The 57,671-nt window shown below is 26.2% G+C and carries 59 protein-coding genes and 1 other RNA gene (1 of these 60 running past the window's edge); 29 read left to right on the forward strand and 31 right to left on the reverse strand.

Going from position 1 to position 57,671, the window contains the following annotated elements:
• Window positions 1–198 (reverse strand): hypothetical protein (locus CRU93_RS05510; RefSeq protein ID WP_258238844.1); only part of this gene is annotated, 198 nt, incomplete at its 3' end.
• A 123-nt stretch (window positions 199–321) separates the two neighbouring features.
• Between CRU93_RS05510 and CRU93_RS05515 the strand changes: the two genes are divergently transcribed.
• Together CRU93_RS05515 and CRU93_RS05520 are read left to right on the forward strand one after the other, a co-directional pair.
• Window positions 322–2,088: an ABC transporter ATP-binding protein gene (locus CRU93_RS05515; RefSeq protein ID WP_129103189.1), complete on the forward strand. Its 1,767-nt coding sequence runs from the start codon at window positions 322–324 to the stop codon at window positions 2,086–2,088.
• Window positions 2,089–2,269: 181 nt separating this feature from the next.
• Complete coding sequence (locus CRU93_RS05520) at window positions 2,270–2,800, forward strand: hypothetical protein (RefSeq protein ID WP_375153643.1); 531 nt, start codon at window positions 2,270–2,272, stop codon at window positions 2,798–2,800.
• Here CRU93_RS05520 and CRU93_RS05525 read toward each other — a convergent pair.
• Window positions 2,797–3,216: a hypothetical protein gene (locus CRU93_RS05525; RefSeq protein ID WP_129103191.1), complete on the reverse strand. Its 420-nt coding sequence runs from the start codon at window positions 3,214–3,216 to the stop codon at window positions 2,797–2,799. The two genes, CRU93_RS05520 and CRU93_RS05525, sit on opposite strands and share 4 nt — an antisense overlap.
• 99 nt (window positions 3,217–3,315) lie before the next feature.
• On the opposite strand from CRU93_RS05525, the gene CRU93_RS05530 reads away from it, so the two are divergent.
• On the forward strand, window positions 3,316–3,618 hold the full coding sequence (locus CRU93_RS05530) for a hypothetical protein (protein ID WP_099341392.1): 303 nt from the start codon (window positions 3,316–3,318) through the stop codon (window positions 3,616–3,618).
• A 3-nt stretch (window positions 3,619–3,621) separates the two neighbouring features.
• Here the strand turns inward: CRU93_RS05530 and rnpB are convergent.
• Window positions 3,622–3,939: RNase P RNA component class A (rnpB, locus tag CRU93_RS05535), an RNA gene on the reverse strand.
• Window positions 3,940–3,968: 29 nt separating this feature from the next.
• Window positions 3,969–4,496, reverse strand: coding sequence for a LolA-like outer membrane lipoprotein chaperone (lolA, locus tag CRU93_RS05540; protein WP_129103192.1), 528 nt, complete (start codon window positions 4,494–4,496; stop codon window positions 3,969–3,971).
• 57 nt (window positions 4,497–4,553) lie between these two features.
• Between lolA and secA the strand changes: the two genes are divergently transcribed.
• Window positions 4,554–7,178, forward strand: coding sequence for a preprotein translocase subunit SecA (gene secA, locus CRU93_RS05545; RefSeq protein ID WP_129103193.1), 2,625 nt, complete (start codon window positions 4,554–4,556; stop codon window positions 7,176–7,178).
• 1 nt (window position 7,179) lies between these two features.
• Complete coding sequence (locus CRU93_RS05550) at window positions 7,180–8,385, forward strand: ABC transporter permease (RefSeq protein WP_129103194.1); 1,206 nt, start codon at window positions 7,180–7,182, stop codon at window positions 8,383–8,385.
• A gap of 13 nt (window positions 8,386–8,398) precedes the next feature.
• Here CRU93_RS05550 and CRU93_RS05555 read toward each other — a convergent pair whose 3' ends face one another.
• Window positions 8,399–11,293, reverse strand: coding sequence for an AsmA-like C-terminal domain-containing protein (locus tag CRU93_RS05555; protein ID WP_129103195.1), 2,895 nt, complete (start codon window positions 11,291–11,293; stop codon window positions 8,399–8,401).
• Here CRU93_RS05555 and mltG point away from each other — a divergent pair.
• From mltG to CRU93_RS05570, 3 genes are all read left to right on the forward strand, one after another.
• On the forward strand, window positions 11,214–12,374 hold the full coding sequence (gene mltG / locus CRU93_RS05560) for an endolytic transglycosylase MltG (protein ID WP_129103196.1): 1,161 nt from the start codon (window positions 11,214–11,216) through the stop codon (window positions 12,372–12,374). The genes CRU93_RS05555 and mltG overlap by 80 nt on opposite strands.
• Window positions 12,375–12,524: 150 nt before the next feature.
• Window positions 12,525–14,735, forward strand: a complete 2,211-nt coding sequence (locus CRU93_RS05565) for an NADP-dependent isocitrate dehydrogenase (RefSeq protein WP_129103197.1) — start codon at window positions 12,525–12,527, stop codon at window positions 14,733–14,735.
• Between the two features lie 128 nt (window positions 14,736–14,863).
• The gene (locus CRU93_RS05570) at window positions 14,864–15,244 is read left to right on the forward strand and encodes an STAS/SEC14 domain-containing protein (RefSeq protein ID WP_129103198.1); all 381 of its coding nucleotides are present in this window, start codon (window positions 14,864–14,866) and stop codon (window positions 15,242–15,244) included.
• Window positions 15,245–15,263: 19 nt separating this feature from the next.
• Here the strand turns inward: CRU93_RS05570 and CRU93_RS05575 are convergent, their stop codons facing one another.
• Genes CRU93_RS05575 through CRU93_RS05585 form a run of 3 tightly spaced genes read right to left on the reverse strand, consistent with a single transcriptional unit; the run spans window position 15,264 to window position 17,364 of the window.
• On the reverse strand, window positions 15,264–15,851 hold the full coding sequence (locus CRU93_RS05575) for a hypothetical protein (protein WP_129103199.1): 588 nt from the start codon (window positions 15,849–15,851) through the stop codon (window positions 15,264–15,266).
• A 45-nt stretch (window positions 15,852–15,896) separates the two neighbouring features.
• Window positions 15,897–17,045, reverse strand: coding sequence for an FAD-dependent oxidoreductase (locus CRU93_RS05580; protein ID WP_129103200.1), 1,149 nt, complete (start codon window positions 17,043–17,045; stop codon window positions 15,897–15,899).
• Complete coding sequence (locus tag CRU93_RS05585) at window positions 17,032–17,364, reverse strand: hypothetical protein (RefSeq protein WP_129103201.1); 333 nt, start codon at window positions 17,362–17,364, stop codon at window positions 17,032–17,034. Before CRU93_RS05585 ends, CRU93_RS05580 begins: the two co-directional genes overlap by 14 nt.
• A gap of 221 nt (window positions 17,365–17,585) precedes the next feature.
• Here CRU93_RS05585 and CRU93_RS05590 point away from each other — a divergent pair, with 221 nt between their 5' ends.
• Window positions 17,586–18,479, forward strand: a complete 894-nt coding sequence (locus CRU93_RS05590; protein WP_129103202.1) for a DnaJ C-terminal domain-containing protein — start codon at window positions 17,586–17,588, stop codon at window positions 18,477–18,479.
• 3 nt (window positions 18,480–18,482) lie between these two features.
• Window positions 18,483–18,866 carry a heat shock protein transcriptional repressor HspR gene (locus tag CRU93_RS05595; RefSeq protein ID WP_129103203.1) on the forward strand — a complete coding sequence of 128 codons (384 nt, stop codon included), beginning with the start codon at window positions 18,483–18,485 and terminating at the stop codon, window positions 18,864–18,866.
• A gap of 12 nt (window positions 18,867–18,878) precedes the next feature.
• Here the strand turns inward: CRU93_RS05595 and ftsZ are convergent, their stop codons facing one another.
• From ftsZ to fliW, 7 genes are all read right to left on the reverse strand, one after another.
• Window positions 18,879–20,009: a cell division protein FtsZ gene (gene ftsZ / locus CRU93_RS05600; protein ID WP_129103204.1), complete on the reverse strand. Its 1,131-nt coding sequence runs from the start codon at window positions 20,007–20,009 to the stop codon at window positions 18,879–18,881.
• The gene (ftsA, locus tag CRU93_RS05605; protein ID WP_129103205.1) at window positions 20,009–21,403 is read right to left on the reverse strand and encodes a cell division protein FtsA; all 1,395 of its coding nucleotides are present in this window, start codon (window positions 21,401–21,403) and stop codon (window positions 20,009–20,011) included. Before ftsA ends, ftsZ begins: the two co-directional genes overlap by 1 nt.
• A gap of 3 nt (window positions 21,404–21,406) precedes the next feature.
• Window positions 21,407–22,867 (reverse strand): peptidylprolyl isomerase, encoded by a 1,461-nt coding sequence (locus tag CRU93_RS05610; RefSeq protein WP_129103206.1) that lies wholly within the window; start codon window positions 22,865–22,867, stop codon window positions 21,407–21,409.
• A 59-nt stretch (window positions 22,868–22,926) separates the two neighbouring features.
• Entirely contained in the window at window positions 22,927–25,215 is a 2,289-nt protein-coding gene (locus CRU93_RS05615; RefSeq protein WP_129103207.1) for an AAA family ATPase, read from the reverse strand.
• Window positions 25,215–25,568 (reverse strand): hypothetical protein, encoded by a 354-nt coding sequence (locus CRU93_RS05620; RefSeq protein WP_129103208.1) that lies wholly within the window; start codon window positions 25,566–25,568, stop codon window positions 25,215–25,217. The genes CRU93_RS05615 and CRU93_RS05620 overlap by 1 nt, the downstream gene beginning before the upstream one ends.
• Window positions 25,568–25,918 (reverse strand): arsenate reductase (glutaredoxin), encoded by a 351-nt coding sequence (arsC, locus tag CRU93_RS05625; protein ID WP_129103209.1) that lies wholly within the window; start codon window positions 25,916–25,918, stop codon window positions 25,568–25,570. Before arsC ends, CRU93_RS05620 begins: the two co-directional genes overlap by 1 nt.
• A gap of 82 nt (window positions 25,919–26,000) precedes the next feature.
• On the reverse strand, window positions 26,001–26,375 hold the full coding sequence (gene fliW / locus CRU93_RS05630; protein ID WP_129103210.1) for a flagellar assembly protein FliW: 375 nt from the start codon (window positions 26,373–26,375) through the stop codon (window positions 26,001–26,003).
• Between the two features lie 99 nt (window positions 26,376–26,474).
• On the opposite strand from fliW, the gene CRU93_RS05635 reads away from it, so the two are divergent.
• The 7 genes from CRU93_RS05635 (at window position 26,475) to CRU93_RS05665 (ending at window position 34,130) form a co-directional block, all read left to right on the forward strand.
• Window positions 26,475–28,742, forward strand: coding sequence for a flagellar hook-length control protein FliK (locus tag CRU93_RS05635; protein ID WP_129103211.1), 2,268 nt, complete (start codon window positions 26,475–26,477; stop codon window positions 28,740–28,742).
• A 1-nt stretch (window position 28,743) separates the two neighbouring features.
• The gene (locus CRU93_RS05640; RefSeq protein ID WP_129103212.1) at window positions 28,744–29,016 is read left to right on the forward strand and encodes an EscU/YscU/HrcU family type III secretion system export apparatus switch protein; all 273 of its coding nucleotides are present in this window, start codon (window positions 28,744–28,746) and stop codon (window positions 29,014–29,016) included.
• Between the two features lie 70 nt (window positions 29,017–29,086).
• Window positions 29,087–29,527: a hypothetical protein gene (locus tag CRU93_RS05645; RefSeq protein WP_129103213.1), complete on the forward strand. Its 441-nt coding sequence runs from the start codon at window positions 29,087–29,089 to the stop codon at window positions 29,525–29,527.
• The gene (gene mrdA, locus CRU93_RS05650) at window positions 29,524–31,293 is read left to right on the forward strand and encodes a penicillin-binding protein 2 (protein WP_129103214.1); all 1,770 of its coding nucleotides are present in this window, start codon (window positions 29,524–29,526) and stop codon (window positions 31,291–31,293) included. The genes CRU93_RS05645 and mrdA overlap by 4 nt, the downstream gene beginning before the upstream one ends.
• A gap of 52 nt (window positions 31,294–31,345) precedes the next feature.
• On the forward strand, window positions 31,346–32,074 hold the full coding sequence (fliP, locus tag CRU93_RS05655; protein WP_129103215.1) for a flagellar type III secretion system pore protein FliP: 729 nt from the start codon (window positions 31,346–31,348) through the stop codon (window positions 32,072–32,074).
• A 114-nt stretch (window positions 32,075–32,188) separates the two neighbouring features.
• The gene (locus tag CRU93_RS05660) at window positions 32,189–33,529 is read left to right on the forward strand and encodes a TolC family protein (protein ID WP_129103216.1); all 1,341 of its coding nucleotides are present in this window, start codon (window positions 32,189–32,191) and stop codon (window positions 33,527–33,529) included.
• Between the two features lie 97 nt (window positions 33,530–33,626).
• Complete coding sequence (locus CRU93_RS05665; RefSeq protein ID WP_129103217.1) at window positions 33,627–34,130, forward strand: redoxin domain-containing protein; 504 nt, start codon at window positions 33,627–33,629, stop codon at window positions 34,128–34,130.
• Window position 34,131: 1 nt separating this feature from the next.
• Here CRU93_RS05665 and CRU93_RS05670 read toward each other — a convergent pair whose 3' ends face one another.
• The 14 genes from CRU93_RS05670 to CRU93_RS05735 all read right to left on the reverse strand — a co-directional run bounded on the left by CRU93_RS05670 (window position 34,132) and on the right by CRU93_RS05735 (window position 43,738).
• Window positions 34,132–34,593 (reverse strand): N-acetyltransferase, encoded by a 462-nt coding sequence (locus CRU93_RS05670; protein ID WP_129103218.1) that lies wholly within the window; start codon window positions 34,591–34,593, stop codon window positions 34,132–34,134.
• A complete protein-coding gene (gene yihA / locus CRU93_RS05675; RefSeq protein WP_129103219.1) occupies window positions 34,574–35,185 on the reverse strand; it encodes a ribosome biogenesis GTP-binding protein YihA/YsxC in 612 nt (203 codons plus the stop codon). The genes CRU93_RS05670 and yihA overlap by 20 nt, the downstream gene beginning before the upstream one ends.
• Window positions 35,185–35,694 (reverse strand): lipopolysaccharide transport periplasmic protein LptA, encoded by a 510-nt coding sequence (gene lptA / locus CRU93_RS05680; RefSeq protein ID WP_129103220.1) that lies wholly within the window; start codon window positions 35,692–35,694, stop codon window positions 35,185–35,187. The genes yihA and lptA overlap by 1 nt, the downstream gene beginning before the upstream one ends.
• Window positions 35,695–35,702: 8 nt before the next feature.
• Complete coding sequence (locus tag CRU93_RS05685) at window positions 35,703–36,230, reverse strand: hypothetical protein (protein ID WP_129103221.1); 528 nt, start codon at window positions 36,228–36,230, stop codon at window positions 35,703–35,705.
• The gene (locus CRU93_RS05690) at window positions 36,221–36,718 is read right to left on the reverse strand and encodes an HAD family hydrolase (protein ID WP_129103222.1); all 498 of its coding nucleotides are present in this window, start codon (window positions 36,716–36,718) and stop codon (window positions 36,221–36,223) included. The genes CRU93_RS05685 and CRU93_RS05690 overlap by 10 nt, the downstream gene beginning before the upstream one ends.
• Complete coding sequence (gene hisB, locus CRU93_RS05695) at window positions 36,715–37,287, reverse strand: imidazoleglycerol-phosphate dehydratase HisB (RefSeq protein ID WP_129103223.1); 573 nt, start codon at window positions 37,285–37,287, stop codon at window positions 36,715–36,717. The genes CRU93_RS05690 and hisB overlap by 4 nt, the downstream gene beginning before the upstream one ends.
• An 11-nt stretch (window positions 37,288–37,298) precedes the next feature.
• The gene (locus CRU93_RS05700) at window positions 37,299–38,126 is read right to left on the reverse strand and encodes a septal ring lytic transglycosylase RlpA family protein (protein ID WP_258238845.1); all 828 of its coding nucleotides are present in this window, start codon (window positions 38,124–38,126) and stop codon (window positions 37,299–37,301) included.
• A complete protein-coding gene (locus CRU93_RS05705) occupies window positions 38,110–39,525 on the reverse strand; it encodes a lytic transglycosylase domain-containing protein (protein ID WP_129103224.1) in 1,416 nt (471 codons plus the stop codon). The genes CRU93_RS05700 and CRU93_RS05705 overlap by 17 nt, the downstream gene beginning before the upstream one ends.
• 36 nt (window positions 39,526–39,561) lie before the next feature.
• Window positions 39,562–40,353, reverse strand: coding sequence for a TatD family hydrolase (locus tag CRU93_RS05710; protein ID WP_309109277.1), 792 nt, complete (start codon window positions 40,351–40,353; stop codon window positions 39,562–39,564).
• On the reverse strand, window positions 40,347–40,652 hold the full coding sequence (locus CRU93_RS05715; RefSeq protein WP_129103226.1) for a hypothetical protein: 306 nt from the start codon (window positions 40,650–40,652) through the stop codon (window positions 40,347–40,349). The genes CRU93_RS05710 and CRU93_RS05715 overlap by 7 nt, the downstream gene beginning before the upstream one ends.
• A 57-nt stretch (window positions 40,653–40,709) precedes the next feature.
• On the reverse strand, window positions 40,710–42,038 hold the full coding sequence (gene hslU, locus CRU93_RS05720; protein WP_129103227.1) for an ATP-dependent protease ATPase subunit HslU: 1,329 nt from the start codon (window positions 42,036–42,038) through the stop codon (window positions 40,710–40,712).
• Between the two features lies 1 nt (window position 42,039).
• Window positions 42,040–42,576, reverse strand: a complete 537-nt coding sequence (gene hslV / locus CRU93_RS05725) for an ATP-dependent protease subunit HslV (RefSeq protein ID WP_129103228.1) — start codon at window positions 42,574–42,576, stop codon at window positions 42,040–42,042.
• 5 nt (window positions 42,577–42,581) lie between these two features.
• A complete protein-coding gene (gene rplI, locus CRU93_RS05730; RefSeq protein ID WP_129103229.1) occupies window positions 42,582–43,028 on the reverse strand; it encodes a 50S ribosomal protein L9 in 447 nt (148 codons plus the stop codon).
• Window positions 43,029–43,096: 68 nt separating this feature from the next.
• Entirely contained in the window at window positions 43,097–43,738 is a 642-nt protein-coding gene (locus CRU93_RS05735; RefSeq protein WP_129103230.1) for a recombinase family protein, read from the reverse strand.
• 307 nt (window positions 43,739–44,045) lie between these two features.
• Here CRU93_RS05735 and CRU93_RS05740 point away from each other — a divergent pair, with 307 nt between their 5' ends.
• From CRU93_RS05740 to CRU93_RS05780, 9 genes are all read left to right on the forward strand, one after another.
• On the forward strand, window positions 44,046–44,600 hold the full coding sequence (locus CRU93_RS05740) for a UbiX family flavin prenyltransferase (protein ID WP_129103231.1): 555 nt from the start codon (window positions 44,046–44,048) through the stop codon (window positions 44,598–44,600).
• A 3-nt stretch (window positions 44,601–44,603) separates the two neighbouring features.
• Window positions 44,604–45,098 carry a pantetheine-phosphate adenylyltransferase gene (gene coaD / locus CRU93_RS05745; RefSeq protein ID WP_129103232.1) on the forward strand — a complete coding sequence of 165 codons (495 nt, stop codon included), beginning with the start codon at window positions 44,604–44,606 and terminating at the stop codon, window positions 45,096–45,098.
• Entirely contained in the window at window positions 45,089–45,655 is a 567-nt protein-coding gene (gene tmk / locus CRU93_RS05750) for a dTMP kinase (RefSeq protein WP_129103233.1), read from the forward strand. Before coaD ends, tmk begins: the two co-directional genes overlap by 10 nt.
• The gene (hisS, locus tag CRU93_RS05755; RefSeq protein WP_129103234.1) at window positions 45,648–46,874 is read left to right on the forward strand and encodes a histidine--tRNA ligase; all 1,227 of its coding nucleotides are present in this window, start codon (window positions 45,648–45,650) and stop codon (window positions 46,872–46,874) included. The genes tmk and hisS overlap by 8 nt, the downstream gene beginning before the upstream one ends.
• Before the next feature lie 2 nt (window positions 46,875–46,876).
• Window positions 46,877–48,670, forward strand: a complete 1,794-nt coding sequence (gene speA, locus CRU93_RS05760) for a biosynthetic arginine decarboxylase (protein ID WP_258238846.1) — start codon at window positions 46,877–46,879, stop codon at window positions 48,668–48,670.
• Between the two features lies 1 nt (window position 48,671).
• Window positions 48,672–49,409 (forward strand): serine O-acetyltransferase, encoded by a 738-nt coding sequence (gene cysE, locus CRU93_RS05765; RefSeq protein ID WP_129103236.1) that lies wholly within the window; start codon window positions 48,672–48,674, stop codon window positions 49,407–49,409.
• A complete protein-coding gene (locus tag CRU93_RS05770) occupies window positions 49,406–50,140 on the forward strand; it encodes a sulfite exporter TauE/SafE family protein (RefSeq protein ID WP_129103237.1) in 735 nt (244 codons plus the stop codon). The genes cysE and CRU93_RS05770 overlap by 4 nt, the downstream gene beginning before the upstream one ends.
• A gap of 122 nt (window positions 50,141–50,262) precedes the next feature.
• Window positions 50,263–53,082 carry an excinuclease ABC subunit UvrA gene (gene uvrA, locus CRU93_RS05775; protein WP_129103238.1) on the forward strand — a complete coding sequence of 940 codons (2,820 nt, stop codon included), beginning with the start codon at window positions 50,263–50,265 and terminating at the stop codon, window positions 53,080–53,082.
• A gap of 141 nt (window positions 53,083–53,223) precedes the next feature.
• The gene (locus tag CRU93_RS05780) at window positions 53,224–54,453 is read left to right on the forward strand and encodes a dicarboxylate/amino acid:cation symporter (protein WP_129103239.1); all 1,230 of its coding nucleotides are present in this window, start codon (window positions 53,224–53,226) and stop codon (window positions 54,451–54,453) included.
• Between the two features lie 14 nt (window positions 54,454–54,467).
• Here the strand turns inward: CRU93_RS05780 and CRU93_RS05785 are convergent, their stop codons facing one another.
• Complete coding sequence (locus CRU93_RS05785; RefSeq protein ID WP_129103240.1) at window positions 54,468–54,833, reverse strand: hypothetical protein; 366 nt, start codon at window positions 54,831–54,833, stop codon at window positions 54,468–54,470.
• Window positions 54,834–55,034: 201 nt separating this feature from the next.
• Between CRU93_RS05785 and CRU93_RS05790 the strand changes: the two genes are divergently transcribed.
• The 3 genes from CRU93_RS05790 (at window position 55,035) to CRU93_RS05800 (ending at window position 57,170) form a co-directional block, all read left to right on the forward strand.
• On the forward strand, window positions 55,035–56,081 hold the full coding sequence (locus tag CRU93_RS05790; protein ID WP_129103241.1) for a CNNM domain-containing protein: 1,047 nt from the start codon (window positions 55,035–55,037) through the stop codon (window positions 56,079–56,081).
• A 114-nt stretch (window positions 56,082–56,195) separates the two neighbouring features.
• Complete coding sequence (locus CRU93_RS05795) at window positions 56,196–56,675, forward strand: HugZ family protein (RefSeq protein ID WP_129103242.1); 480 nt, start codon at window positions 56,196–56,198, stop codon at window positions 56,673–56,675.
• A gap of 75 nt (window positions 56,676–56,750) precedes the next feature.
• Window positions 56,751–57,170, forward strand: a complete 420-nt coding sequence (locus tag CRU93_RS05800; protein ID WP_129103243.1) for a DsrE family protein — start codon at window positions 56,751–56,753, stop codon at window positions 57,168–57,170.
• A 13-nt stretch (window positions 57,171–57,183) separates the two neighbouring features.
• Here CRU93_RS05800 and pdxH read toward each other — a convergent pair whose 3' ends face one another.
• A protein-coding gene (gene pdxH / locus CRU93_RS05805; protein ID WP_129103244.1) for a pyridoxamine 5'-phosphate oxidase crosses the window boundary here: on the reverse strand, window positions 57,184–57,671 show its 3' portion. 148 nt of this gene lie beyond the right edge of the window; the window shows 488 of its 636 coding nt (coding positions 149–636); the start codon falls outside the window, past its right edge; its stop codon occupies window positions 57,184–57,186.

Here is a 57,671-nt window from a genome sequence, read left to right on the forward strand (position 1 = left end):
GATCAATGATATAGCTTTATTAACTTCAAGTTTTAAATTTTTTTTCTCTTGTTGTAAAAATTTCTCTTTTATGAGTTTTTTATTATTTTGGTATTCATTATATTCAAAAGACAAATCAAAAACTTTCATAATAATTATAGAAAATAAAGAAACAAATAAAACTAGATTTAATATAGTTTTAGATAATTTTTTAGTCATAAATCCTCCTAAAATAACTTCTTATGTTATATAAAATAATATTATGAATATATTAATTAAGACTAAACTTAATATTTTTATTGTAAAACTTCTATATAAATACAATAAAATTTCAGGAATCAAATGACAAAAAAAATATCTATAAAATATATTTGGAATTTACTACTACGTAAAAAGAAGCAATTAATTTTAGGTCAAATCTTTACAGTTATTGCTATTTTAATAAGTGTACCAATTCCCTTGATGTTACCAGCTTTAGTAGATGAAGTATTACTTCATAAACCCAATTTCTTTGTAAATAATATAAATAATTTATTTGGAGGTGGAAGTGCTTTTTATTATATTGCTATTGTTACAATTAGTGTTATATTTTTAAGATTTATACACTTTTTATTTAGTGCAATTACTACTAAAATATTTACTTCTATTGCAAAATATATAACTTTTAAAATTAGAGAAAAACTTCTAAATCATCTAAAAATAGTATCTATGAATGAATATGAGACAATAGGAAGTGGCTCAATTTCTGCAAATTTAATAACAGATGTAAATACTCTTGATGGATTTATAATAACAGGAGCTAGTAAACTTGTATCTTCAACTTTAACTTTACTTGCTGTTTCATTTGTACTTATTGCAATTCATCCCGTTTTAGGTTTAATGATTCTTATCATTCAACCAATAATAATTTTTCTATCTAAAAAAATAGCAAGAAGTGTAGGTTCACTAAAAAAAGAAGAAAACAATGCAATAGCAAACTTTCAAGAAAATGTTGGAGAAGTACTTGAACTTTTTGGACAAATAAAAGCAAGTAATAAAGAAAAAGATTTTTTTGATGAAAGTATAAAAAAAGCACAAAGTGTAAAAGATACATCAAATGAATTCAATTATAAAAGTATTGCATATGAAAGATTTTCTTTTACTATTTTTCTTGCATCTTTTGAGATTTTAAGAGCATCTGGACTTTTGATGGTTGCTTATAGTGATTTAAGTATTGGTATGATGTTTGCAATGTTTGGATATATTTGGTTTATAATGACGCCTGTTCAAGATATATTATCTTTACAATACTCATATGCACAAGCAAAAACTGCACTTGAAAGAATAAATAAAATACTAGAATTAAAAACAGAAAATAGTGGAGATAAAAAAATAGAAGAAAATTATCTAAACATAGAATTGAAAGATCTATACTTTAAATACAACGAAGATAAAGATATTCTAAAAAATATCTCTTTACAAATAAATCATAAAGATAAAGTAGCACTAATTGGAGCAAGTGGAAGTGGGAAAACAACACTAGCACAAGTTATTTCAAGTTTTTATAACAAATATAAAGGTGAACTTTTATACAACAATATAAAAGTTGAGGAGATTGAAAAAAGTTCACTAAGAAACTCTATCTTTCTTGTACTACAAATGCCAATTTTATTTAATAATAGCCTAAGATTTAATATAACAATGGGAAATGACAATATAAAAGATGATGAAATTTATAAAGCCTTAGAAATTGCACAATTACAAGAAACCATATCTAAAATGCCAAAAAAACTTGATACAATTGTAGGAAGACACGGTATAAGGCTAAGTGGAGGACAAAGACAAAGACTCTCAATTGCAAGAATGATAATAGCAAATCCAAAAGTAGTAATCTTTGATGAGTCAACCTCTGCACTTGATGTACATACTGAAGTAAAACTTTTTGAAGCACTAGAGCCAATACTAAAAGATAAAACAGTAATAACTATTGCCCATAGATTAAGTACAGTAAAAAATGCCCATAAAATATATGTTTTAAATGATGGAGAGTTAGTACAAGAAGGTACACACAATCAATTAGAACAAGAAGAAGGTCATTACCAAGATTTTGTAAAAAATCAATTGATTTAAAGGATTAAAAATTATTAAATATATAGATAAACAATCACTTGAAGATAATCTTGTTTTAGAATATATTTATAACAATAAAAAAGAAAACTACTATTATAGTGATGATTTTTCAAATGAGTTTTATATCAAAGCTGCATATGAAGGTTTTATAAGTGTTTCATATGAAGAGGAAGGATACTTTGTGATTCTTCCAGAGATGCAGTTTGATTATGCAGTTTTATATTTTGAAAACTTACATATCTCAAAAAAAGTAAAAAAACTTCTAAATGATAACTCATACAGTTTTAGAATAAATAAAAATATAAAACAAACACTAGATTTAATAGAACAATATCATAAAGACTCATGGATAAAAGATGAATACAAACAGACACTTCTAAACTTACAAAATTATCCCAATAATTTAGGTTTTGAGATATTTTCAAGCGAAATAATAGACAAAACTACAAATCAAATAGTAGCAGCAGAAATAGGATATAAAATAGGTGCAATTTACACAAGTTTAAGTGGCTTTTATAGAAAAGAAAAAAAGTATAATAATTATGGAAAACTGCAACTTGTATTATTAGGCAAATATCTTCTAAATAATGGCTATAAAATCTGGAATTTAGGACATCCATATATGAAGTATAAGTTTGATTTAGGTGCTACACTTTTATCTAGAATTGAGTTTATAAAACAACTTAAAAAATATAGAGATTTAAAAATTTAATGATTACCATTTTCTTGTGAATAGTTTTCTAAATTCATATCATTAAAAAATTTCTCAGGATTTGAAACAACAGCTTCAAACTCATAACAATAGTTATCTAAATCATCTGTAAAATAAGTTCTTTTTTTATCTATATTTATCATATTTGAATTAAAAAACTCTTCATAAGAATCATGAGAAGGACTATTTTCCTCTAAAAATAGAAATAAAGCATCTTTTTTTGCTTCATTATCAAACATTTTATTTATTTGCTTTTTTGAATAATATAAAAGTACACTGCTTTTCACACAATATCTTTTTGAAACAACAAAACTATTTTTATTTTTCACAACTTTAGCACTACTATCTTTATAAGTACATCCAGAGAATAAAACAACTAAAATGGTAAAAAAACTATAATAAAATATCTTTGACATAATCACTTCTTAAAAATTATTCTAAGAAAAAATCATATCTTATTTATATAAATATCTAACTTAATTTTAATATTTGAAAAAATTTTGTATTATTACACTATGTTAAAAAAATATTTAAAAATATCAATCATTTCAGCAACCATTGGTTTTGCACTTGCTTTTGTTTTTGTGGAGTTTTTTTCATATAAAGTAAAACAAGAGTTATACACTTACCAACAAAAAAAGATGCAAATACAGTCTTTAGCAGATGCTTATGCACTTTGCATAGGATTGCATAATGCAAATCCATCAAAAAATAGAAAACAGTTATGTCTAGATATAAGAAGTAAAGTTTTTGAAGAAGTAAAAGGATTAGAAGGAAGTTATCCTTATATCTCTTTTTATAATAAAGTATTTAATTAAATATTATTAGGCACCACATAAGCCGAGTTTTGTTCATGACGATAATTTATCTACTTACTTAGATTACTCTAGTACTCTAGCAAAGAGCGAAATTGTGAAGTTAATACCATGCTCTTCTTGCTGCAGGTTGGGTTTACAAAGCACTTAAGATTACTCAAAAGTCTGGTGAGCTCTTACCTCGCCGTTTCACCCTTACCCAAAATGGGCGGTTTAATTTCTGTTGCACTATCCCTTAGATTACTCTAGCCATTCGTTAAATGGAACCATACTTCACTGCAGCTCGGACTTTCCTCTTATTGAAGCTACCGTCTGCTGTACCTAATAATTTTGAAATAGTACCCTTTTTTTCTTTATTTTCTTATAATGTCATAATAATTTGGCGCAGTAAATTTAAAAATTTTATCATCTAAACTGATATTTTGTTTAATATTAGAGAATTTTATTGTAATTTTATTTTCTAATTCATCTTTATATAAAATCTCAGATATTTTTTTGTCTTTTACAACTATTTCATAATCTACATTATAAAGTTTTGCACTATATTTATTTTGTCCTACTTTTTTTGCACTATTAAGTAACTTTACTATATCTATTTTTTTATCAAGTGATGTAAATATAGCTTGTTCTAACTCTGGCTCATCAACTATTGCGAAGTTTTTATTAATATAAACATTTTTAATAATAGGAGATTTATATCTCCACAAAACTTTCCCATCATTTTTTATAAAAACTTGACCTTTATATTCAATATTTTTGTTTGAGCTGTTTTTGATGAGTTGAACAAAATCTGCTTGGAAACTATTTATATTTTTAAAAATATTTGCATTTGCAAATGATATAAAAAATATTCCTAAAAAAATGATAATTTTATAAAACATATTTTAACCTTACTTTGTATATAATCTATGTGATTATAACAAAAAGGAATTTATTTTATGTTAAACGTATTTGCAATGATATTTGGTAATAAAAACGATAGAGAAGTTAAAAAATATAAAAAACGAGCAAATGCCATTACAGCCCTTGAAAGTAAATATAAAGAACTTACTGATGAACAATTACAAAGTAGTTTTGAATCACTTAAACAATCAGTACTAAATGAAGAAAAAAAATTAGATGATGTTTTAAATGACTCTTTTGCACTTACAAGAGAAGCAAGTAAAAGAGTATTGGGGATGAGGCACCATGATGTACAGCTAATCGGTGGGATGGTTTTGCATGAAGGAAGAATTGCGGAAATGAAAACTGGTGAAGGTAAAACTTTAGTTGCTACACTACCAGTTATTTTAAATGCAATTACAGGTAAAGGTGTGCATGTTGTTACGGTAAATGACTACCTTGCGCAAAGAGATGCATCTGAATTAGAAGCACTATACAACTTTTTTGGTCTAAGTGTTGGTATTATTTTAGGTGATCTTAAAGATGAAGCAGAGAGAAAAGAACAATACAACTGCGATATTACTTATGGTACAAACAATGAATTTGCATTTGACTACTTAAGATCAAATATGTCACTTGATATTGAAGAGAAAGTTCAAAGAGACTATAACTTTGTTATTGTTGATGAAGTTGACTCAATTCTTATTGATGAAGCAAGAACTCCTCTAATTATTTCAGGACCTACAAATCACAAAAATTCAAATTATGTAAAAGCAAATGAGATTGCATTACAACTTGAAAAAGGTGAATTAATTGAGCCAAAATCTGCAGATGAAAAACCATACTCTACTGGTGATTTTACAGTAGATGAAAAAAACAAAACCATTTTAATTACAGAACAAGGTATTGCAAAAGCAGAAAAACTTTTTGAAGTGGACAATATGTATTCACTAGAAAATGCTATGCTTTCACACAATCTTGACCAAGCTTTAAAAGCAAACTATATCTTTGAAAAAGATGTTGATTATGTTGTAAAAGAAAATGAAGTTATTATTGTTGATGAATTTACAGGAAGACTTAGTGAAGGAAGAAGATTTAGTGATGGATTACACCAAGCTCTTGAAGCAAAAGAGAATGTATCAATTCAAGAAGAATCACAAACGTTAGCAGATGTTACTTTCCAAAATTATTTTAGAATGTATGACAAACTTGCAGGTATGACAGGTACAGCACAAACAGAAGCAACTGAATTTGCAGAGATTTATAAATTAGATGTTGTATCTATTCCTACAAATGTACCAGTTCAAAGAATAGATAAAAATGATTTAATCTATAAAAGTGAAAGAGAGAAGTTCAATGCAGTTTGTGCAAAGATTAAAGAACTTAATCAAAAAGGTCAACCAGTACTTGTAGGTACAGCTTCAATTGAAAGATCTGAACTTTTACACAGCTTATTAACTAAAGAAAAAATACCTCATACAGTATTAAATGCAAAACAGCATGAAAAAGAAGGTAAAATTATTGAAAGAGCAGGTGAAAAAGGTGCCGTTACAATTGCTACTAATATGGCAGGACGGGGAGTTGATATTAAACTTAATAAAGAAACACTTGAATTAGGTGGATTAGCTATAATTGGTACTGAAAGACATGAGTCAAGAAGAATTGATAATCAGTTAAGAGGTAGAAGTGGTAGACAAGGAGACAAAGGTGAGTCTCAATTTTATTTATCATTAGAAGATAATTTATTAAGAATTTTTGGTAGTGATAAAATCAAAAATATTATGAATAGACTTGGTATTGAAGAAGGTGAACATATTGAGTCTAAGATGGTTACAAGAGCCGTTGAAAATGCACAGAAAAAAGTTGAGTCTATGCACTTTGAAAGTAGAAAACACTTACTTGAATATGATGATGTTGCAAATGAACAAAGAAAAGTAATTTATAGCTTTAGAAATGACCTTTTAAATCCAGAATTTGATATAAGTTCAAAACTTGAAGAAAATAAAAGAGAGTATGTTCAAAACTTACTTAATGAGTGTGAGATTATTGATGGTATGGCATCAGAAGATTATAACTATGAATTGCTTATTGCAAAACTTCAAGAAGAGATAAACTTAATAGTTGAGAAAAAAGATATTGAAGCTTCAAACTATGAAGAATTAGAAGACAAAATTACTAATATCTTAAAAGAAGTATATGCAAACAAAATGAGCATTGCAGCACCTGATCAAAGAAATGAAATAGAAAGAATTTTATACTTACAAATTTTAGATAATGCATGGAGAGAACACTTATACTCTATGGATACTCTTAAAACAGGTATTGGACTTAGAGGGTACAACCAAAAAGATCCATTAGTTGAATATAAAAAAGAATCTTATAATATGTTTATTGAACTTATTAACTCTATTAAAAATGAAATTATAAAAATTCTATTTACAATTCAACTTCAAAGTAAAGAAGATGAACAACATGAACAAGAAGCACTTGAAAGAATGAGAGCTCAAATGGAAGAAGCAAATGAAAATCTTCAAACAAACTTTGAAGAGATTGAAGCTTCAATCTCAAAAAAAGAAAAAAGAATAGCAAGAAATGAACCTTGTCCTTGTGGTTCTGGAAAAAAATACAAAAATTGTTGTGGGAAAAGTGGACCTAAAAGAGGTTTAATGGCGGGAAACTAGTTTGAATAAGAAATTAGTAAACTTTATTGTCAAAAAATATTTAAGATTTGACAAAAAAAACCCTTTTATATCAGTAAGTGCCATTTTGGCATTTATTGGTGTAGCTATTGGTGTTATGGTTCTTATCATTTCAATGGCAATAATGAATGGAACAGCAAAAGAGTTTGAAAGTAAACTTTTTACGATGAATTACCCATTATCAATCTATCCTAGATATAAAAATAGTGTAAATAAGCAACTACTTCATAAACTTGAGAAAAAATATCCAAAATTAAAATTTTCACCATATTTAACATCACAAGCTATTGTTCAAAGTGGTGATAAAATGGGTGGTGCTGTAATTTTTGGAGTAGACCAAAAAAGAGAAGCATCTATTAATTCAATTTACAAAAAAGCAACACATGGACTAAAACTTAAAAAATATGATATTGTTGTAGGAGAAGGAATTAGTGATGAATTAATGCTTTTTAAAGATGAAAAAGCAACATTATATTTCACTTCATTAAATCCAAATGGATTTTCAATGATGCCAAAAATGAAAAGATTTAAATATGAGGCATCTTTTCGATCTGGACTTCATGCTTATGATAAAGCTTATATTTATACTTCTATAGAAGCTTTGCAAACTGTTCTTAGAAAAGATAAAAACAGTTTTGATGGTATTCATGTTTATTCAAATGATGCTTTTAACGATATTAAAGTTTTAAGAGAAGATTTAAAAAGTGATGGTGTTGGACTAATTGGTTGGTGGCAACAAAATGGAAACTTTTTTTCTGCAATGAAAATGGAGAAAAAAGCACTATTTATTGTATTAATGCTAATAATTTTAGTTGCTTCACTAAATATTATCTCTTCACTATTAATGACAGTTATGAGTAGAAGAAAAGAGATTGCCCTACTTTTATCTTTAGGAGCTAGTTCAAAAGAGATTAAAGCAATATTTTTAAGACTTGGCATTGCTATTGGTTTTTCTGGAATTTTAACAGGAACTGCTCTTGGCTTATTTGGAATGTGGTTATTAGATACTTTTGATATCATCTCGTTACCAGCTGATGTTTATGGTACTTCAAAACTTCCAATTGATTTGGCAACAACTGATTTAATTTCTATTATTGTAGGCGCAGTTGTAATTGTAATTTTATCATCTTATTACCCTGCAAAAAAAGCTACTAATATTGATGTTATTGATGTATTAAGAAATGAATAGTTAGAAACTCTAACTATTCAAATATTTTAAATGGTGAAGTAAATATTCTTTTAATTACATTTACTGGTGCATTTAAAGAGTCTTCTGCTACATTTGATTTTATTTTAGGATTATTAATTGTTCCACTAATTTCTACTTTTGTTTCTACTTTCTTCTCATCACCTAAAATAATATAGTTTAATACAGGAACTGCTCCAACTACTTTTGAATATCCTTTAAAGAAACTAAGATCTAAATTCCCATCTATTAATGAAGTATTAAAATCCATCTTTAAATTTCCATCAAAATCAATACCATTTCCTACAGTTACTATTTTGGTCATATCTAAAAAATCACTATCCAAATCATATATAAAATCAATAAATCCATCATTTACTTTATAACCTGAAAATGTAAACCCTTTTGTTGTTGCCATAGAAGCGATTGAAGGAATTGCTAAAAGAGGATTTATTAATGCAGGTGAAGTATTAATTAAAGTGATTAAATTAGTCAAAACTGTAAGGTTTTTAACATTTGTTTCACTTAAAATAACTTTCCCTTTAATTCTATCACTCTTTCCTTTGGCAATAATCATTATTTTCCCACCAGAAATCAAATTTTTATTTAATGCACTATTTACAAATTTGTCTGATAAGTTATTTGCTTTTAACTCTATATTTCCATTATTATCTTTTATATATGAAACAAAAATGTCTTTATTTTTTAAAATAAGATTCTGCTTTTTCCCAATAATATTTAATTTATAAGTTTTTGCTAATACTTTATATTTGTTATTTATTAGTATATTAGAATTTTTTGCGTTAATACTAAAACTTTTTAAGTCATTCTCTTTTTCTTTAGAAGTATCATAAACTAAATCATATGAATCTACATTTAATTTTAAATCATCTCTATTTTTTAAATTTATTGATAATTTTTTATCTTTTGTATTTAAATTCAAAATATCTTTTTTTGTATCATACTCTCCTATTACATCTAATTGATCTACTTTCTTACCTTTTTGTAATAAAGGTAAATCTAAATTAGAGAACACCCCTTTAAATTTAACTATATTTTTTAATAAACTAATTTTTACATCTTTTGATAAAAATGAAAAATCATCAATTTTTATATTTGTATTTTTTAAATATAAATTCAAATTATCAGAAACTAAAGATTTTTTAGTTGAATTTGAGTCTTTTATGTATAAATCAATTCCATTTAAATATAAATCAAGATTCTTACCTTTATTATAAATTGCTTTTATACTCTTATCTTGTGATACTAAAATTAAATCTCCATTATTTATTGCACCACTTATATTAAATACTTTTATTTGTTTTTCATCTCTATAAAAAGGCAAATCAAGATTTTCAATTTTTGCACTAAAATCAATATTATTTTCATCTAAAACATTTAAGTTTATACTTCCTTTATCTAAATTAATACTTTTTAAAAGTTTTGAATAAGTATATATTTTTGATAAATCATTCAAAGATATTGTTATGTCATTTTTATTGATGTTTAATTTTGTTTTTAAATCATCAAAGTTTAATTTAGTATCATCTTTAAAAGAGACTTCAATCTTACTTTTTACATCTTTTGCATCAATTATTTCATTTTTATTATTTTTAATTAAAATTCTATTAAAAAATACATCACCCTTAGCAGTCGAATTGTTTGTGTTAATATTTAGATTTAATATCCCATCAATCATATCTTGATGTTTAATATGTGAATTTTTAATTATTACATGTGAACCTTTTAATTCTACATTTGCTTTTTTAGTAAAAAATTTAAAATTTTGTAGTTTAAATGTTGCATCATTAGCGATAAAATCACCTGTTGTTTTCATCCCTCTACTCAACATATAAGGAACAACAAGCTTAAATTTTGAATTTGTAAATCCATTAGTTTGTATTAAAGGCAAATTTATTTTATAAGATTTCAAAATACCTAAAATATCATCATTTAGTGCACTTTTAGTTTTTATATTGATTACAACTTCACCTTTTTTTTCACTTGTAAGATGGTTTATTACTACATTACTTCCATATATTTTTGTACTATTATTATAAACAGGTTTATCCATACTAAAAAATAATCTATTATCTTTATAATCAACTGTTAATTTCTTTGTTTTTACACTCTTAGCTTTTTTATTAAATTTAATTTTTGCATTTTTAATTACTGCTTGTCCTTTAAAGTCATTAAGAAGTGGTTTAAAATTTGAAGTTTGTAATTTTCCATAAAGATATTTTAACTTCATATTTCCAGTTACATTATCATACATCCACTCTTCAGCAGTTTTAGGTAAATCAACAAAATCTTTAACAAACTTAATATTTTTAATTTCATTTGTATCTACATAAAAATCTATAAATTTTTTATTTGCTTGTAAATTGAATTTACCATTAATATCTTTATAAGAGTAATCCCCTACAAAAGTTGCTACTTCTTTAAAAAGATTAAGTTTAAAATCACCTCTTAAAAGCACATTTACATCTTTTAAATATAAAGAATAAAGATTAAAAAAGATACTTTTTGAATATACATTTACTTTTGTTGATAAATTTAAATATTTGTTATCAAGATACAAGAATTTTTTATCATAATATATAGAAAATTCATTATCTGCAATCTTAAGACTCTCTATATCGATCTTTTGAAAATATTTTAATAATGTAGGAAATTTTTTTATATTTGCCTTCATATCTTCAAATGAGTTATTTGTTGTAGTCTTTTTTGGTTTAAAAGTTAGCTGTTTTATATTTACAATAAGCTTTTTATCTAATTTAATATACAATTTCGAAACTGAAACTTCACCAAAAGAGATTGAATCAATTTTTATGCCAGAAAATAAGAAAAAAACAAACGTAAAAACTAAACAGACAAGCGCTATAAAAAATAGTTTTATTTTTTTTAACATTACTGAATTTATCCTTGTCTTTTCAATAGTTATACTTTATTATATTACTATTCCTTTAAGTACAACTAATGTAATATTTATACCTAAAGGTAGTACTAATAGTATTATAACATATTTAAATAAATCTGATTATGAGCTAGGAATTATAGATAAAATATATCTAAAATTTTTGGGTTATCCTCAAAGTGGATGGATTGATATAAAAAGTAATTATCTTACAAAAGCTGATTTTTTATATAAATTAACTACATCAAAAGCAGCTTTAAAAAATATAACTTTAATTCCTGGTGAAACTTCATATATATTTTTAAATCAAATTGCAAAAAAAATGAATCTATCTAGAAAAGAACTACAAAAAATATATGATGAATATGCATATAAAGAAGATGGAAATATATTAGCAGATACATATGCACTTCCATATGGGATGAAAGAGTATCACTTACTTTTCTATTTATTTTCTAATACAAATAAACAATATGAAGATATCTCTAAAAAAATATTTGGTACTTATAATAGAAAAAGATGGTATTACTATATTACATTAGCCTCTGTAATTCAAAAAGAAGCTGCAAATGAAAGTGAAATGTCATATGTATCAAGTGTGATACATAATAGATTAAAAAAAGGCATGAAACTTCAAATGGATGGAACATTAAACTATGGGCAATATTCTCATGTTAAAGTAACTGCCCAAAGAATTAGAGAAGATAATAGTTCATATAACACTTATAAAAAAACGGGACTTCCATCAAGTCCAGTTTGTGCAGTTAGTATTGATGCAATTAAAGCTGCAATTTTTCCAGCAAAAACAGATTATTTATATTTCGTAAAAAATGAAAAAACAGGTCTTCATGATTTTTCAAATAGCTATAAAAAACATCTAAATAATATAAGAAAAAATAGAATAATTAAAAGAAATTTAAATAAAATAAGAAGAAAAAAAACACAAGAAAATACAAAGGAAACAACAAAAAAAACAACTCCTACAGCCCATAAAAAAGAAGTTTCTGTATTTCCTAAAAAAAGTGCTACTAAAAAAAGCACTTCCATCAAATCACTTTGGGATAATGTAAAATAATTTATGTGCAATTATGAAACAAACTACTTATTATAATAGATTAGTACTAAAGTTTTAAACTCTCTAAACTAAACAAATGTTATTATTCTGTTACATTTGAATTTGGTTAATTTAACCTAAATTAATTGAACAAAAACCTGAGGAAGAAATATGACAAAACAAACATCTCAAATAATTTATACTAAAGTTGATGAAGCCCCAGCGTTGGCTACTTATTCTTTTTTACCAATAGTTAGAGCTTTTACAAAAAGTTCAAATATTGAAATGGTATCAAAAGATATCTCTTTAGCTGGTAGAATTATCGCTAACTTTCCTGAAAACTTAACAGATGATCAAAAAATGACTGATTATTTAGCTGAATTAGGAGAATTAACGCAAGATCCAAATGCAAATATTGTAAAATTACCTAATATATCTGCATCAATTCCACAATTAAAAGCAGCAATCAAAGAGTTACAAGAAAAAGGTTATAAAGTACCTAACTATGACGAGAGTGCAGAGATAACTGCAAGATATGCCAAAATTCTTGGTTCTGCTGTTAACCCTGTTCTTAGAGAAGGTAACTCAGATAGAAGAGCACCAAGTGCTGTTAAAAACTATGCTAAAAACAATCCTCATAGAATGGGTGAATGGAAAAGTGATAGTAAAACAAAAGTATCTCATATGAATAGTGGTGATTTTTATGGTTCTGAAGTTTCTACAACATTAGATAAAGAAGATGATTTCAAAATCACTTTTATTGGTAAAAATGGTGAAGAAAAAGTATTAAAAGATTCATTAAAATTAGAAGCAAAAGAAGTTGTAGATGCAACAAAAATGAGTGCAATTGCACTTCAAGATTTTTATTCTAAAACAATTGAAGAAGCAAAACAAACAGATACACTTTTATCCCTTCACCTTAAAGCAACTATGATGAAAGTATCAGATCCTATTATGTTTGGATTTGCAGTAAAAGTATTTTTCAAAGATTTAATCGAAAAACACTCTGCACTATTTGATGAATTAGGAGTTAACTTCAATAATGGTTTAGGTGATTTATACTCAAAACTTGATCAAGTTGATGCTGATAAAAAAGCAGAAATTGAAGCTGATATTGCTGCAATTTATAAAAAACAACCAAGACTTGCAATGGTAAATTCAGATAAAGGAATTACTAACTTACATGTGCCTTCTGATGTAATTATTGATGCTTCTATGCCAGCCATGATTAAAGGTGGTGGTAAAATGTGGAATGCAGACAATAAAGAGGAAGATACAATTGCAATGATTCCAGATAGATGTTATGCAACTACATATCAAGCAGTAATTGAAGATTGTAAAGAAAATGGTGCATTAGATCCAAAAACTATGGGAAGTGTTCCAAACGTTGGACTTATGGCTAAAAAAGCTGAAGAGTATGGAAGTCATGATAAAACTTTCCAAGCACAAGCAGATGGAAAAATAGTTGTTACAAATAAAGCTGGTGAAACAGTATTTAGTTTAGATGTAGATCAAGGTGATATTTTCAGAATGTGCCAAGCTAAAGACGAACCAATTAAAGATTGGGTTAAACTTGCAGTTAATAGAGCAAGATTATCTAATACTCCAGCAATTTTCTGGTTAGATGAAAATAGAGCTCATGATGCAGAGCTTATTAAAAAAGTAAACTTATATTTAAAAGATCATGATACATCTGGACTTGATATTTCAATTATGGATCCTGTTAATGCTACAAAAAAATCTTTAGAAAGAATGAGAAAAGGACTTGATACTATCTCAGTAACAGGAAATGTATTAAGAGATTATAATACTGATCTTTTCCCAATTTTAGAGCTAGGAACTAGTGCTAAAATGCTTTCAATTGTTCCATTAATGAAAGGTGGAGGATTATTTGAAACTGGTGCAGGTGGAAGTGCGCCTAAACATGTTCAACAATTTATTGAAGAGTCTTATTTAAGATGGGATTCACTAGGTGAATTTATGGCATTATCTGCTTCATTTGAACACTTAGCAAATACTCAAAATAATGAAAAAGCTAGAGTTTTAGCTACTACATTAGATAAAGCAACGGGAACATTTTTAGAAAATGACAAATCTCCAGCAAGAAAACTAGGATCTATTGACAATAGAGGTAGTCACTTCTACTTAACTTTATATTGGGCTCAAGAATTAGCTTCACAAAATGATGATTCTGAACTAAAAGCACAATTTGAACAAGTTGCAAAAGATTTAGAAGCTAATGAAGAAAAAATTATTGCTGAATTAGTTGAAAATCATGGTAAACCTTCTGATATTGGTGGATATTATTTACCAAATGATGAAAAAACTACAAATGCAATGAGACCATCAGCTACTTTAAATAGTATTATTGATTCTATTTAATTTAATTCTAACTATCAAAAAAATCTATCAGGGCAAAAGAGTTTATACTCTTTTGCCTTTTTTATTTACAACTATTTAACAAAAGTGATATAATCATAATAATAAATTTTTATAAAAGGAGTATTATTATGAGTATTTATAAACATGGTATAGATATTGGACTTCAAAAGATTAATAATGATTTTTTCCTTACAATGAAAGTAAAAGGTAAACTAACACATGAAGATTATGAAACAATAATACCTTTAATAGACAATGCCTTAGAAGGTATTAAACAACCAAGAATAAAAGCATTAATAGATTGTAGTGAATTTGAAGGTTGGGAAATACAAGCAGCTTGGGATGATTTTAAACTTGCTTTTAAACATGGTAATGAGTTTGAAAAAGTTGCAATTATAAATAATAAAAAATGGCTTGAGGTAAGTTCAAAAATTGTTTCTTGGTTTATCCAAGGAGAAATAGAAAATTTTGATAATGAACAAGAAGCTTTTAATTGGTTAGAGGTATAAAAAGGAAATAAATTCCTTTTTATTTTATAAAGTTTACAAGAGGTAAAAGAGATTTTTTCTTCTCTTCTTCACTCATACTACCATCTAAAGCACCCTCTTTTACACTTCCTTTAGCTACTTTAGATATATTTCCATTTTTATCAATAATATATGCTATATATGATGTTTTACCATTATCAGTTACACCTAAAGCTTTAACCATGTCTCCATCAAAATCGTAAATCATAGGAATATTACTGCCTTTATTTAACTCTTCTAATTTTGAAGGAATAAACATTTTTTTAACAAACCAAGGAGCAGCAGAAATATTTGCTACCATTACATATGGAATTTGTAAATCATAAAATTTTGGTAAATCTTTAACAACAGATAAAGAGTCATGATTTCCTACAATAACTAATGTTTTTGTATTTTCTTTAAACAATTCATCTTTAGAAACTTTTCCATCTTTTCCAACAATTTCATAACTTGCTGGTAACGTTGATAACTTAATAGAAGAAGTATCTACTTTACTTACATTTGTATCCGGTTTATCTGCAGTAGCATAAACTATAATTGCAAATGCAATAACTCCTAAAACAACTACTTTAAGTATATTTTTTAACATCTTTTTCCTATCCTATTTTTTTCTTTTGATTTTATCTTATTTATATTAATGGATATTTAATTTAGACTTCTTAACCCATCTTTTAAATAATCTATTAGGTAAAATTTCTTTATCAATTTGCTCACCATTAAATATATTGTCAACTAACATATTTGCTAAATATGCAGATAAAACAAACCCTCTTCCGCCAACTCCATTAAGTACATATAAATTTTCATGATAAATAAGTTTATCATCAGTTATAAAACTTCCATTTATTAAGTGAGGGTATTCTTTTACTGTTTTTTTAGAATCAACAAGTTTTCCAACAATTGGAAGATAATCTGTACTACAAGCTCTTGCTGCAATTTTTATATCAACTATTTTTGTATCTTCTAATTTGATAATATCTTCTGCTAAATTTAACAATTTTTTACTATCATCATCTATTATATCTTGAGTATAAAATTTTTCAATTTCATCTACATTATCAATTTGCATATTTTCAAAACGATGATGTGTTGCTCCAATGGATACTATATTTTTACCATTTTGTTGAGATAATACAGTAGATATTGAACATTGTTTATGATAATTTATCTTTGTTGATGTTGAAGTTTCAACATCCATTTTCTGACCCCATACAGGTCTTATTTTAAAATAAGGTTCTTGTATCAAGTCTACATTTACACCTATTGTTAAAATAAGTTTTTTTGCTTTAATTTCATCATTTAAAAGCCAACTATTATCTTCAAGTTTTTGTATTTTTGTTACATCATAACCTAAAAGTTTTTTAGTATTTAAAGTCATTTTATTTGTAACTTTTTTAGGGTTTATTATTGAACCTATTTTGAAAAAGAAGCCATCATTTAATTTTTCATATTCAAAATCAATAAAAGTTTTATATGAATCAAATTTTTCTTTATCTTTTTCATCTTTTGGAATTCTATTAACACCACAATTTATTAATAAATCACCTTCAAGACTTTTATAAAAATTTATTGAAAAACTAAGTGCAGAAGTAACTAAATCTTTAAAATTATTTGTTTTCCCTAGTAAAGGAGATAAAAATGCTCCTGCAGCACCACTAGCACCTGAACAAATATCATTATGTTTATCTATTAATAAAACATTATTTGAATGTTTATTTAAATAGTGACAAACACTACACCCTGCAATTCCTGCACCAATAACTACAAAATCATATTGTTTCATTATTATTTGATTCCTCTAAAAGTTGAAAATATGGTCGCCAATAACCTCTACCACCTTTTAAGCTAATACATTTATAATCTGGAAATTTATCTTTATAATATTGTAATCTTTCATTTGTTGTCTTACCTGTATCACAATAAAATACAAAAACTGTACCCTTTTTATACTCTTTCATCTCAAAAGGGTTATATTTAATTGTTTTCTCATTATCCAATGGCTTTAATATCGTATCAACTAATACAACTTCAATACCTTGTTTTTTTAATTCTAATCTATTACGAAATAACTCTTCTTGTGTCCATGTATCTTTATCAAACATACTTTAACCTACTAAAATTTTTATTATATATATTAATACCAAAATATTCAAAAAATATCACTTAATAGTTAAATATAGCTTTAATATTTATATATTAAAATAAATTGAGCATATATGAGTCACCACTGCTAAAATATTTCATATAGTTGATTGACTTTGACTCAACTTTTTTGATATAATATATATAAATACAAACAATTATGTTAAATGGAGTGAATAAAATGGCAAAAAGTTTATACGAAACATTAGAAGTAAATGAACATGCTTCTAAAGATGAAATAAAAAAAGCATATAGAAAACTTGCAAGAAAATACCATCCAGATGTAAACAAAGACCCAAAAGCAGAAGATAAATTTAAAGAGATAAATGCTGCTTATGAAGTACTTAGTGATGCAGAGAAAAAACAACAATATGATCAATTTGGTGACTCTATGTTTGGTGGACAAAATTTCCATGATTTTGCAAGGGGACAAGCAGGTTCAGGAATTGACTTAGATGAGATTTTAAGACAAATGTTTGGACAACAAGGTGGATTTGGAGGAGCGTCTGGTTTCTCAAGTGCCTTTGGACAAGGTGGATTTAGTCAAAGTGGATTTGCAGGATATGATGAGCCTGATTTAGATATGAATGCACAAATAACAATTGCATTTGATGTATCTGTATTAGGTGGTAAACAACATATTTCTTTAAATAATGAATCATTTGATATCAAAATACCAGAAGGTATAAAAGATGGACAAAAAATTAGAGCTAAAGGAAAAGGGAAATCTATGGGCTCTAAAAGAGGTGATTTAATTATAAAAGTAAATGTTTCACCAAGTCCAGAGTATCAAAGAGATGAAGATACTTTAATTAAAACATTTGATATCCCATTAAAAACTGCACTATTTGGTGGAAAAATAGAAATAAAAACAATTCATAAAACTATTACTCTAAAAGTTCCACAAAATACAAAAGAGAATCAAAGATTTAGAGTAAAAGAGTTAGGGGTATATAATAGAAAACTTGGTAAGAAAGGTGATTTACATCTAAAAGCAAATATAAAACTTCCAAAAATTGAAGATTTAGATGAAAATTTAGTTGAAATGTTAAAAGAAAAATTACCAGAGGAGTAAAATATGAATGAAAATGCATCATATAAAGAACCTGTATACTTAATATCAGCAGTTGCACAAATTCTTAATATACATCCTCAAACGTTAAGACAATATGAAAGAGAGGGTTTAATAAAACCTTCTAGAACAAATGGAAAAATTAGACTCTACTCTCAAAAAGATATTGATCATATAAAATATGTTCTTACATTAACAAGAGAATTAGGAATAAATTTAGCGGGAGTTGATTTAATTTTAAGATTAAATGAAAAAATTGAAAAATTAGAAACTGACGTAGTAAAATATAAAAATAAATTAAAAGAAGTTAATAGATTTGGAATAGTTCCAAACTCAAAAGCTTTAGTAATTAAAAAAAGTTCCTATGATGTAGTTATATTTGAAGAGTAAAATACTCTTCATTTATAATTGATACTGAACAACATACTCTCTCATCAATGGAGGAATATCTAAATAGTTTTCATCATTAGATGATACTTTCAGATTTTTTTCTTGATTATCATCTTCATTAGACTCTTCATCAAACTCATTTTTAGACTCAAATCCAGTTGCAACAATAGTAATTTTTACTTCATCTTTTTCTAATGTACTATCTGAAGTTGTACCAAATATTATTTCAGCATTTGAATCAATATTATCATGAATTGAGCCCATTACATTATTAATTGCAAATAATGAAACTTGAGGATGTATATTAAAGTGAATTAAAATACCTTTTGCTCCACTTAATGATACTTTATCTAATAGTGGTGATTCAATAGCATCTTCTAAAGCATGTACTGCTGCATCTTCACCTTTTGCTCTACCTATTCCCATAAGAGCCATACCCTTATGTTGCATGATAGTTTTAACATCTGCAAAGTCAGTATTAATATCAGAGTTACCTGGGTTTAAAATAACCTCACTCATTCCATTAACTGCTTGATATAAAATATTATCAATAATTTTGAAAGCATCTTTCATACCAACATTTTCATCAATTATATCCAGCAATCTATCATTTGGAACTACAATAATTGAATCACTAACTTTTTTAAGTTCTTCTAAACCTAAATTAGCCAATCCTGCTCTTTTTTTACCTTCCCAAGTAAATGGTTTTGTAACAACAGAGACTGTTAATGCACCAACTTCTTTAGCAGCTTTTGCAATAATTGCAGCAGCACCTGTTCCTGTACCACCACCAAGTCCAGCAGCAATAAAGACAATATCTGCACCACTTATTGCATTTTTAATATCTTCATAACTTTCAACAGCAGAATCTCTACCAACTTCTGGTTTCATTCCTGCACCAAGACCTTTTGTTAGTTTAACACCTAATTGTATCTTTTTGGGAGCTTTTGATATATGTAAAACTTGCAAATCTGTATTTGCTGCAATAAGATCAATCTTATGCGTTCCTTCTTGGATCATGTGGTTAATCATATTACAACCACCTCCTCCAACACCAATTACTGAAATTTTAGCTATATTTTCTCCGATTGTTTGATTAGGCATTTCCACTGTAATATCATCCACATTAAATAAATTATCCATTAGAACCACTCCGAAACTTTGCTCCAGAATCTAGACATACCTCTACCTTTGTCTTTTTTTGAAAGAGTTGGTAATCGTGTTGTGTCTTCTTTTTCTAAAGGCTCTTTTATGTTAGCACTTTCGCTTACCTTTTCTTCCTTAACTACCGTTTGTTTATTAACTGTTTGACCAGCTGATAATTCTTCTTTTTTTACTGCCTTTTTCATTAGATTTTTATTTGAATCCAATTCAAAAGTTCTATTTTCATATAAAGAATAAAATAGTAATCCTACAATTGTTGACATTGTTGGATCATCAAAATTCATATATCCATTTTTAATATTAATTGGATTTGATATTTTTACTGGAATATTATCAAAAACTTTTATTGCAAGTTCTTTTATTCCTGATAATTGGCTCATCCCACCAGTAATAACAATCCCTGCACCAATATTTTCTTGAATACCACTATTTTTTAATTTATTTTTTATTAAAACTAAAATTTCTTCAATTCTAGCATGTATAATTGTTTGAATATGATCAAGAGATACTTCTGTCGTACTTTGTTCATCTCCAATTCTTGGTATTTTTACTTTTTTTATACTAAGTTCTTCTGATTCACTTAATTGTAATAAATTACCATATTTAATTTTTAAAGTCTCTGCTGCATTTGGTGGTGTATGTAACATAACCGACAAATCATTTGTTATATGATTTGAACCAACAGGTATAAATCCATTATAAACAACTGCACTTCCTTTATAAGATACGAACTCTGTAGTAGTTCCACCTATATTTATAACAGTTGCACCAAATTTATTTTGTTGCTCATCTAAAAGTGAAATTGCACTAGCATATCCATCAAGTACAAAATTTGTAAGCTCAATTCCTGCTGCTTTTAGTGCTGATTTTACATTAGTTAATGCAGTTCTTTTTGCAGTTACAATATATACTGAAACTTCAAGTCTTGAACCATTCATATTTAAAGGATTTTCTATATCTTTAGAATCATCAACTTTAAAAAATATAGGCAATACATGTACAACTTCATACTCTGGAATAATTGTTGCATTATATAATGCCATTTGCATTACTTGATTAATTTCAGTTTCTGTAATAATTCCATTTGGAACATTTACAGAACCTAAACTTCTTAAACCTTTTGTATAAGCACCTGAAATAGAGATAGATGAAGAATCAATTACTTCTGATGTACTTCCTCTTGCTATACTTACTGCTTTTTTTATAGCTTTTGAAGCCACTTCGATATTTGTAATTGACCCTTTATTTATACCTTCACTTCTACTTGTTCCCGTACCTAGAATGTTGATTTTTCCATCAGGATTATTTTTAGCAATAACAGCAGTAATACTAGTAGAACCAACATCTATGGCTAAAAGAGTCTTATTACTCAATTATTATTCCTTTTTGTCTAATGATGACTGAATTTCATATCGATTTTCAAGTCTTTTTATTAAATTATCCATTAGCTCTGAATTTTGTAAATTTGAAAGAGTTTCTCTAACTGTTTTATCTCTTTTTTCATCATATTTTGCAAATTTAGAATCATTAATTTTATAAAGTACAACTTTTGAACCTAAATTAACTTCACCTTTTTTAGTATCTTCTGAAAATAATTTATTTAAAAATTGTGAAGTTTCTCTAGAATCTAAACCATCTATATTTGCATCAGAATTTCTATCAACCCATCCAATATTCTTTCCATTAAAATTAGCTAACTCTTTCTTAGATAGTGCTTTTAATTTCATATTTTTTTGATTATTTATATAATCTTCAGTAACTGAAGCTTTTGCTTCTTCAAAAGATAATACTTTTGGAGAAATAATTTCATTTAATTTTACAATTACATATTTATTATTATATAAAAATGGTTTTTGTAAACTACCAACTTTTGATTTTAAAATAGTTGAGTTATTTTTACCATATGGTAATTTGTTTTTCGCAACAACAATTTTTTCTTTAAATTGTTTTTCTTTCTTTTTATACTTTAAATACTCTTTTAAAGCATCTGTTTTTGTATCTTTTACCTCTAATGCTTTTATAACATCATCTTTTGCTTCTTCAAAACTTTTAATTTTATCATTTTCTTTTCTAAAATCACTTTTGAAATTTTCATAATATTTTTTTAATTCATCAAGTGAATATTGTTTATTTTTAATATCCACAAATGCATAACTTATATCATATTTTGTATCAGATAAATAGTTTGCTTTATTTTTGTCCCAATATTTTTTGATAGCAGCTTCATCTTTTGCAACTTCAATATTACTCATACTTAGAACTTTTACATCAATATTATCTTTTAAAAATAGTAATTGATTAAGTGCATGAACTTCTGATTGAGAAGGAGTTATTTTAAATAGTTTTTCAATCTTTTCTAAAAGTAAATTTCTTTTTAAAGAATTTTCAAACTCTTTAATTGTTGTTCCATTTCTTGATAAAACTTTTTCATATGTAGATTTATCAAATTTACCATTTTTAATAAACGCTTTGTATTTTAATAATTCTTTAGCAATGTCTTCATTTGTAACTGTTAAACCTAATTCATCACCATAAGATAAAATAAGATTTTTTTGAATAGCCATTTTATACGCTAAATCTTTTAGATTTAACTTTTCAGCCATTTGTTTATTAAACTCTTTTCCAAAGATTTGTGCATACTGTCCATATAAAGATGAATACTCTCGTTGAAATTCATTAATTGAAATTTCTCTATCTCCTACAACTGCAACTGCTCCACCTTTTTTACCATAGTTGTAATTACCCCAACCTACAAATCCAGCACCAACAAATGCTATTGTACTTACCCAAATAGTACTTACTAGCCATTTCTTATGTCTTTGCATCCAAGTTATCATATAATATATTCCTCAAAAATTTTTATAAATATATTACAGAAAAGTTGCTTTTAGTAATGTTAAATTGCAGTTTGCATCAAATCATTTATAACAGATTCTCTTTTTGTAGTTTCTATTCTCTTACAAGCACTTTTAAATGCATCATCTTCACCCACAATATAACACATTCTTTTTGCTCTTGTAATAGCCGTATAAAGTAACTTTGTGTTATGCATTATATAATGAGAAAAACTCATGGGAATCAATGCATTATCGTACTCCATACCTTGCGTTTTATGTATAGTTAAACAATAAGCTAAAGATAAAAGTGAATTCAAATCGTCAAAATCATAAAAAACAACCATATCATCATTTGGATATAAAACTATACATTTTCTATCATCAAAATTTAGTTTAATAATCAAGCCTAATTGTCCATTAAAGACTCTTCTTTCCATAAAATCTTGTGAGTTTGACTTGTACATTTGCATTGTTTGACACTTCATATTTTCATTTTTAATATGAATGACTTTATCACTTAATTTATACTCATATAATCTAGCTTTATAAGATTGTTCCCTTGAGCTATTAAAAAGTTTTTGAAGCTGCATATTCAAATTCTCAACACCTAAAATACCATTTTTCATGGGTGTAATAAGCTGAAAAAGAATTAATGCATTTGAAATATTTTTTTCTTTTATTAGTTTATAAAATTCAGCAATATAACTAGCTGATATATTTAAAATATTTGATAATATCATATCTGAATTTTGAAGACGCATAGAAGAAAAATCATTTGAAGAAACTGAATTTTTTAAAGCATAATAATTATCAATTGATACATCAATAAATTTAAAATCTTCATAGTTTTCTTTATATTCAGGAACTTGCCCTTGTCTAATATCATTTGCAATAACTGCAATTGCTTGATTCTCATTTTGTCTATAAATTTTTGTTAATTTGCAAATTGGTGCTAAATCATACTTTATGGCATCTGAAAGTATATTCCCCGCTCCAATTGCAGGTAACTGTCCATCATCACCAACTATAATAAAAACTGAATCATCACTAATTTTTTTTATAATTTGATAGAAAGTAACTGAGTTTACCATAGAAGCTTCATCTAAAAGTATAACTTTATATGGAAAAAAATCTTTGTCTTTATGTTTTACTAGTAAAGATTGTATTGTTGAACTTTCATACCCTGTAGTATCAGATATTCTTTGACTTGCTATACCACTTAATGCAATAGTAATAATATCATCATAACCAACAATCTCTTCTAATAACTCTAAAATTGCCCTACTAGATGTTGATTTACCAGTTCCTGCATAACCAATTAGAAATAAAGTATTTTTACCTTCATTTATAAGTTCAACTGCCTTTTTTTGTTCTTCACTTAATTTAAAACCCAAAGATTCTTCTTTTTTATCCAAATATTCATCTATATTTGAAACAATATTTTTTAAGTATCGTTCATCTTTTCTTCTTTGGAAAAATTCTAAAATATTTTTTTCTGCATTATAAAGCATTGATATTGCCAACCTATTTTCACTAGTTGTATATAATTCTTCATTTGCAAGCATTTGAACAATACAGTTTTCATATAACATATCTTCTTGATTAAATCTCAAAGATTCATCTAAAAGCCTATATAAATGATACTTATCAATTGAAGAGTTTCCATTGTTATCACAAAACTCTCTTAAAGTATAATTTAGACAAGCCATTATTCTAAATTCCGAACGTTCATCAATTCCTAATGATTTTGCAATTTCATCAGCTTTTTTAAAACCAATTCCTTTTATATTAATAAGAATATAGGGATTATTTTTTATTTTTTCTATTAGATCTTCAATTTCACCAAAATTAGAGTAGATTTTTGTTATTAGATTTGAGCTAACTCCATACTTTGATAAAAAACTTCCAAGTTCTCTTAAATGTTGAAACTTTTGCCATGAAGAGACAATTGTTTTAAGTTTTTTTTCTTTTATACCTTTAAAGTTAAGTAACTCTTCTGGATTTTCATTTAATATTTTAATTAATTCTTCTTCAGTATATTTATCAAGCAACTCTTTTGCAAACTTTTGGCCTATACCTTTTACTATTTTTGTCAAGAAAAAATATAGTTCAGCTTCTTTTATTTCTAATGTATCAAAAATAAACTGCACACCATATTTTTTATGAGTTGTCCAATTACCTGTTAAGACTATCTCTTCTCCAACTATTTTATCAATATCAGTATCAAAATATACCCCACAAATTCTTTGATTATTTTCTAATACTGCTGAAATAAATTTAGTCTCATCATTTTTGTAAAAAACTTTTTTTATCACTCCTGATAATTTAAATTTTTGTTCCTCTTCCATTAATATCCATCGTTAAATTTTGATTTTCTATGTTTCTCTTTTTTATATGTTTTTTTATTTTTCTCTTTTTGAAGTAAATTGGCATCTTTTAATAGTACTGCTTTTTCATCTTCAAAAGTATCAGAAGGATTATTAATATATTGCATAGTCTTATTAATAAAGTCTTTTAGTGCGATTAAGTAGTTAGAGTGAAGGTCAATAGCTTTTACTCTATTCATATCTTCAAAGTTTTTTTTAGTTCTTTCAATAAAAAGTTCTTTATCAAAATCTTCTAATTTTAATAAACAAAGAGTTCTTGTAAAAAACTTTTCTAGAACTCTTATATATCTAATTCTTAATTGTTTATCATGCATTACATAAATAACTTTTGAATATTTTCTTTTGGTCTTGCAATTACGGCATCTCCATCTTTTATAACAATTGGTCTTTCAATTAATTTTGGATGTTCAACCATAGCTTTTATAATTTCTTCTTCATTATCAACATCTTTTAGATTTAGCTGTTTATATATATCTTCTTTTGTTCGTAGTAATTCTTTTGCTGGTATTCCTAACATTTGAAGAACTTCTTTTATCTCTTTTTCATTTGGAACAGCTTCCAAATATTTTACAATTTTAATATCAAGATTTTTTTCTTCTAACATTTTTAATGCGTCTCTTGATTTTCCACATCTTGGATTGTGCCAAATAGTTACGTCTTGCATAAAAATCCTTTTGTAATCATTATTTAAAACGATTATACCAAAATTTATTTTATACTAAATAAATTATTACATTTTGTAATATTCAAAAATTAGGTAGCATATCAGTAAGCCCTTCAAGACCTAATTCTTTTAAATCTAATTGTATTTGACCCATTTTTTTTGATTTATTATTTAAAATAATAGGAGAAAAAGTATTTAAGCTATTATCATTGTTTGCAGTTTGTAAAACAAAGATATAGTAAATTGATATATCTTCAATAGCTTTTATTTCTAACTTTTCAATAAAATAATCTGGCAGTTCAAAATTTAATGATTTTAGTGCTCCAAAGCTCATTAATCTTAATTCAGAATCTGTATCAACTCCTTTTATTAAAGAAAAAAAATCATCTATTTTTTCTAAAATAAATTTAGTTTCATTTTCAAATCCTTCTATATTTACAACAACATCATATTCCATAATATTAAAGCCTTTAGAAACTAGATAGATTATTTTATCTAAAACAAAGTGTATAAGTCAATTGACAAAAAAAACAATTTTTATGATATACTTTATTTTATGATAGTTGGAAATAGTAATACACTTTTAAATATACTCTTGCCTAATCAAGACAATAAAGTACTAAAAGATGTTTTAAAAGAAGCCGATTCAAAAGCATTGAGTAGTATGCTAAAAAATAATGCCTCAATTGAAGATGTTTTATCAAATTTATTTGAAGATTTAAAGACATCAAATAAAAGTAATGAAACAATACAAAATATACTAAAGAACTCTTCTATTTTTAAAGACTTAGGAAGTTTTTCCTCAACAATAAAAACACTATTTTCTCAAATTCCAGAAGATTCACCTCTTGGAAAATATAAACCTCAACTACAAACATTTTTATCTCAAATTGACAATTTAGATGAAAATAGTCTAAAAGAACTAATGAGTAAATCTGGAGTATTTTTAGAATCTAAGATGTTAAATAAAGCAACATCAGGAAATTTACCTACAAAATTACTAGATGTATTAAATCAAATACAAAATATTATTAAAGATATAAAAACACCTCAAGCAAAACAGTTAAATGAAGTTATTTCAAAAATTATAGAAAATCCAAAACAAGATGCTTTAACTTTACAAAATAATATAAAATCAGTAATTAATTCCATTCAAGATATTGCAAAAGGATTAAATGATAAGAATGTTCAAAATCTAAATAACTTAACAAATCAACTAAAAAGTTTAACAAATGATGCGCAGCTTGTTGAATCTAAAATTCAAAATAATATACCAAATAACTTAACATCAAATCTTTCAAATGAAAAACTCACTAATTTAGTAGATCAATTAAAAAACCAATTGCAAAATATTAAAACACCTGAAGCTAATAATCTATTAACAAAATTAAACAATATTTCAAACTTAGCTGATAATTTAAAACAACCAGAATTAAAAAACCTATTAAATACCACAGACTTTCAATCAGTAGCAGCAAAAAATAACACAATTTTAAATATTACAAAAAATATAAATCTACAACTTGCACAAACAAATGTACCAACAAATAATAATATATCAATTAATAATCAACTTGATAGTGAAAAATTACAAATTCAAAATCAAGTAAAAAGTATTTTAACTGATTTAAAAACTGAAGTTCTTACAAATAGAAGTATTGAACCTCAAAAATTATTAAGCAAAATAGATAATCTTTTAAATAGTAAAGATTTATTTATTAATGACAACAAGATTGAACCTAAGAACTTACTTCAACAATTAGTTAATAGTAATGAAATAAAAAACTTAAGTCAAACTAATCCTAATATTTCTACTTTAGTAGATAAATTAAAAAATATCTCTGATGAAATTGTTTTAATAGAAAATAAAATAAACTCAAACCAAATTGTAAATAATAGCGATAAAAACAATATATTAGGTCAACTCAAACAAAATCTTACTAATCTAAAAAATGAACTATTAAATACTAATTTACCAAAAAATAATCCGATTACTCAAACAATTGATAAACTCTTAAATATTCAAAATATTTTTGATAATATTGATTTTCCAAATGATTTGAAATTACTACAAAATCAAACAAATAGCCTTTCAACTTTTCAAAGTAATTTTACATCAAATATAAATAATTTATTACTCAGTTTAAAAGAGACTATAAATTCTATTTCTTCAAATCCAAATGCACATAATATTCAAAATGAATTATTACAAACTGTAAATAAAATTGAAAATATTATAAAAGATGGTTTACTAACTCAAACAAATTTATTAAATAATCAAAAAGATAATAGTTCTATTCAAAATGACATGAAATCTGTGCTTTTACAAATGCAAGATGATATTGTTTCAAAAATGGCATCAGACCCAAGTTCAAATGATATTTCTAAAAATGTTGATAAACTACTTTTTCAAGTTGATTATTATCAACTTTTATCTTTAACATCAAATTCAAATTATATATATTTACCTTTTTTATGGGATATGTTAGAAGATGGTTCAATATCTATGAAAAAAGCAAATGAAAAAAAATTTTATTGTGAGATAAATTTAACGCTTAAAGATTTTGGACAAGTACAACTTCTTCTTGCTTTATATGAAAAAAATAAACTGGATTTGACTATCTTTACTTCTAGAGATTCATTTAAAAATTTAGTAAAAAAGAACTTGACTAATCTAAAGCAGTCTTTAAATGCTGCAAGATTAATTCCTATGGACATAAAACTAATTGATTTAGAGAAAAGACAAAAACAACAAGAAAAACCCAAAGAGGTATACCAACAAAATAGTTCTCAATATAATCTTGGACTAGATATTAGGGCATAAAATGGCAGAAAAAATACAAAAAGCAGCAGCACTAAAATATGACATAGAAAAAGATGAAGCACCAAAACTTGTAGCCAAAGGACAAGCCCAAGTTGCAAAAAACATAATAAAAATTGCAAAAGAGAATGATTTACCAATTAAAAAAGATGAAGACTTAATAGAATTACTATCTAAATTGGATATAGAAAAAGAGATACCATCAAGTATGTACAAAGCTGTAGCAGAAATATTTGCTTTCATATATTCAATGACAAAAAAGAATAGCAATAATTAATCTTTCATTGATATAAATATAAGAGTTATTATAATATAATCTCCCATTAATTAAAGAAGTATATGGGCTTATGAATAAAAATATATTTGATAGACTTTCAACAGTTATAATAGTATTTATTAGCACAATTTTAATAAACTTTATTTCATCTATTTATTTTAATCCAATTTTTTTGGCGGGTGTTTTATTTTTGACATTTATTAAGATATTGAAAAGAGAGTATTATTATAGTGCATTTTTTTTAGCAATTGCTATGCTATTTATTGAACTAAATAATGGATTTAAACCCTTTAGTTTAATACTACTTACATGTTTTATCTACTCATTTATAGTTCCATATATAAAAAGAATTATTTCATATAGTCAATTAAATGAATACCTATATATTCTAACTTTTTACATAGGTTTTACTATTATTTATATTTTAAATAATAGCTTTAGTAATGAACTATTTTTTACAATATTTATAAATATTGTAATTGATTTCTTAATTGTGGGGTTAATGATTTGAAAAGATTAAATTTAATATTTATTTTTATTGCTCTTTTAATGCTTGTATTACTAGCAAGAGTCTATTTTTTAAGTATCAAATCAAACACATATTATGAACAATTATCAAAACAAAATTATATTAAAAGAGTTTATAAAGCACCTTCAAGAGGTATTATTGAAGATAGAAATGGAGTTGCACTAGCTATTAATAATCTAGGCTTTTCAATTACAATAAAACCACATTTACGTTCTTACAAAAATAAACAAAAATTATTAAAAATAGTAAAAGTAATTTCAAAACATTTTCCTGAATATAATGAAGAAGATTTAATAAAAAAATATAAAAAACTTGATTCCCCATATAAACATGATTATGTTGATCTAATTGATTATATTGCATATGATGATTTTTTCTCTAAATTTACTCTATTTAATTCAATTGACGGAATAAAAGTAGAACCATCTGTAAAAAGATATTATCCATACCACAATGTTGCATCACATATTCTTGGATATGTAGGTACAGCTTCAAAAAAAGATATTGAAAAAAATGAGCTTTCAAGATATAGTGGAATTATTGGTAAAAATGGACTTGAAAAATATTATAATAAAAGACTTCAAGGGAAAATTGGATACAAAGATGTAAAAGTAAATGCATTGAATAAAGAAATTGAAGTACTTGAAGAGAAAAAAGCAGATGAAAATAATAATTTACAAATTACAATTGATGTAAGACTTCAAAAATATATTCAAGAAAATTTTCATCATAAAAGTGGTGCTATAATTGTAATGAATGTAAATAATGGCGAAATTTTAGCAGCAGCATCTTTCCCTGAATTTGATAATAACATTTTTGTAGGAGGTATTTCTCAAAAAGATTGGGATGATATGAGAAATAGCTTTGATCATCCATTTACAAACAAACTTGTAAATGGTCTTTATCCTCCAGGTTCTGTTTATAAAATGGGAGTTGCACTTGCATTATTAGAAAATGGTATTAGCCCAAGTTTCTCTGTATATTGTACAGGTGAATTACAAATTGGAAATAGAAAATTTAGATGTTGGAAAACAACAGGACATGGAAAAACTGACTTTAGGAAAGCAATTAGAGAAAGTTGTGATGACTTTTTTTATAAAGCAAGTTTAAAAGTTGGTATAAATAAAATATCTAAAACAATGGATAAGTTAGGTTTTGGTCATAAAACTGGTGTTGATCAAATCAACGAATTTATTGGAGTAAATCCAAATAAAGCATGGAAAAGAAAAAAATATGATAAACCATGGTATATTGGAGAAACAGTTATCTCTTCAATTGGTCAAGGTTATACTCTTGTTACACCAATGCAAATAGCTAGATATACTGCATTTTTAGCAACAGGAAGTCTTCCTTATCCTCACTTTTTAAAAGGTAAATATAAAAAACCAAAAAAACTTGATATTGATCCTAAATATTTAAAAATAGTAAGAGAAGGTATGTATGATGTGGCAAATAAAAGATTTGGTACTGCATCAAGACACCTAAAAGCAAAAGTAACTCTTGCAGCTAAAACTGGTACAGCTCAAGTTATCTCTATTCCACAAATAGAGAAAAAAAGAATGAAAGAGTATGAACTAGAATACTATCATCGTTCACATGCATGGCTAACAACATATGGTCCATTTAGAAAACCTGAATATACAGTTGTAGCATTAGTAGAACACGGTGGGCATGGTGGTTCAGCAGCAGGATCAATCGTAACAAAAATCTATAATAAATTGTATGATTTGGGATATATAAAAAAATAGATGTTTAATCATACTTTAGTTATGATTTTGCATAAAAATAAGAGGATTTAGATTGAAAATATTAGTTAGTTTATTGTTATTTACATCATTACTTTTTGCAGCAGATACACCTCCTGTAGTGAATTTATCAGTTGCCGCATTACAAGAACCAACTCAATTTGTAAGAACAATAAATATAGCAATAATTTTAGGTCTTTTAGTACTAGCTCCAACTCTTTTATTAATGGTGACAAGTTTCACAAGAATTTTAATTGTATTTTCATTATTAAAACAAGCAATGGGATTACAACAAACACCACCTTCTCAAGTTATAGTATCAATGGCTTTAATTTTAACAATATTTATTATGGAACCTTATGCAAAAAAATCATGGAATGAAGCAGTTGTTCCATATATGGATAAAAAAATTGGTTATGAAGTAGCTTTTGAAAAAGGCGTTCAACCTTTCAAAGAATTTATGATTAAAAATACAAGAGAGTCTGATTTAGGACTATTTTATAGAATCAAAAAACTAAAAAATCCTAAAAACATAAATGATGTACCATTAACTTTATTAATGCCTGCATTTATAATAAGTGAATTAAGAACTGCCTTTGAAATAGGTTTTTTAATATTTTTACCTTTTTTAGTTATAGATATTATTGTAGCTTCTATTCTTATGAGTTTAGGGATGATGATGCTTCCACCTGTAATGATATCCTTACCTATAAAACTTATTTTCTTTATTGTAATTGATGGATGGTTTTTAATTATAGGAAATTTAGCACAATCCTTTAAATGATAAGTTTTACTTATAATTATTAACTTTTGAAATATAACTATTTTTTATAATAAAACTCTTTTATTTTTTATAAGAATACGATATAATACTCGCAAAAACACTTGGAGTATATTAATGCATAAATTTTTACTTTATTTTTTTATTGTTTCATTTGCATATTCTCAGACTGTTAATTTTGATGAAGTATTAAATGATACATTAAATGACAATAATGATTTAAAAAATTCAAAACTAAATATTAATCTTAGCTCTTTAAATATAAAAGAAGTAAACTCTTTTAACTATGGTAAATTAAACTTACAATCTGAAGTTAATAAAACAAATCATTCTGGTTATATATTTAACTCAAAATTATCATCTAGAGAAGCAACTTTTAAAGATTTTGGATTTGCACAAATGGGTGAGCCAATTGATACTGAACCAAAAGATTTAAATTATCCAGATTCAAGAACAAATGTAAATACAAAACTAACATATGATATTGCTTTATTTACTGGTTTTAAAATATCTACTCAAAAAGATATAATGAAACTTGAAAAAAAAATCAATAAATTAAAATATGACATGAATAAAACTGAATTATCATTTGAAGTTTTTAAAGCTTATAATGGTGCAGTAATTGCAAAAAAGTATATAAAAGCTTTAAAACAAACATTAATAAGTGTAGATAATATTGTTAAATCTGCTTTAATTTTCTATAAAGAAGGTCTTACTACTTCAATTGATGTAAAACAAGCAAAAGCACACAAATTTGAAGTTCTATCAAATTTACAAAATGCAAAAAATAGATTTAACTTTGCAATCTCATACCTTAGATTTCTTAGTTCAAATGATAAAATAACAGATGTAAATAGTCCAAAGAAAATAGATATAAAACTATATAATAAAAAAGAACTAATATCTCAAGCACTAAAAACAAAAGATAGTATAAAAGCTTCTAAACTTTATAAGAAGATTATGAAAAAAAATATCGATATTTCAAAAAGCAATTATTATCCAACAATATATTCTCATTTAGAGTATGGATATAATGATAATAGATTTAACTTTTCAGATGATAAAGATTACTATAATGCACTAATAGGAGTAAAATATACTCTATTTGATGGAACTAGAAATATAAAAGTGCAAAAAGACAAAATCAAATATTTAAAAGCAAAAATAAATCATAAAAAACAAGAAGATTATGTAAAAATGCAAATAAATAATGCATTAGATAGTTTAGAAACAAAAATTGCAATTTTAAGTGCAAAACAAAGTTCACTTGATCTAACTGCAAAAGTATTTGAGCAAGCAAATAAAATGTACAAAAATCACCTAATTTCAATGACTGATTTACTTAAACAAAAATCAAATTACGAAAATGTACAAGCGCAATTTTTTGATGCAAAATACCAAAAATATATTGCAAAAGCAAAAGTTGCAAAAATTTTAAATTTAGATTTTTTAAACTAATTTATATCAAATGATTAGAAAAGTATTTAACTAAACAACTACTATATAATTAATTGGTAAAATCTTGTGTTTAATATAATTAATCACAAGGTTTTAAATGAATCAAAAAATCAAAAAATTTTTAAAAGAGATTATAAAATTTGCGATAGTTGCATTTATTGCAATAAATGCATTTAGTTATTACAATTCACTTGATTTAAACAAACAAAACCTTCATATAAATCAATTTAAGCTACTTGATGATTCAAAATATAGTATAAAAGGTGATAAACCATTAGTAATTCATTTTTGGGCTACATGGTGTCCTATTTGCAAATTAGAAGCTCCTAATATACAAAAACTTTCAAAAGATTATAATGTAATAACAATAGCAACTCAATCAAAAAATAAAAAGCATATACAAGAATATCTAAATGAACATAATTTAAATTTTAATGTAGTTGAAGATAAAAGTGGAAAATACGCAAAAGAGTTTAATATAAAAGCATTTCCTACAACACTAATATATGATAAAAATAAAGTTTTAAAATTTAGTGAAGTAGGATATACATCAACTTTTGGTTTATATTTAAGAATGTGGTATATTAAGCTATTTTCATAATCTATAAATCATAAACCATTGCTATTTCTTCACAAATAGGAAATAGTTTACACCTAATACAATCTGCCCAGATTTTATGCTCTGGAATATTCTCTTTTTCTATTTTTCTAAATCCAAGACTTTCGAAAAATCCTTGTTCATATGTTAAAGAAAGAATTTGCGCTAATTCATACTTTTTACCCTCTTCAATACATGCTTCAACAAGTTTTTTTCCAAGTTTCATACCTCTAAACTCTTTACCAATTATTAGACTTCTAACTTCAGCTAATCTCGAAGAATGAATATGAAGTGCAGTAAAACCTGCAATTTTACTATCAACACTAACAACAATATAAGATCTAATTGTATTTGCCATTTCATCTTCAGTTCTTAGTAAAATCTTACCACTATCTACTTCAGGTTTTACTAATTCTTGCATTTGTGCAATATGTGATACAGTGGGTTTAAAAAATTTGATTTCCAAATAAGTGCTCCGTTATTGCATTTTGAAGATCAATCATTCCTCTTTTTTTCAAATTAGAAATAAAAATACCATCAGGATAATCTCTTTTCAATTTTGACAAATCATTTTGTTTTAATTTATCAGTTTTTGTAAAAGCATTAATGATGATTTGATCGCCTCTTTTTATTGTTTTTAAAAACTCATCAACATTTTTATCTATTTCTAGATTTGGATGCCTTGAATCAATTAGATGTACAAATACTTGAAGACAAGGTCTCTCTTCTAAATATCCAGTCAAATTTTTATTCCAATCTCTTTTTAATCCTTTAGAGACTTTTGCATATCCAAAACCTGGTAAATCTACAAATCTTGCAAAAAGATAAGGTAACTGTTCATTTTCTGTTTTAAATTTTATATCAAAATAGTTTATCAACTGCGTTTTACCTGGAGTAGAAGAGGATTTAGCTAATCCTTTTCTATTTGTCAAAGTATTTAATAATGAAGATTTTCCTACATTACTTCTACCTAAAAAAGCAATCTCAGCTGTATCTGGACTAGGAGAATCAACAATACTTTGGGCAGAAGTTAAAAATGTCGCTTCTACAATTTTCATTATTTATTGGCCTTTTTATCTTTTGAAGTTTTATTATCATCTAGATTAATAATAAATCTAACTGGCTCATTTTTTGTTCCATTTACTCTTGCTTGACCAGTTTTTTGATCAATAAAGATTTTCTCTCCATAAATTTTTCTATCTTCAACTCTTTCTTTTATAAAACCATTACCAATAATAACATATCTATCTTCTTGAGGATAGTAAATTACTTTATTTCCTTTTCCTTCATACTCTTTTTTATTTTGAGAAATAATAGTAAAAGAAACATTTCCTATTGCTACATATTTTAATGGTACTCTTTTTTTATTTGCACTTTTTTTAGACATATAAACTTCTAATTTATCTGAATCTAATTTATCTTGTTGCTTTCTTAATTTTACATCCCCTGTAAAAATAGATATACCTTTACTATCATTACCCTCAAACTTCTTAGCATCAATTATTAGTTTATTACTTGCCATTAGTATAGATGTAGTAAAGAACAGTAATATAAATAAATTTCTCATTTTTTTCCTTATTTTGTAGTTTCAATTTCAAAGTGTGAATTTCTAGATTTCATTATATTTTTTTGTAAATCTAAATATAAATTTTTACCTTTAGTATAATTATTATAATATTTTCCATTAAAAGCTACCTTATTTGTAGCTATTTGTGTTTTATCATTATAATATAACTCTTCAGTATTTAAAGTGATAAAATCATTTCTTCTAAATTTAACATCACCAATAAATGTATAATCATCAACTTTTTTTATTATTACATTTGCACTAATAAAATCTGTTGCATTTTTAACTTTTTTATCTTTTGCTTTTAATATAAAGTTTCCTTTATACATAATATCATGAGTTTTAAATCTTGAAGCTTTTTTTGCTGTTACAATTTTAGTTGTTGTCTCTTGATTTAAAGTATACATTGTAGAATCATTAAATGTAACTAAAGGAATATCCTTTTTTTTATCTATTTCATTATTTAAATGAACAGGGATAAAATAAATTGTTAAAGAGATTAGAAAAAGTGCATAAATAAAAAATTTTACAACCATGCTTTTAAAAACTCCTCTTCAATTTTATCTTTTTTTACAATATATTCAATCATCTCTCGAACCGCACCTTCTCCACCTTTTTTTTGACAAATAACATCAACAAAATCTTTTAAATAATTTGTACCATTTGCTGGTGTAAAAGATAATTGTGATTTTTTCAACATTTTATAATCATTTAAATCATCACCAATTGAAGCAACTTGATTCCAAGTTAATCCCTCTTTTTTTAATATATTTTCTAAAATTTCATCTTTATTATGAACTTTTTGATATAGATGAGTAATTTTTAAATCATCAGCTCTTTTTTCAACAATCTTAGATGTTCTTCCCGTAATAATAGCAGCTTTTTTTCCCAACTTTTTAGTCCAAGTTGCAATGGCCAAACCATCTGATACATCAAATGATTTAAGCTCATCTCCATTATTTGTATAAGTTATTTTTCCATCTGTTAATGTTCCATCCACATCAAGAACAATAAGTTCAATCATAAAATACCTTTTGTACTAGGAATACCTAATTTTTCATTTTTAGCCATTGCTCTTCTTAATGCAACTGCTACTGATTTAAAAGCAGCTTCTAAAATATGATGTTTATTTTTCCCTCTTTCATAAATTATATGACAAGTTAAACCTGCATTCATTACAAAAGCATTGAAAAACTCTTCTGCTAATTCAACATCAAATTGCCCTACTTTTTCATTTATATCTATTTCATAAACTAAAAATGGTCTATTACTTAAATCTAATGCACAAGTAACAGCAGCTTCATCCATAACTACAGTTGCATTTCCATATCTTTCAACTGCTTGAATAGGGAAAATCGACTCTTTTAAAGCTTTACCAAGAACAATACCACAATCTTCTACACTATGATGAAAATCAATATGTAAATCACCTTTACAAGATAACTCTATATCTATTCCACTATGCTTTGATAATGCTTCTAACATATGGTCAAAAAAACCAATTCCAGTATTTATTTTGCTACTACCAGAACCATTAATATCAAGTTTACATCTAATATCAGTCTCTTTTGTTTTTCTATTTACTTCAACCACTGTTTTTTCCTTTAATGTGCAATAATCATTGCACCTTTGATTCCTAATTTTTGTTTAAAGTCATTTGCTTCAGCTTCACTTCTAAAACCACTTACCCAAACTCTATTTATTGGTTTATTATCAAAGAATCCTTTTTTAATAATAACATTATAGTTATTTCCAATAATATTTTCAAATTTTCTTTGAGTTATTTTAGCACCTTCATATCTTCTAAATGCACCAACTTGAACATAATATCTGCCAACAGACATAACCTCTTTTTTCTCAGATTCTGATTTTGCAATTTTACCATGAAATCCAAGAACTGTAAGTTTAACTTTTGCTGTTCCTCTTTTGACCATGTCAATAGCTCTTGCAGCTTTATTAGATAGATCAATTATTCTTCCACTTACAAATGGTCCTCTATCATTAATTCTAACTACAACTGAACGATTATTCTCTAAATTATCTACTCTTACCATTGTATTCATTGGCAATGTCTTATGTGCAGCTGTCATTGCATACATATTGTAAATTTCGCCATTTGAAGTTTTTCTTGCGTGAAAATTTGGTCCATACCAAGAGGCTATTCCTCTTTGAGTATCATTAACTTTTGCAACAGTAGGATAATACCATTTACCAGCAATTTCATATGGACGCATTGTTGCTCTGTGCATAGCTTTTGAATTTCTCATTTTTTGTTTAGGTATTTTTTTATACCCAGATGAATAACTTCCCGAAGATCCACCATAATATCCACCATTAGAATATGAGGAAAAACATCCAGTAAACAAAAGTGTAGCACTTACACAAATAGAACTACTAATAAAGAAATTATTTAAACTATTTTTTGATAACAATTTTATCTCCAATATTTATAAAATTAGATTCCAATTTATTGTCTGCTATAAGTTTTTTTAACGTAATCTTATATTTTTTAGCAATTGAATATAATGTATCACCATTTCTAACTTTATAAATAAGTTTTCTTCTTAAAACTTTTTTGTTTTTAGAAAGTTTTAAATTAACTGATGATTTACTAGTTGTAGTAATTGGAATAATTAACTTTTGTTTTAAAGACAAAAGATTTGAATGCAACTTATTAAAATCTTTTATAATCTTATATGAAACATTATATTTATGACCAATTCTAAGTAAAGAATCACCTCTTTTCACAACATAAACTAAATATCTACTATCTTTAATCAAATCCTTATTTGCTTGATATCTAGCAAGTCTACTGTAAGGGATATAAATATCATAATGTTTTGCATAAGGAGGAACAATTTGAAGTTTTAAATGTTTATTTAAATTTTTTAATTCATTATAATTAAGTCCCACAGCATTTGCAATAGATTTTAAATGTAAACCACCCTTTACACTAATTGTAGCAACTGATGAAGTAGCTCCAATATTTAAAAGATGTGCATTATTATGCTCAGTAATAAAACTTTGATTATTCATCATACCAAGTGCAATAATCTTTCTTATATACATTCTACTTTCATTTGGAATATATTGTCTTCTAACTTTATTTTGAACTTCTAACATCTCATCAATATCTAAAGAAATACCCCATTTTTTAACTTGATTATAAACTCTTCTTAGTTTATAAAATGGCTCTTTTCCTCGTTGATATGCATAAATTATTTGTCTATATTCTTGAATTATTTTACTATGTTTCTTTTTTGGATGTTCTTGAATATACTTATCAATTGTAGCTCTTGTAATACCTTCAATTACTCTACCCTCACCACAATTATATGCAAGTGCTGCTAAGTACCACTTACCAAATCTTTTATGTAAATGTTTTAAATATGTTGCAGCTGCTTTAGTGGATTTAACTAAATCCATTCTTTCATCAACATACAAATTTATATCTAAATCATAATGTTTCCCCGTTCCATACATAAATTGCCAAATTCCCATAGCTTTTACATTTGATTTTGCATCAATTGTAAAATCCGATTCTGCCATTGCCATATATAAAAATACTGAGGGAACTTTTTCATCTCTTAATATCTTTTTTATTTTAGGAACAAACAGTGAAGCATCACTCAACTTCTGTACATAGTGCTTCTGGTTATGCTTTCTTAATAAATTTTCATATGTTTTTTGAAGTTTATAATCAGTAATAAAAGAAGATTTAATATCTAAATCTTCTAATATTTGTAAATCTCTTTGATTGTAATTAGCACCAATTAATGATGCAAATGTATAATTAACTAATATAAATAAAAATAAGCCTAATCTTAACAAATAATTTCCTAATTCATAAAATAACGCTTATTTTATCTAATTTATATTAGAGAACTCCTTAAATAAGGTTTTAGCATTTTTTGTAGTAAATTCTTCTACTTCTTCAACACTAATTTCAAGTAGTTCAGATATTTTACTTGCTACTAATGTTGTATAAAAAGGTTCATTTCTTTTACCTCTATGAGGATGAGGAGTAAGATATGGTCCATCTGTTTCTATAATAATTTTTTCTTTTGGGATTTTAGGAAAAACTTGTATTAACTTTCTTGCATTTTTGAAAGTCAACACTCCTCCAATTCCAAAGTAAAAATTGTGTTTTGCAAGAGTTAATAGTTGTTCATCTGCATTAAAACAGTGTAAAACACCACCAACATCACCTGCATTATAATCTAACAATATCTTTTTTGAATCATTAGAAGCATTTCTTACATGCACAATTAAAGGTTTTTTCACCTCTTTTGCAAATTCAATTTGTTTAATAAATATATCTTTTTGAATTGCAAGTTCTTCTTCTTTTTCTTTTTCATCTTCTGGTAATCTAAAATAATCTAATCCACATTCACCTATTGCGATACATTTTGGGTGAGTTACATACTTTTTCATAATTTCAATATCATATGCTCTTGCATCATAAGGATGAACACCAACTGCAAAATATACTTCATCATACTTTTCAGCTAATTTTACAGCTCTTGGTAAATCTTTAGGATCTGCACCAGGTATTAAAAAACCTTTTACATTTGAATCTAAAGCTTTTTTTATTACAGCATCAATATCTTCGTAATATTGTTCATTATCTAGATGACAGTGTGTATCAATAATTATGATAAAAACCTTTTTTCTACTAGATTTATAATTCCATTGATATCTTGAATATCCTCACCTTGAATCCAAGCATCAATTCCAAAGTTTTTAAAAGCATCATAATCACTGTCATCATCAATTACTGCTATTGAAACAAATTTTTCTTTACAAACTTCATGTTTGTTTTCTTCAAAATCAAAAATTGAATTAATATCTAAAATAGCAATATCTGCTTTTTCAGAAACAGAACTATCAAAATGTTCTACTTTGTGTTTATTATCAATTAATGATTCATCAATATTACAAAAAGTTACTATATTCATAACTACACCCCTTGTTTGTCTTATGTAAATTATTTTAGCGAATTAAAAATTAAAAAACTACAAAATATATCTTGCAGTATCTTCATTTTCAACAATATCTTCAAGTTTTTCATTAACTAAAGATTCATCTATTACAATAGTTTCACCTTTTTTCTCATCTGCAGTAAAACTAATATCTTCAATTACTTTTTCAATTACAGTATGTAATCTTCTTGCACCAATATCTTCAGTCTTTTCATTTGCCGTTACTGAATATTTAGCAAATGCTTTAATTGCTTCATCTTTAAACTCTAAAGTGACACCTTCTACTTCCAATAATGCTTTATATTGTCTTAGAAGTGAATTTTTAGTATTTGTAAGAATTTTATATAATGCCTCTTCATCTAAAGAATCTAACTCAACTCTTAAAGGGAATCTTCCTTGTAATTCAGGAAGTAAATCACTTGGTTTACTAACATGAAATGCACCAGCAGCAATAAATAAAATATGGTCTGTTTTTACTTGACCAAATTTTGTTTGAACACTACTTCCTTCAACTATTGGAAGTAAATCTCTTTGAACACCCTCTTTTGAAGGATCTTGATTTTGTGTTTTAGAACCTGTTGCAATTTTATCAATTTCATCAAGAAAAATAATTCCACCATTTTCAGTTCTTTTTATAGCTTCAATTTTTATAGCTTCTTGATCTAATAATTTTTCACTTGCAACATCTTTTAATAAAATTTTTGCATCTTTAATTGACACTTCTTTTTTTACTTTTTCTTTGTTTAATCCACCAAGCATTTTAGATAAACTTTCTTGCATTGAAGTCATATCCATTGGCATTGAAGAATCAATAATTTCAACGTGTGTTTTTTTAGGAAGTTCAATTTCAATTTTTTTATCATCTAATTGTCCACTTAAAAGTTTATCTTCCATTTTATTATATGTTTTAATAAATGACTCTTTTGCACTCTCACTTGCACTTTCTGGAAGTGGTGGAACAAGTTTTTCAATTATTTGTTTATTTACTTCTTCATCAATTTTATCAACTATTTTTTCTTCAAACTCTTTAGTTACAAGATTTATTGATTCATAAACCAAATCTCTAATCATTGATTCTACATCTCTACCAACAAAACCAACTTCTGTATATTTACTAGCTTCAACTTTTACAAAAGGAAGTCCCATCATTTTTGCAAGTCTTCTAGCAATTTCTGTTTTACCAACACCAGTACTACCAATCATCAAAATATTTTTTGGCATAATCTCTTCTTGTAAAACTGGTTCTACTTGCATTCTTCTAAATCTATTTCGAAGTGCTAATGCAATTGTCTTTTTAGCATCATCTTGACCGATAATATAATCGTCTAAATATTTAACAATTTGTTTAGGAGTTAAATCCATATTAGTCCTCTATTTTTAAAATTTTTATATTTTGATTTGTATATATACATAAGTCACCTGCAATCATTAATGACTCTTTTACTAAATCTTCTGCTTGCAAATCAGAGTGTTTTGCAAGTGCACGAGCTGCAGATATTGCAAAATTTCCGCCACTTCCTATTGAAGCGATTTGTCCATCTTCTGGTTCAACAACATCACCATTTCCACTTAATATAAAGATATGTTTTTTATTTAAAACAATCATCATTGCTTCAAGTCTTCTTAAAACTTTATCTTTTCTCCATGCTTTAGAAAAAGCAATTACTGCTTTTAATAAATCACCTTTTGTTGTTTCAAGATGTTCTTCAAACATATCAAATAGATTAAATGCATCAGCAGTACTTCCTGCAAAGCCTGCTAAAATTTGGCCATTATATAATGTTCTAATTTTTGTTGCATTACCTTTTAATACTGAATTACCAAATGTAACCTGTCCATCTCCGCCAATTACAGCTTCTTTCTCACTTTTATATGCAAGTATTGTAGTAGCTTCAAACATTCTTACTACTCTCCAATAATATCAATTTTTAAATTTGCATGAACTGCATGACCTAATTTACAATCAATTTCGTAAATTCCAGGAGCTTTAATCTTTTTATCAACAGTAATATTCTTTTTATCAATTGTTATATTAAAATCTTTTTCTAAAGCATCACTGATCTCTTTATTTGTAACAGAACCAATTAAATGTCCATTAGCACCTAGTTTATGTTTGATTGTTAATTTTGTAGCATTAAGTTTTTCTGCTAAAGTTTTTGCTTGAGCAATCTCTTCAGCTTCAATTTCTTTTTCTCTTTTTTTCTGAGCTTCATATTTTTTTAGTACATCATTAGTAGCATGTAAAGCCAGTCCTTTTCCAATTAAGAAGTTTTTACCATAACCATCTTTTACTTCTTTAACTTCACCAGCTTTACCTAAGCTTTTTACATCTTTTATTAATAATACTTTCACAATAACTCCAATATTTGTTTAATTGATGATTATTGTACAATAATTAATTTAAAGTAAAAATAAATAATTTAACTTGCTATATCAAGTGTGTTTTTTATATTCTCTCTTATATTTCTTTTTTTAACATAATTGTTTAATCCAATATGATTACTATAACCTAAAAGTTTTGCTATTTTTCGTACTGATAAACCAACCCCTAATAACTCTTCAATCTTTTCCCGTTGAGCATCAAATTTTGATTTTTGAATTGTGCCTTTTGGTTTTCCAAGATGAGCACCTTCTAATTTTTTTGCAGTTAATGCTTCTTTTGTTCTTATACTCATTAACTCTTTTTCTAATTTTAAAGTCATTGAAATTACACCTAAAATCATCTGTGTTAACATATCATTGTCATCAATTAAATCTAAGTTTTGTCTTATTACTATTATTCTTATTTTATTACTTAGCAAAAATTTAACTATCTCTAAAATTGTTTCAGTTGTTCTTCCAAATACATTTAAATCTGCAACTAAAAGAGTAGTTTTACTTTGACAACTTTTCAAAAAATCTAACATATTTTTTTCTTCATGTGGAGTATTAATTTCTATCTCAATACTTTGAAAAATCTTTATATTTTTCTTCTTTATATACTCCTGCAAAATCTTACTTTGTTGTTGGGTATACGACTCATTATTTTTATTAACTCGAATAAAACTAAAAATTTTAGACATAAAGATTCCTTTTACATTAAGTATTATATTTATATTTTTATATAAACATATTGTTTAAGTTTTAATTATTATATTTATACGAAATGTTAATACAAATTTGATAAATATATTCTTAATTTTTTCTTATTAGCATCCTTTTTTTCAATATTTACTCTTTTTGTCTTATACAAGTATTTGTTATACAATTTGAAAATTGAAAATAAGTACACTTTAAAAGCTCTTTTGATTTGTTTTTATTTGATTTGCTATAAAGCATTTTTTGGCTAATATTTATTTTGTTTATTTAAACCTTGTTAAAGGATTTGTATTGAAATTAGTTGTTGCAATAACAGGAGCAAGTGGCTCAAGTTTAACTTTAAAATTTATTGATAAACTTCCAAAAGATATTGATCTTTATTTGGTAGTTTCAAATAGTGCAAAACTAGCACTACAACTTGAAGAAAACATCTCAATTAGAAACTATTTTGAAAAAAGAGAAAATATAACAATATTTAAAGACAATGATATTTCAGCATCAATTGCTTCAGGTTCATTTGGTATAGATAAGATGATTATTTTGCCATGTTCTATGAATACTCTTGCAAAATGTGCGGTTGGAATTTCTGATACTTTAATTACAAGAGCTTTTACTGTTATGTTAAAACAAAAAAAAGATATTATTTTAGCTCCAAGGGAGATGCCTTATAATCCAATAATTTTAGAAAATATGCTAAAACTATCAAAACTTGGTATAACAATTGCACCACCAAGTCTTGGTTACTATTCAAAACAACAAACACTTGAAGATATGGAAAATTTTCTAATTGGTAAATGGTTTGATTTATTAGGTATTGAAAATAATTTATATAAAAGATGGGAATAGATTATGGAGAATAACACACATACAAATAACGGCTCTTATAAAAAAGCTATCTATAGTGGGACTTTTGATCCAATAACAAATGGCCATATGGACATCATAAGAAGAGCATCATTTATTTTTGATGAAGTTATAATTGCAATTGCTAAAAGTGAGACTAAAAGTCCTATGTTTTCTCATGAACAAAGAGTTAAATTTGCACAAGAAGCTACAAAAAATTTAACAAAAGTAAAAGTTATAGGATTTGATACACTTTTAGTTGATTTAGCATCTCAATTAAAAATAAATACGATAATAAGAGGATTAAGAGCAGTAAGTGATTTTGAATATGAATTACAAATGGGCTATGCTAACTCCTCTATAAATAAAAATTTAGAAACACTTTATTTAATGCCCACATTACAGAATGCTTTTGTTAGTTCTACAATTGTAAGAGAATTAATTAGATTTAATGGAAGTTTTTCTCATCTCGTACCAAAAGAAGTTTTAGAATGTATATAGTAATAGAAGGAATAGATACAGCTGGGAAATCTACTCAATTAGAAATTTTAGCTGATAAATTTAAAGATGCTGTCTTTACAAAAGAACCAGGAGGAACTCAAATTGGTTCAAAATTAAGACAAATGGTTTTAAGCGGTGAAGCAAAAAGTAAACTTGCTGAAATGTTTTTATTCTTAGCAGATAGAGCTGAACATATGCAAGAAGTAGTAATAAAAAATAAAAATAAAGTTGTTATTTCAGATAGATCAATGATTTCAGGTATTGCCTATGCAAAGACTTTACCTTTAGATAAAGTTATTGATTTGAATTTAATATCAACTCAAAATATACTTCCAAGTCATGTTATTTTACTTAAATTATCAAAAGAAGAGTTAACAAATAGATTATCACAAAAAGAACATGATTCTATTGAAGCAAGAGGAATTGATTATTTACTTGATATTCAAAATAGAATGGAAGAAACAATAAAAAAATTAAATTTAAATTATATATTTATAGATGCTAGTTTAAGTATCGAAGAGATTTCAAAAGATATAGAGGATTTTTTAAATGAGTAAAGAAAATGTTATACAGAGTTTAAGAGGTATGAATGACCTTACAAATGAACAGAGTAAATTATTTACATACTTCTGTGAAAATGCTGCAAAAATTGTAAAAAATTATGGATTTGAATATATAGAAACACCTATTTTAGAAAAAACATCTTTATTTAAAAGAAGTGTTGGTGAGAGTTCAGATATTGTAAATAAAGAGATGTACCAATTTATAGATAAAGGTGAAAATGACGTTTGCCTAAGACCTGAAGGAACAGCAGGTGTTGTAAGAAGTTTTATTCAAAATAAACTTGATAGAGCTGGTGGAGTTAAAAAATGGTTCTATTATGGACCTATGTTTAGATATGAAAAACCTCAAAAAGGTAGATTAAGAGAATTTCACCAATTTGGAGTAGAAGTTTTTGGTATTAGTTCTGTTTACGAAGATGCAAATATTATAATGATGTTAAAAGAGATTTTAGATTTCTTTAAAATTGGTCATAAGATTCAATTAAACTCATTAGGATGTAAAGAGTGTATGCCTCCTTATAAAGAAAAACTTATTAAACACCTAAATAGTTTCAAAGATGAGCTTTGTGAAGATTGTAATAAAAGAATAGAAACTAATCCAATTAGAGTATTAGACTGCAAAGTAGAAAAGTGTCAAAATTTATTAAAAGATGCTCCTAAAATTACTGATAATTTATGTTCTTCTTGTAATACTGATTTTGAAAAACTAAAAGAGATTTTAGATTTTAATGAAATTGAATATGAAATCAATACTAATTTAGTAAGAGGATTAGATTATTACTCTAAAACTGCATTTGAATTTGTAAGTGATGAGATTGGTGCTCAAAGTGCAATTGCAGGTGGAGGAAGATATGATAGACTTATTGAGTTTTTAGGAGGAAGAGAAACTCCTGGAATAGGATTTGCAATTGGAATAGAAAGACTTCTTGAACTAGTAAAAATGAAAGAAGAACAAGAAGATATTTATTATGTAGGTGCATTAAATGAGCAGGCTTTAAATCAAGTAGTAAAAGTGGCAAATTTAAAAAGAAAAACAAATAAAACATTTGTTGAGTACTCATCAAGAGGATTTGGAAAACACTTTACATTAGCTGAAAAGAACAATGCAAATATTGTGATTTTAATTGGTGAAGATGAACTAAAAACAAATACAGTATATATGAAAAATATTAAAACAAAAGAAGAGAAAAAAGTTAAAGTAGAGGAACTATAATATTGAATAATTTTGGTATAGATTTATGGAGTAATAATAATTTTATTATTGAAAATGGTTTATTAAAATTAAATTATAAAAGTAAACCATCATTACTTTCACTTGTAAAAGAGTTAAGAATTCAAAACTACAAAGGACCACTGTTATTTAGATTTCCTCATCTTATAGAAAAACAAATAACTAGACTTTATAATACTTATAATGCTGCAATAAAAGAAAATGATTATCATGGAAATTTCAATGCAGTTTTCCCATTAAAAGTAAATCAGTTTCCATCTTTTGTACACCCCTTAATTGAAGCTGGTGAAAAATTTAATTATGGATTAGAAGCAGGAAGTAAAGCAGAACTTATAATTGCAATGACTTATAATAAAAAAGCTCCAATTACAGTAAATGGATTTAAAGATAAAGAGATGATTCATTTAGGTTTTATTGCAAAACAAATGGGTCATAATATAACATTGATTATTGAAGGTTTAAATGAACTTGAAACAATAGTTGAAGTAGAAAAAGAGACAAAACTACCTTGTCCAAATATTGGTTTAAGAGTAAGACTATTTAATAGTGGAAGTGGTGCATGGGCAAAATCAGGGGGAATTGATTCTAAATTTGGATTAAGTTCAACTGAAATTTTAGAAGCTTATGAAGTTTTAGAAAAAAACAATCTTTATGATTGCTTAACAATGATTCATTTTCATATTGGTTCATCTATGAATACAATAAAGCCATTAAAAAATGCTTTAAAAGAGTCTGGACATATATATGCAGAGTTAAAAAATCTAGGAGCAAAAAATCTTAGTTCAATTAATATTGGTGGTGGATTAGGAGTTGAATACTCACAATATAAAAGAACTATAAACTACTCACTACAAGAATTTGCTAGTGATGTTGTTTTTACTCTTAAAAATATTGCTAAACAAAAAAATGTTGAAGAGCCAAATATTTTTACAGAATCTGGAAGATTTATCTCTGCATCTAGTGCTGTATTAATTGCTCCTGTATTGGAACTATTTTCAGCAGAATATGAAGCAGGACATCTAAGACTAAAAGATTTAAATCCTCCATTAATTGAAGAACTAAATGAACTATTTCAAGATATGAAAAAGAAAAATGCATTAGAATATATGCATGATAGTATTGATCACTTAGAGTCTTTACTAAAGCTTTTTGATTTAGGGTATATTGATTTAGAAGATAGATCAAATGCTGAAATTTTAACAAACCTAATAATAAAAAAAGCGATTTCATTTTTAGAAATAGATGATTATGATGAGTTAAAAAGAATTGATAACAAAATTCAAGAAAAGTATCTTTTAAACTTTTCAATATTCCAATCACTTCCAGATTTTTGGGGAATTAATCAAGAATTTCCAATTATGCCAATTACACATCTTGACAAAAACCCTACAAGAAGTGCGGCAATTTGGGATATAACATGTGATAGTGATGGAGAAATGGAATTTAATCCTAAAAAACCTCTATATTTACATGATGTAAATTTAGATGAAGAAGAGTACTTTATTGGATTTTTTCAAGTTGGAGCATATCAAGATGTATTAGGAATGAAACACAATCTATTTTCTCATCCAACAGAAGTAAATGTTACTTTTGAAGGTGAAGATGTAAAACTTGAGCAAATAGTTGAGTCTCAAAAAATTATCGATATTTTAGATGATATTGATTATGATATAAATGAAATTAAATCAATTTTGAATAGTAAAGTAAATAAAGATATATATTTAATATTAGAAAAATATTTAAATGATAATTCATATTTAAAAACAACTTGGAGTTAATATGACAGAAAAAAATAAAGAAGAGTTATCCCTTTGGCAATTATTAAAAGAGGATTTTTCTGTTCCAAAACAGAATGACCCTGCTTTAAACTCAACTTTAGAACTATTTTTTAATTATCCTGGAGTATGGGCAATTATAAACTATAGAATTGCAAATACCTTAAGAAAAAAAGGTTTTAAAAGACTATCTAGAATAATTAGTGGGATTTCAACATTTCTTACAAAAACAGATATTCACCCAGGATGTACAATAGGAAGAAGAGTATTTATTGATCATGCAATTGGTGTAGTAATTGGAGAAACTGCAATAATTGAAAATGATGTATTAATCTATCAAGGGGTAACTTTAGGTGGAGTGTCACTAAATAAAGGAAAACGTCACCCTACAATTAAATCAAATTGTGTAATTGGAAGTGGAGCAAAAGTTCTAGGCAATATTACTGTAGGTAAAAATTCAAGAATTGGAGCAAACTCTGTTGTTATTTGTGATGTACCAAAAAACTCAACAGCAGTTGGAGTTCCAGCTAAAGTAATAAAAAGAGATGACCAAAAATGTAAATTATCACATAATGACTTGCCTGATATTAATAAAGAGATGTTTGATTACTTATTAAAAAGAGTTGCCGTACTAGAAAATGCTATTAAATCATATGATGGGATTGACCTTACAAGTGAAGATAAAGAACTTGAAGATATATATCAAAGATTTATAAAAGCAATGAACTCAATCAAACAATGATAGAGCTATCACTTCTAGGAATATTCACAGGATTTGCATCCGGTTTTTTTGGTGTTGGAGGAGGAACAATTCTTGTTCCTTTACTTGTAGTTTTAAATTTTCAAATGAAAGAAGCAATTGCAATTTCTGTTATGCAGATGGTATTTAGCTCTATTTTTGGAACTTTTTTAAATGTAAGAAAAAGTTTTGAAATGCTAAAGGATGGTATATTTATAGGTATTGGTGGAATAATTGGAGGTTCTTTTAATGGAGTTGTTATCTCTAATTTTTCAAATATTACCTTACAATATCTCTTTGTTTTAATAATTATATTATCAATTCTTAGAATCTTTTTTTCTCCAGCAGAGCCAGTAAAAGAAGTAAAAAAACAAAATAAATTCTTATTAATATTAATAGGATTTATAATTGGATTAATTTCAATGAGTATTGGTATTGGTGGTTCAGTTATTCTTACTCCCATATTAGTAGGTTTTATGAACTATAGCCTAAAAAAAGCCACTTCATTAGGACTATTTTTTGTTGTTTTCTCTTCTATATCAGGATTTATTTCGTTAAGTTTACATGGGAAAATGTTATTTTCTCAAGGACTTATAGTAGGTGTTTGTTCTTTAATAGGTGTATATTTTGGAATAAAATTAAAAACTATAATAAAAGCAACTTCATATAAAAAATATATACTCTTATTAAATACTTCTGTATTGATACTAATGGTAAGTAAAACATTTTTTTAATCTGTTTTACTTTTATTTTAACTGAAAGTTAAATTCTTTAACTTACATATTTCCTATATGTAGTTTCATCTTTCTTTGGTATAATAAGGGTTTTTAAAATTTAGAAACATAGGTCAATAATAATGAAAGATTCAATAAAAATATATAATGCAAAAGAAAATAATTTAAAAAATATTAATTTAGAAATTCCAAAAAATAAACTAATTGTTTTCACTGGATTATCAGGTTCTGGTAAATCTACTTTAGCATTTGATACTCTTTATGCAGAAGGTCAAAGAAGATACATAGAATCATTATCTGCATATGCAAGACAATTTTTAGATAAGGTTGGAAAACCTGATGTTGAAAGAATAGAAGGACTAACTCCTGCTATTGCTATTGACCAAAAAACAACATCTAAAAATCCACGTTCAACAGTTGGTACTATTACTGAAGTTTATGATTATTTAAGACTTTTATATGCAAGAGTTGGAAAACAACACTGTCATAAATGTGGGCAACCAATATCTCAAATGAGTTCATCTGATGTAATTGAACAAGTTTTAAATCTTCCACCTGAAGCAAAAACAATTATTCTTGCACCTTTAATAAATAGAAAAAAAGGTACATTTGCAGATCTTTTTGAAAGTCTTAGATCAAAAGGATATGTAAGAGCTATTATTGATGGTGTAATGGTAAGACTTGATGAAGAAGTTGAACTCGAAAAAAATAAAATGCATACAATAAAAGTTGTAATTGATAGAGTTGTAATAAGAGAAGAAAATAGAGATAGAATTGCACAAGATGTAGAAAAAGGACTTAAAGAAAGTTTTGGAGAGCTTGAAGTTGAGATATTGAACTTTAAAGAACTTGGATGCGAAAAACACATTCATTACTCAGAACATATGGCATGTTTTGATTGTAAAATATCTTTTGAACCTCTTGAACCACTAAGTTTCTCATTTAACTCTCCTAAAGGTGCTTGTCCTTCTTGTGATGGATTAGGAATTAGATACTCTTTAGATATGAAAAAAATTATCAATCAAGATTTAAGTTTAAAAGATGGTGCTATTAGAATCATATATGGTTTTAATAAAGGCTACTATTTTAAAATGCTAACTGCATTTTGTGAAGCTGCAAATATTGATATGAATAAAACATTTAATGAATTAGAAGAACATGAACAAAAAGCAATTTTACATGGTGGAGTTGAAGAAGCTGTATTTACTTGGAAAAGACATAAACTAAGAAGAAAATGGGAAGGTATTGTAACAATTGCTTACAATATGGTAAAAGATGAAAAAGACATGGCTGAATATATGACTGAAAAAGTTTGTGATTCGTGTAATGGTAATAGATTAAAGCCCTCTTCTCAAAGTGTTTTTGTAGCAAATCAAACAATTTCTAATATTATAAATCTTCCTATAGAAGATGCACATGCTTTTTTCCAAGATAATAAAAACTTCGATTATTTAAGTGATCAGTCAAAAATGATTGCTGCACCGATTTTAAAAGAGATAAAAGAAAGAATATTTTTCTTAAATGATGTGGGATTAGGATACATTACATTAGGAAGAGATGCCAGAACTATCTCAGGAGGTGAAGCTCAAAGAATCAGAGTTGCAAGTCAAATTGGTTCTGGATTAACAGGAGTAATGTATGTATTAGATGAACCTTCAATTGGTTTACATGAAAGAGATACTGCTAAACTTATAAAAACACTTAAAGCCTTACAAGAAAAAGGAAATACAGTTATAGTTGTTGAACATGATAAAGAGACTATAAAAGAAGCAGATTATATTGTAGATATTGGGCCTAATGCAGGGAAATATGGAGGTGAAATTGTATTTGCAGGAACTATAAAACAAATGTTAAAAGCAAATACTTTAACTTCTCAATATGTATCTGGTAAAAAACAAATTTCTTATATTTATAATAGACCTCAAGAGGATTTTATAGGAATAAAAAATGTTAATATAAATAATATTAAAAACTTAAGTGTTCAAATTCCTTTGAAAAATCTTGTTTCAATAACAGGAGTTAGTGGAAGTGGTAAGTCTTCACTTATTTTACAAACATTATTACCTGTTGCAAAAGAACTTCTAAATCATGCAAAAAGAGTTAAAAAAGTTGATGGAGTAGAAATTACTGGGCTTGAAAATCTAGATAAAGTAATATATCTTGATCAAAGTCCAATTGGAAGAACACCAAGAAGTAATCCAGCAACATATACAGGATTAATGGATGAGATAAGAGTACTTTTTACTAAAACTAAAGAAGCAAGTCTTAGAGGTTATAAAGTTGGAAGATTTTCATTTAACGTAAAAGGTGGAAGATGTGAAAAATGCCAAGGTGAAGGTGAAATAAAAATAGAAATGCACTTTCTTCCAGATATCATGGTTAAATGTGATGAGTGTGATGGACAAAGATATAATAAACAAACACTTGAAATTCTTTATAGAGGTAAAAATATTGCTGATGTATTAAATATGAGTGTAGATGAAGCTTTAGAGTTTTTTGCTAAAGTTCCTAAAATTTATGCAAAATTAAAAACTCTTAGCGATGTTGGACTTGGTTATATAACTTTAGGACAAAATGCCGTAACATTAAGTGGTGGGGAAGCTCAAAGAATTAAGCTAAGTAAAGAGTTAAGTAAAAAAGATACAGGAAATACTCTTTATATTTTAGATGAACCAACAACAGGACTTCATTTTGCAGATATTGATAGACTTACAAAAGTACTTCATCATTTAGTAGAAATAGGTAATTCTGTACTTGTAATTGAACATAACCTTGATATTATTAAAAATTCTGATTGGATTATTGATATTGGTCCTGAAGGTGGAAATAAAGGTGGTAAAGTAATTGCACAAGGAACACCTGAAGAGTTAGCGAAAAATCACAAAAAAACTAAATCTTATACTGGTTACTATTTAGAAAAAGAATTAAACGAACATAAATAATATAGTAAAGTATTAAATACTTTACTATAACTTCATTTTAACTTAAATATATAACTTAATTTAATTTTTTTTGATAATATAAGTTTTTACTAAAATATTCTTTATATAATACAATTACAATTATAAAAAAGGAAAATAATTATGTCACAAACTAAAAAGAGCATTCTATCTAATATAGGTGTTCAAATAATTATTGCAATGATAATAGGGGTTATTATTGGTCTACTTATGAAAGATCAAGCTTCTATGTTTGCACCACTTGGAACAATTTTTATTCATCTAATAAAAATGCTTGTTGTTCCATTAATCGCTATTTCAATTATAAGTGGAGCAGCAAGTATTGGTGGAACAAGTTCTGCTGGTAAAATTGGTGTATCTACATTCGCATTTTTTTTGATAACTTCTGCTTTTGCGGTTGCACTTGCATTGGCAATGGGAGAATACTTTCAACCAGGTGTTGGAGTTGATTTAACAAGTGTTAAACATATGTTTTCAAATGAGTATGCTGATAAAGGTGGAGTACCTGGTTTTTTTGAAACAATTACAGGAATTATTCCAACAAATGTATTTCAATCATTAACAGATGCAAATATCTTACAAATTCTATTTTTCTGTCTATTTCTAGGAATTGCTATTTCAAAACTTGAAAAAGAAAAAGCTGCTCCATTATTAAATGGATTAAATGCTTTAGTTGAAGCTTTTATTTGGATGATTAATATTGTAATGAAATTTGCACCAATTGGGGTATTTGGACTTATGGCAGATGCAATTGGTACATTTGGATTTGATGTATTAAAACTAATTACAAATTTAGTTGTTGTTTATATGGTAGCTATTTTAATTTTTGGATTTTTGTTCTTCCCAGGTTTAGTAAAAATATTCTCTTCTTTGAGTCCTAGAAAATTTATTAGTGCAATGAAAAAACCACAAACTGTTGCACTTTCTACTGCTTCATCAATGGGAACTCTTCCTGTTACAATGGAAGTATGTGAAGATGAATTTAATGTTTCAAAAAGTACATCAGCTTTTGTTTTACCTTTAGGTGCAACAATCAATATGAGTGGTAATGCAATTTATTATGGACTTGTTGCCATATTTTTTGCACAAGTATTTCATATAGACTTAGGATTTGCTGAGTATGGAGCAATTATATTAACAGCAACTATTGGTGCAATTGGACAAGCAGGTGTACCTGGTCCATCTTTCCTAGTAGTTGCTGTATTGCTAGCTGCAAATATACCAATAGAAGGATTACCTTTATTATTTGCGCTTGACAGAATATTTGATATGACAAGAACAGCATTGAATATTACAGGCGATGCCGCTTGTGCTGTAATTGTAGATCAAAAATTCAATACAACAGATAAATAATTAATTTTAAGCTTTTAACTTATAGCTTGATCATGTTCAGCTTTAAGTAAAAAAGCTTTTAATTTCATCATTTCTTCTGTTGGATATTGATATTCTGAGTCACCTCTTTTTACTTTCACAAAAAAATCTTTTGAGTTACGATTATACCCAAAATTAAGATTCGTAAGAGTAAACTCAACAAAATCAGATGTATTTACATCTTTTTTTTCAGATTTTATATTTTTTGATTCGCCTAACTTAGAAAACTCTTCAGTTGAAATTTTAGTAGACTTTTTATTCTCTATTACTTCTGAAGTAGCATTCAAAGGTTGAACTGTTTGTGCTTTATACATTTGTTCATCTGAATAAGCATCAAGTTTAGGCATTACACCATATTCCATAACAACCTCCTTTTTTAGAGTACTTCAATCACTTATCTAATTATATAAAATTTTTATATTTTTTGTCAAATATTTAATTTTTAAAGTTTAATTATGATAATATTCAGTGTATTTTATTCAAAATATCAACTTTATAATTCTTAAGGAGTAATTATTGGAAGATAGTTCCCAGAGGTGCATTTTATTTACAGGTAACAAAAAATGGAAATATTAATCCTTCTATTTTTTCTTGTAATTGGTACATCATTTTTATGTTCTGTTTTAGAATCAATAGTTCTATCAACTACAATTTCATATATTTCAGTAATGGAAGAGAAGAGTCCAACTACAGGAAAATTACTAAAAAAATTAAAATCAGATATTGACGTTTCTATTTCCTCAATTTTAATAATTAATACAATTGCAAACACACTTGGGGCAACTGCAATTGGGGTTCAAGCACAAAATGTGTTTGAAGGACATAGTCAATTAGTAATGTTAATTTCAATTATTCTAACTTTTATGATTCTGTTTTTTGCAGAAATTATACCAAAAACTATTGGTGCAGTTTATTGGAAAGAGTTAGCTCCAATTGCAGCGAGGTTAATAAATATATTTGTATTTATTACATATCCTATTATATTAATTACACAATTTGTTACAAAAAAAATTTCAAAAAATTCTACAAGTTGTGATTCCTTTTCACGAGAAGAGTTAATACACTCTACTTTACTGAGTGAAGAAGAAGGAGTAATTGGAGATTTAGAATCAGATATTATAGAAAATACATTATCATTAAATGCTATAAAAATTAAAGATATTTTAACACCTCGTTCTGTTGTTTATGCAGTACAAAAAGATACTTTAATTAAAGATATTTTAGAAGATAAAAGAACTTATAAATTTTCAAGAGTTCCAGTTTATGATGACTCAATTGATAATATTATAGGTGTTGTATTAACTAAAAAACTATTTAAGCAAGCAATTAAAGATAAAAATGTGCCTATTGAAAATATTATGACTTCAGTGTTTACACTAAATGAAAATATTCCAGTAGGAAAAGCATTAAATAAATTTATACAAAAAAAAGAACATATGTTTATTGTTCTTGATAATTATGATCAAACTGAAGGATTAGTTACTTTAGAAGATTGTATTGAAACACTATTAGGCTTAGAGATCATGGATGAACTTGATACAACAGCAGATATGAGAAGACTTGCATTAAATAAAATGAAAGCAAAAAGAAAAGAAAAAGAAGATAAATAAAGAGTTATCTCTTTATCTTTTCTAATCTACAAAATAACTTAAAAACTACCCTACTTTAAATTTCATATAAGCTATTAATCTTTTATAGTTATAATAAAAATAAAAAGGCATTTTATGTTAAATGAATTTATAAATAGTTTTAAAAGTACAGTTCTTTCTACTCTTGATGAAAATAATTATCCTTTTGGTAGTTATGCTCCATTTATAAAATATAATAACAAATACTATGTTTACTTAAGTGATATGGCAAAGCATGCAAGAAATCTAAAAGATAATCCAAAAGTATCGTTATTTTTTATTGAAGATGAACAAAGTAGTGAAAATATTTTTGCAAGAAAAAGAGTTGTTCTTCAAGGAAAAACAATAGTGATAAAAAGAGGTTCAGATGAATTTGAAAAGATATTAGATAAATTTGAAAAATTAAATGAAGATACAGTAAAAGTTACAAGAAAAATGATTGATTTTAATCTTTTTGAAATAACTCCTATTTATGGTGAAGCTGTTTTTGGATTTGGTAAAGCCTATAATATTGGTGGTGAACACTTTGATAAATTAATTGAAAGAGAGAATTTAAAAGGTCATAAAAGTAAATAATATTATTAAATTAACTTATATATAAGTATTATAAAATTATAATATATTATTATAATACTAACATAAGGAAAAGTTATGAAATTATTCTTCTCTGTAATTGCTATTTTTATTTTAGGAAGCAATTTATATGCAGAAAATATAAAAGGGTTAAATGTTTTAGTTACATCAAAAGATTCTCAAACACAAATGATGTCAATGGTTCTATCAATGATGAGTTTAAAACAAAAAAAAGCTGTTAATATTGTACTTTGTTCTGATGGTGGGAATTTAGCTCTTAAAAACTTCAAAGGAGAAGTTTTAAAGCCTATGAATAAAACACCTAAAATGATGTTACAAGCACTTATTAAAAAAGGTGCGAGTGTAAAAGTTTGTCCTTTATTTTTACCAAATAAAAATATGAAAAAAAGCGATTTAATACATAATGTTTCAGTTGCTAAACCAATGGAAGTAGCAAAATTCTTACTAAAAGATGATTTTAAAAACCTTACTTTTTAATAGATTAGCTCAATTAAGGAGCTAATCTATCTATTTGCCAATTATTATCAATTAAAGTGTATTGAAATCTATCATGTAATCTATTTTTTGCACCTTGCCAAAACTCAATTTTTTCTGGTTTTACTATGTATCCACCCCAAAATGAAGGAAAAGGTATTTCACCTTTTACAAATTTATTTTTAATTTCATTAAACTTTGCTTCTAATACACTTCTTGAGCTTATAACCTCACTTTGATGTGAAACCCAAGCACCCATTTGACTACCTTTAGGTCTTGATAAAAAGTATTTTAATGATTTTGAAGAAGATATTTTTGAAGCTCTTCCTTCAATTTTCACTTGCCTTTCCAATCCTAACCATGCAAAGTGTAAGGCAACTTTATCGTTTTGATCTATTTGCTTTGCTTTTTGACTCTCATAATTTGAAAAAAAGACAAAGCCACTCTCATCAAAAAATTTCAAAAGAACTGTTCTTATAGAAGGCATTAGATCTTCACCAACTG

Origin of the sequence: Arcobacter sp. CECT 8985 (assembly GCF_004116495.1) — a bacterium.
In the GTDB taxonomy this organism is placed as follows: Bacteria; Campylobacterota; Campylobacteria; order Campylobacterales; family Arcobacteraceae; genus Malaciobacter.

Coding starts and splice junctions, on each gene's coding strand:
- CRU93_RS05515 (WP_129103189.1), top strand. CDS start 322: ATGACAAAAAAAATATCTATAAAATATATTTGGAATTTACTACTACGT.
- CRU93_RS05525 (WP_129103191.1), bottom strand. CDS start 3,216: ATGTCAAAGATATTTTATTATAGTTTTTTTACCATTTTAGTTGTTTTA.
- CRU93_RS05530 (WP_099341392.1), top strand. CDS start 3,316: ATGTTAAAAAAATATTTAAAAATATCAATCATTTCAGCAACCATTGGT.
- lolA (WP_129103192.1), bottom strand. CDS start 4,496: ATGTTTTATAAAATTATCATTTTTTTAGGAATATTTTTTATATCATTT.
- secA (WP_129103193.1), top strand. CDS start 4,554: ATGTTAAACGTATTTGCAATGATATTTGGTAATAAAAACGATAGAGAA.
- mltG (WP_129103196.1), top strand. CDS start 11,214: ATGCCAGAAAATAAGAAAAAAACAAACGTAAAAACTAAACAGACAAGC.
- CRU93_RS05555 (WP_129103195.1), bottom strand. CDS start 11,293: ATGTTAAAAAAAATAAAACTATTTTTTATAGCGCTTGTCTGTTTAGTT.
- CRU93_RS05565 (WP_129103197.1), top strand. CDS start 12,525: ATGACAAAACAAACATCTCAAATAATTTATACTAAAGTTGATGAAGCC.
- CRU93_RS05570 (WP_129103198.1), top strand. CDS start 14,864: ATGAGTATTTATAAACATGGTATAGATATTGGACTTCAAAAGATTAAT.
- CRU93_RS05575 (WP_129103199.1), bottom strand. CDS start 15,851: ATGTTAAAAAATATACTTAAAGTAGTTGTTTTAGGAGTTATTGCATTT.
- CRU93_RS05580 (WP_129103200.1), bottom strand. CDS start 17,045: ATGAAACAATATGATTTTGTAGTTATTGGTGCAGGAATTGCAGGGTGT.
- CRU93_RS05585 (WP_129103201.1), bottom strand. CDS start 17,364: ATGTTTGATAAAGATACATGGACACAAGAAGAGTTATTTCGTAATAGA.
- CRU93_RS05590 (WP_129103202.1), top strand. CDS start 17,586: ATGGCAAAAAGTTTATACGAAACATTAGAAGTAAATGAACATGCTTCT.
- CRU93_RS05595 (WP_129103203.1), top strand. CDS start 18,483: ATGAATGAAAATGCATCATATAAAGAACCTGTATACTTAATATCAGCA.
- ftsZ (WP_129103204.1), bottom strand. CDS start 20,009: ATGGATAATTTATTTAATGTGGATGATATTACAGTGGAAATGCCTAAT.
- CRU93_RS05610 (WP_129103206.1), bottom strand. CDS start 22,867: ATGATAACTTGGATGCAAAGACATAAGAAATGGCTAGTAAGTACTATT.
- CRU93_RS05615 (WP_129103207.1), bottom strand. CDS start 25,215: ATGGAAGAGGAACAAAAATTTAAATTATCAGGAGTGATAAAAAAAGTT.
- CRU93_RS05620 (WP_129103208.1), bottom strand. CDS start 25,568: ATGCATGATAAACAATTAAGAATTAGATATATAAGAGTTCTAGAAAAG.
- arsC (WP_129103209.1), bottom strand. CDS start 25,918: ATGCAAGACGTAACTATTTGGCACAATCCAAGATGTGGAAAATCAAGA.
- fliW (WP_129103210.1), bottom strand. CDS start 26,375: ATGGAATATGATGTTGTTGTAAATATAGAAGGATTTGAAAATGAAACT.
- CRU93_RS05635 (WP_129103211.1), top strand. CDS start 26,475: ATGATAGTTGGAAATAGTAATACACTTTTAAATATACTCTTGCCTAAT.
- CRU93_RS05640 (WP_129103212.1), top strand. CDS start 28,744: ATGGCAGAAAAAATACAAAAAGCAGCAGCACTAAAATATGACATAGAA.
- CRU93_RS05645 (WP_129103213.1), top strand. CDS start 29,087: ATGAATAAAAATATATTTGATAGACTTTCAACAGTTATAATAGTATTT.
- CRU93_RS05660 (WP_129103216.1), top strand. CDS start 32,189: ATGCATAAATTTTTACTTTATTTTTTTATTGTTTCATTTGCATATTCT.
- CRU93_RS05665 (WP_129103217.1), top strand. CDS start 33,627: ATGAATCAAAAAATCAAAAAATTTTTAAAAGAGATTATAAAATTTGCG.
- yihA (WP_129103219.1), bottom strand. CDS start 35,185: ATGAAAATTGTAGAAGCGACATTTTTAACTTCTGCCCAAAGTATTGTT.
- lptA (WP_129103220.1), bottom strand. CDS start 35,694: ATGAGAAATTTATTTATATTACTGTTCTTTACTACATCTATACTAATG.
- CRU93_RS05685 (WP_129103221.1), bottom strand. CDS start 36,230: ATGGTTGTAAAATTTTTTATTTATGCACTTTTTCTAATCTCTTTAACA.
- CRU93_RS05690 (WP_129103222.1), bottom strand. CDS start 36,718: ATGATTGAACTTATTGTTCTTGATGTGGATGGAACATTAACAGATGGA.
- CRU93_RS05715 (WP_129103226.1), bottom strand. CDS start 40,652: ATGAATATAGTAACTTTTTGTAATATTGATGAATCATTAATTGATAAT.
- hslU (WP_129103227.1), bottom strand. CDS start 42,038: ATGGATTTAACTCCTAAACAAATTGTTAAATATTTAGACGATTATATT.
- hslV (WP_129103228.1), bottom strand. CDS start 42,576: ATGTTTGAAGCTACTACAATACTTGCATATAAAAGTGAGAAAGAAGCT.
- CRU93_RS05735 (WP_129103230.1), bottom strand. CDS start 43,738: ATGTCTAAAATTTTTAGTTTTATTCGAGTTAATAAAAATAATGAGTCG.
- coaD (WP_129103232.1), top strand. CDS start 44,604: ATGGAGAATAACACACATACAAATAACGGCTCTTATAAAAAAGCTATC.
- tmk (WP_129103233.1), top strand. CDS start 45,089: ATGTATATAGTAATAGAAGGAATAGATACAGCTGGGAAATCTACTCAA.
- hisS (WP_129103234.1), top strand. CDS start 45,648: ATGAGTAAAGAAAATGTTATACAGAGTTTAAGAGGTATGAATGACCTT.
- cysE (WP_129103236.1), top strand. CDS start 48,672: ATGACAGAAAAAAATAAAGAAGAGTTATCCCTTTGGCAATTATTAAAA.
- CRU93_RS05770 (WP_129103237.1), top strand. CDS start 49,406: ATGATAGAGCTATCACTTCTAGGAATATTCACAGGATTTGCATCCGGT.
- uvrA (WP_129103238.1), top strand. CDS start 50,263: ATGAAAGATTCAATAAAAATATATAATGCAAAAGAAAATAATTTAAAA.
- CRU93_RS05780 (WP_129103239.1), top strand. CDS start 53,224: ATGTCACAAACTAAAAAGAGCATTCTATCTAATATAGGTGTTCAAATA.
- CRU93_RS05785 (WP_129103240.1), bottom strand. CDS start 54,833: ATGGAATATGGTGTAATGCCTAAACTTGATGCTTATTCAGATGAACAA.
- CRU93_RS05790 (WP_129103241.1), top strand. CDS start 55,035: ATGGAAATATTAATCCTTCTATTTTTTCTTGTAATTGGTACATCATTT.
- CRU93_RS05795 (WP_129103242.1), top strand. CDS start 56,196: ATGTTAAATGAATTTATAAATAGTTTTAAAAGTACAGTTCTTTCTACT.
- CRU93_RS05800 (WP_129103243.1), top strand. CDS start 56,751: ATGAAATTATTCTTCTCTGTAATTGCTATTTTTATTTTAGGAAGCAAT.